The sequence below is a fragment of the Kribbella sp. NBC_00382 genome (assembly GCF_036067295.1).
Lineage (GTDB): Bacteria > Actinomycetota > Actinomycetes > Propionibacteriales > Kribbellaceae > Kribbella.
Genome location: NZ_CP107954.1, coordinates 3,545,453 through 3,602,005 on the forward strand (window position 1 = coordinate 3,545,453; position 56,553 = coordinate 3,602,005).

Annotated in this window: 51 protein-coding genes (2 of these 51 only partly in view); 23 read left to right on the forward strand and 28 right to left on the reverse strand. The window is 67.4% G+C overall.

The window, feature by feature from the left end; translation table 11 throughout:
* Positions 1-1,001, forward strand: the 3' portion of a protein-coding gene (locus tag OHA70_RS17365; protein ID WP_328333751.1) for an iron-siderophore ABC transporter substrate-binding protein. The gene continues 7 nt to the left of window position 1, outside the view; only the last 1,001 of its 1,008 coding nucleotides appear in the window; its start codon lies beyond the left edge, outside the window; its stop codon occupies positions 999-1,001.
* A gap of 11 nt (positions 1,002-1,012) precedes the next feature.
* On the opposite strand, the gene OHA70_RS17370 is transcribed toward OHA70_RS17365, so the two are convergent.
* Complete coding sequence (locus tag OHA70_RS17370) at positions 1,013-1,558, reverse strand: hypothetical protein (RefSeq protein WP_328333753.1); 546 nt, start codon at positions 1,556-1,558, stop codon at positions 1,013-1,015.
* A 254-nt stretch (positions 1,559-1,812) separates the two neighbouring features.
* On the opposite strand from OHA70_RS17370, the gene OHA70_RS17375 reads away from it, so the two are divergent.
* From OHA70_RS17375 to ispF, 3 genes are read left to right on the forward strand one after another with little or no spacing between them, the layout of a single operon-like run.
* Positions 1,813-2,298: a CarD family transcriptional regulator gene (locus tag OHA70_RS17375; protein WP_132176829.1), complete on the forward strand. Its 486-nt coding sequence runs from the start codon at positions 1,813-1,815 to the stop codon at positions 2,296-2,298.
* 60 nt (positions 2,299-2,358) lie between these two features.
* On the forward strand, positions 2,359-3,054 hold the full coding sequence (gene ispD, locus OHA70_RS17380) for a 2-C-methyl-D-erythritol 4-phosphate cytidylyltransferase (RefSeq protein ID WP_328333758.1): 696 nt from the start codon (positions 2,359-2,361) through the stop codon (positions 3,052-3,054).
* Complete coding sequence (gene ispF, locus OHA70_RS17385) at positions 3,051-3,521, forward strand: 2-C-methyl-D-erythritol 2,4-cyclodiphosphate synthase (RefSeq protein WP_328333760.1); 471 nt, start codon at positions 3,051-3,053, stop codon at positions 3,519-3,521. The genes ispD and ispF overlap by 4 nt, the downstream gene beginning before the upstream one ends.
* On the opposite strand, the gene OHA70_RS17390 is transcribed toward ispF, so the two are convergent.
* Positions 3,515-4,480, reverse strand: coding sequence for a nitrilase family protein (locus OHA70_RS17390; RefSeq protein ID WP_328333762.1), 966 nt, complete (start codon positions 4,478-4,480; stop codon positions 3,515-3,517). The two genes, ispF and OHA70_RS17390, sit on opposite strands and share 7 nt — an antisense overlap.
* 70 nt (positions 4,481-4,550) lie before the next feature.
* Here OHA70_RS17390 and OHA70_RS17395 point away from each other — a divergent pair, with 70 nt between their 5' ends.
* Positions 4,551-5,438 carry a LysR family transcriptional regulator gene (locus OHA70_RS17395; protein ID WP_328333764.1) on the forward strand — a complete coding sequence of 296 codons (888 nt, stop codon included), beginning with the start codon at positions 4,551-4,553 and terminating at the stop codon, positions 5,436-5,438.
* A gap of 353 nt (positions 5,439-5,791) precedes the next feature.
* Here the strand turns inward: OHA70_RS17395 and OHA70_RS17400 are convergent, their stop codons facing one another.
* From OHA70_RS17400 to OHA70_RS17410, 3 genes are all read right to left on the reverse strand, one after another.
* Positions 5,792-7,171 (reverse strand): M1 family metallopeptidase, encoded by a 1,380-nt coding sequence (locus OHA70_RS17400; RefSeq protein WP_328333766.1) that lies wholly within the window; start codon positions 7,169-7,171, stop codon positions 5,792-5,794.
* Positions 7,171-11,109 (reverse strand): Pls/PosA family non-ribosomal peptide synthetase, encoded by a 3,939-nt coding sequence (locus OHA70_RS17405; protein WP_328333768.1) that lies wholly within the window; start codon positions 11,107-11,109, stop codon positions 7,171-7,173. Before OHA70_RS17405 ends, OHA70_RS17400 begins: the two co-directional genes overlap by 1 nt.
* A gap of 527 nt (positions 11,110-11,636) precedes the next feature.
* Positions 11,637-12,770: a neutral zinc metallopeptidase gene (locus OHA70_RS17410; RefSeq protein WP_328333770.1), complete on the reverse strand. Its 1,134-nt coding sequence runs from the start codon at positions 12,768-12,770 to the stop codon at positions 11,637-11,639.
* 17 nt (positions 12,771-12,787) lie between these two features.
* Between OHA70_RS17410 and OHA70_RS17415 the strand changes: the two genes are divergently transcribed.
* The gene (locus tag OHA70_RS17415; RefSeq protein WP_328333772.1) at positions 12,788-14,473 is read left to right on the forward strand and encodes a DUF2207 domain-containing protein; all 1,686 of its coding nucleotides are present in this window, start codon (positions 12,788-12,790) and stop codon (positions 14,471-14,473) included.
* A 21-nt stretch (positions 14,474-14,494) separates the two neighbouring features.
* Here the strand turns inward: OHA70_RS17415 and OHA70_RS17420 are convergent, their stop codons facing one another.
* From OHA70_RS17420 to OHA70_RS17430, 3 genes are all read right to left on the reverse strand, one after another.
* A complete protein-coding gene (locus OHA70_RS17420) occupies positions 14,495-15,976 on the reverse strand; it encodes a neutral zinc metallopeptidase (RefSeq protein ID WP_328333774.1) in 1,482 nt (493 codons plus the stop codon).
* 9 nt (positions 15,977-15,985) lie between these two features.
* The gene (locus OHA70_RS17425) at positions 15,986-16,876 is read right to left on the reverse strand and encodes a neutral zinc metallopeptidase (RefSeq protein ID WP_328333776.1); all 891 of its coding nucleotides are present in this window, start codon (positions 16,874-16,876) and stop codon (positions 15,986-15,988) included.
* A 304-nt stretch (positions 16,877-17,180) separates the two neighbouring features.
* Entirely contained in the window at positions 17,181-18,332 is a 1,152-nt protein-coding gene (locus tag OHA70_RS17430; protein WP_328333778.1) for a neutral zinc metallopeptidase, read from the reverse strand.
* A gap of 121 nt (positions 18,333-18,453) precedes the next feature.
* Between OHA70_RS17430 and OHA70_RS17435 the strand changes: the two genes are divergently transcribed.
* Complete coding sequence (locus OHA70_RS17435; protein WP_328333780.1) at positions 18,454-20,124, forward strand: DUF2207 domain-containing protein; 1,671 nt, start codon at positions 18,454-18,456, stop codon at positions 20,122-20,124.
* Positions 20,125-20,182: 58 nt separating this feature from the next.
* Here the strand turns inward: OHA70_RS17435 and OHA70_RS17440 are convergent, their stop codons facing one another.
* From OHA70_RS17440 to OHA70_RS17450, 3 genes are read right to left on the reverse strand one after another with little or no spacing between them, the layout of a single operon-like run.
* Positions 20,183-21,469 (reverse strand): C39 family peptidase, encoded by a 1,287-nt coding sequence (locus tag OHA70_RS17440; protein ID WP_328333781.1) that lies wholly within the window; start codon positions 21,467-21,469, stop codon positions 20,183-20,185.
* A 60-nt stretch (positions 21,470-21,529) separates the two neighbouring features.
* The gene (locus OHA70_RS17445; RefSeq protein WP_328333782.1) at positions 21,530-22,099 is read right to left on the reverse strand and encodes a GNAT family N-acetyltransferase; all 570 of its coding nucleotides are present in this window, start codon (positions 22,097-22,099) and stop codon (positions 21,530-21,532) included.
* A gap of 32 nt (positions 22,100-22,131) precedes the next feature.
* Positions 22,132-22,953, reverse strand: coding sequence for a lysozyme (locus OHA70_RS17450; protein WP_328333783.1), 822 nt, complete (start codon positions 22,951-22,953; stop codon positions 22,132-22,134).
* A 189-nt stretch (positions 22,954-23,142) separates the two neighbouring features.
* On the opposite strand from OHA70_RS17450, the gene cysS reads away from it, so the two are divergent.
* Together cysS and rlmB are read left to right on the forward strand one after the other, a co-directional pair.
* Positions 23,143-24,576: a cysteine--tRNA ligase gene (cysS, locus tag OHA70_RS17455; RefSeq protein ID WP_328333784.1), complete on the forward strand. Its 1,434-nt coding sequence runs from the start codon at positions 23,143-23,145 to the stop codon at positions 24,574-24,576.
* Between the two features lies 1 nt (position 24,577).
* Positions 24,578-25,534, forward strand: coding sequence for a 23S rRNA (guanosine(2251)-2'-O)-methyltransferase RlmB (gene rlmB, locus OHA70_RS17460; protein WP_328333786.1), 957 nt, complete (start codon positions 24,578-24,580; stop codon positions 25,532-25,534).
* 81 nt (positions 25,535-25,615) lie between these two features.
* On the opposite strand, the gene OHA70_RS17465 is transcribed toward rlmB, so the two are convergent.
* The 6 genes from OHA70_RS17465 to OHA70_RS17490 all read right to left on the reverse strand — a co-directional run bounded on the left by OHA70_RS17465 (position 25,616) and on the right by OHA70_RS17490 (position 32,024).
* Positions 25,616-26,554, reverse strand: coding sequence for a hypothetical protein (locus OHA70_RS17465; RefSeq protein WP_328333788.1), 939 nt, complete (start codon positions 26,552-26,554; stop codon positions 25,616-25,618).
* 158 nt (positions 26,555-26,712) lie between these two features.
* A complete protein-coding gene (locus tag OHA70_RS17470; protein WP_328333790.1) occupies positions 26,713-27,579 on the reverse strand; it encodes a S1 family peptidase in 867 nt (288 codons plus the stop codon).
* Positions 27,580-27,800: 221 nt separating this feature from the next.
* Complete coding sequence (locus OHA70_RS17475; protein WP_328333792.1) at positions 27,801-28,673, reverse strand: S1 family peptidase; 873 nt, start codon at positions 28,671-28,673, stop codon at positions 27,801-27,803.
* A 117-nt stretch (positions 28,674-28,790) separates the two neighbouring features.
* Positions 28,791-30,464, reverse strand: coding sequence for a DUF7800 domain-containing protein (locus tag OHA70_RS17480; RefSeq protein ID WP_328333794.1), 1,674 nt, complete (start codon positions 30,462-30,464; stop codon positions 28,791-28,793).
* A 27-nt stretch (positions 30,465-30,491) separates the two neighbouring features.
* Positions 30,492-31,382 (reverse strand): S1 family peptidase, encoded by an 891-nt coding sequence (locus tag OHA70_RS17485; protein WP_328333796.1) that lies wholly within the window; start codon positions 31,380-31,382, stop codon positions 30,492-30,494.
* A 57-nt stretch (positions 31,383-31,439) separates the two neighbouring features.
* Positions 31,440-32,024, reverse strand: coding sequence for a TetR/AcrR family transcriptional regulator (locus OHA70_RS17490; RefSeq protein ID WP_328333798.1), 585 nt, complete (start codon positions 32,022-32,024; stop codon positions 31,440-31,442).
* An 85-nt stretch (positions 32,025-32,109) separates the two neighbouring features.
* On the opposite strand from OHA70_RS17490, the gene OHA70_RS17495 reads away from it, so the two are divergent.
* The 4 genes from OHA70_RS17495 (at position 32,110) to OHA70_RS17510 (ending at position 34,810) form a co-directional block, all read left to right on the forward strand.
* Positions 32,110-33,261, forward strand: coding sequence for an acyl-CoA dehydrogenase family protein (locus OHA70_RS17495; RefSeq protein WP_328333800.1), 1,152 nt, complete (start codon positions 32,110-32,112; stop codon positions 33,259-33,261).
* Positions 33,258-34,025, forward strand: coding sequence for an SDR family NAD(P)-dependent oxidoreductase (locus OHA70_RS17500; protein ID WP_328333802.1), 768 nt, complete (start codon positions 33,258-33,260; stop codon positions 34,023-34,025). Before OHA70_RS17495 ends, OHA70_RS17500 begins: the two co-directional genes overlap by 4 nt.
* A 114-nt stretch (positions 34,026-34,139) precedes the next feature.
* Positions 34,140-34,412: a type II toxin-antitoxin system Phd/YefM family antitoxin gene (locus OHA70_RS17505; protein WP_328333804.1), complete on the forward strand. Its 273-nt coding sequence runs from the start codon at positions 34,140-34,142 to the stop codon at positions 34,410-34,412.
* Positions 34,412-34,810, forward strand: a complete 399-nt coding sequence (locus tag OHA70_RS17510; protein WP_328333806.1) for a type II toxin-antitoxin system VapC family toxin — start codon at positions 34,412-34,414, stop codon at positions 34,808-34,810. Before OHA70_RS17505 ends, OHA70_RS17510 begins: the two co-directional genes overlap by 1 nt.
* Before the next feature lie 21 nt (positions 34,811-34,831).
* Here the strand turns inward: OHA70_RS17510 and OHA70_RS17515 are convergent, their stop codons facing one another.
* From OHA70_RS17515 to OHA70_RS17525, 3 genes are read right to left on the reverse strand one after another with little or no spacing between them, the layout of a single operon-like run.
* Entirely contained in the window at positions 34,832-35,875 is a 1,044-nt protein-coding gene (locus tag OHA70_RS17515) for a hypothetical protein (RefSeq protein WP_328333808.1), read from the reverse strand.
* Positions 35,875-36,384: a SigE family RNA polymerase sigma factor gene (locus OHA70_RS17520; protein WP_328333810.1), complete on the reverse strand. Its 510-nt coding sequence runs from the start codon at positions 36,382-36,384 to the stop codon at positions 35,875-35,877. Before OHA70_RS17520 ends, OHA70_RS17515 begins: the two co-directional genes overlap by 1 nt.
* A 49-nt stretch (positions 36,385-36,433) precedes the next feature.
* Positions 36,434-37,678 carry a DUF4032 domain-containing protein gene (locus tag OHA70_RS17525; RefSeq protein WP_328333812.1) on the reverse strand — a complete coding sequence of 415 codons (1,245 nt, stop codon included), beginning with the start codon at positions 37,676-37,678 and terminating at the stop codon, positions 36,434-36,436.
* 86 nt (positions 37,679-37,764) lie between these two features.
* Between OHA70_RS17525 and OHA70_RS17530 the strand changes: the two genes are divergently transcribed.
* The 5 genes from OHA70_RS17530 to OHA70_RS17550 all read left to right on the forward strand — a co-directional run bounded on the left by OHA70_RS17530 (position 37,765) and on the right by OHA70_RS17550 (position 43,822).
* Positions 37,765-38,769 (forward strand): LacI family DNA-binding transcriptional regulator, encoded by a 1,005-nt coding sequence (locus tag OHA70_RS17530; RefSeq protein WP_328333814.1) that lies wholly within the window; start codon positions 37,765-37,767, stop codon positions 38,767-38,769.
* A 194-nt stretch (positions 38,770-38,963) separates the two neighbouring features.
* Entirely contained in the window at positions 38,964-40,346 is a 1,383-nt protein-coding gene (locus OHA70_RS17535; RefSeq protein WP_328333816.1) for an ABC transporter substrate-binding protein, read from the forward strand.
* Positions 40,346-41,275, forward strand: coding sequence for a carbohydrate ABC transporter permease (locus tag OHA70_RS17540; RefSeq protein WP_328333818.1), 930 nt, complete (start codon positions 40,346-40,348; stop codon positions 41,273-41,275). Before OHA70_RS17535 ends, OHA70_RS17540 begins: the two co-directional genes overlap by 1 nt.
* Positions 41,272-42,249 carry a carbohydrate ABC transporter permease gene (locus OHA70_RS17545; RefSeq protein ID WP_328333820.1) on the forward strand — a complete coding sequence of 326 codons (978 nt, stop codon included), beginning with the start codon at positions 41,272-41,274 and terminating at the stop codon, positions 42,247-42,249. The genes OHA70_RS17540 and OHA70_RS17545 overlap by 4 nt, the downstream gene beginning before the upstream one ends.
* Positions 42,250-42,277: 28 nt before the next feature.
* Positions 42,278-43,822 carry a glycoside hydrolase family 13 protein gene (locus OHA70_RS17550; protein WP_328333822.1) on the forward strand — a complete coding sequence of 515 codons (1,545 nt, stop codon included), beginning with the start codon at positions 42,278-42,280 and terminating at the stop codon, positions 43,820-43,822.
* Positions 43,823-43,872: 50 nt separating this feature from the next.
* On the opposite strand, the gene OHA70_RS17555 is transcribed toward OHA70_RS17550, so the two are convergent.
* The 7 genes from OHA70_RS17555 to OHA70_RS17585 all read right to left on the reverse strand — a co-directional run bounded on the left by OHA70_RS17555 (position 43,873) and on the right by OHA70_RS17585 (position 49,852).
* On the reverse strand, positions 43,873-45,183 hold the full coding sequence (locus OHA70_RS17555) for a type II toxin-antitoxin system HipA family toxin (RefSeq protein ID WP_328333824.1): 1,311 nt from the start codon (positions 45,181-45,183) through the stop codon (positions 43,873-43,875).
* Positions 45,176-45,463 (reverse strand): helix-turn-helix domain-containing protein, encoded by a 288-nt coding sequence (locus OHA70_RS17560; RefSeq protein WP_328333826.1) that lies wholly within the window; start codon positions 45,461-45,463, stop codon positions 45,176-45,178. Before OHA70_RS17560 ends, OHA70_RS17555 begins: the two co-directional genes overlap by 8 nt.
* Positions 45,464-45,581: 118 nt before the next feature.
* A complete protein-coding gene (locus tag OHA70_RS17565; RefSeq protein ID WP_328333828.1) occupies positions 45,582-47,816 on the reverse strand; it encodes a heavy metal translocating P-type ATPase in 2,235 nt (744 codons plus the stop codon).
* Positions 47,813-48,694 (reverse strand): hypothetical protein, encoded by an 882-nt coding sequence (locus tag OHA70_RS17570; protein WP_328333830.1) that lies wholly within the window; start codon positions 48,692-48,694, stop codon positions 47,813-47,815. Before OHA70_RS17570 ends, OHA70_RS17565 begins: the two co-directional genes overlap by 4 nt.
* On the reverse strand, positions 48,691-48,921 hold the full coding sequence (locus OHA70_RS17575) for a heavy-metal-associated domain-containing protein (protein WP_328333832.1): 231 nt from the start codon (positions 48,919-48,921) through the stop codon (positions 48,691-48,693). The genes OHA70_RS17570 and OHA70_RS17575 overlap by 4 nt, the downstream gene beginning before the upstream one ends.
* A 35-nt stretch (positions 48,922-48,956) precedes the next feature.
* Entirely contained in the window at positions 48,957-49,265 is a 309-nt protein-coding gene (locus OHA70_RS17580; protein WP_442913893.1) for a metal-sensitive transcriptional regulator, read from the reverse strand.
* A gap of 116 nt (positions 49,266-49,381) precedes the next feature.
* A complete protein-coding gene (locus OHA70_RS17585; RefSeq protein ID WP_328333834.1) occupies positions 49,382-49,852 on the reverse strand; it encodes a nuclear transport factor 2 family protein in 471 nt (156 codons plus the stop codon).
* Between the two features lie 81 nt (positions 49,853-49,933).
* On the opposite strand from OHA70_RS17585, the gene OHA70_RS17590 reads away from it, so the two are divergent.
* The 4 genes from OHA70_RS17590 (at position 49,934) to OHA70_RS17605 (ending at position 53,525) form a co-directional block, all read left to right on the forward strand.
* Complete coding sequence (locus OHA70_RS17590) at positions 49,934-50,503, forward strand: RNA polymerase sigma factor (protein WP_328333836.1); 570 nt, start codon at positions 49,934-49,936, stop codon at positions 50,501-50,503.
* Positions 50,496-51,542 carry a CU044_5270 family protein gene (locus tag OHA70_RS17595; RefSeq protein WP_328333838.1) on the forward strand — a complete coding sequence of 349 codons (1,047 nt, stop codon included), beginning with the start codon at positions 50,496-50,498 and terminating at the stop codon, positions 51,540-51,542. The genes OHA70_RS17590 and OHA70_RS17595 overlap by 8 nt, the downstream gene beginning before the upstream one ends.
* Before the next feature lie 67 nt (positions 51,543-51,609).
* Entirely contained in the window at positions 51,610-52,542 is a 933-nt protein-coding gene (locus OHA70_RS17600) for an ATP-binding cassette domain-containing protein (protein ID WP_328333840.1), read from the forward strand.
* Entirely contained in the window at positions 52,539-53,525 is a 987-nt protein-coding gene (locus OHA70_RS17605) for an ABC transporter permease subunit (protein ID WP_328333842.1), read from the forward strand. The genes OHA70_RS17600 and OHA70_RS17605 overlap by 4 nt, the downstream gene beginning before the upstream one ends.
* Here OHA70_RS17605 and OHA70_RS17610 read toward each other — a convergent pair.
* Positions 53,522-55,963, reverse strand: coding sequence for a YfhO family protein (locus OHA70_RS17610; RefSeq protein ID WP_328333845.1), 2,442 nt, complete (start codon positions 55,961-55,963; stop codon positions 53,522-53,524). The genes OHA70_RS17605 and OHA70_RS17610 overlap by 4 nt on opposite strands.
* Positions 55,964-56,029: 66 nt before the next feature.
* On the opposite strand from OHA70_RS17610, the gene OHA70_RS17615 reads away from it, so the two are divergent.
* Positions 56,030-56,553 carry the 5' portion of a glycosyltransferase family 2 protein gene (locus OHA70_RS17615; RefSeq protein WP_328333847.1) on the forward strand. 484 nt of this gene lie beyond the right edge of the window, so only the first 524 of its 1,008 coding nucleotides appear in the window; the start codon lies at positions 56,030-56,032; its stop codon lies beyond the right edge, outside the window.

Consider the following 56,553-nt stretch of genomic DNA (forward strand, 5'->3'; position numbering starts at 1 on the left):
GGTCCCGTTCCGGTGCGTTGGCGGTTGCCGCGCTTGTTGCGTCTAGCGCGTTAGTTGCGTGTGGGAGTGATGACGACAAGGCGCAGGTGCCTGCTGCGGCTGCTTCTGCTGGGTTTCCGGTGACTTTGAAGAACACGTTCGGGGAGACGACGATCGCGAAGAAGCCGGAGCGGATCGTCACGCTCGGGTGGAATGCGCAGGATGTCGTGTACGCGCTCGGTGAGACGCCGGTCGGGATGCCCAAGGTCACCTATGGGCCGACGCCGGCGGGAACGACCGCCTGGGATGCGGACAAGTTCGATCCGGCGAAGACGACCTTGCTCGACACCACCGACAGCATCCCGTTCGAGAAGGTGGCGGCGCTGCGGCCGGACGTGATTCTGGCGCCGTACGAGGGGTTCGACAAGGCGACGTACACGAAGCTGTCGGAGATCGCGCCGACGGTCGCGTACCCGGGTGCCCCGTGGCAGACCACCTGGCAGGACCAGACGACCATCATCGGCAAGGCGCTCGGCAAGTCGGCCGAGGCGGACAAGTTGGTGGCCGGGATCAAGGACCTGACCACCAAGGCGGCCGCGGATCACCCCGAGTTCAAGGGCAAGACGCTGTCGATCCTGTCGTACGGCGCCGAGAACTACGCCTACATGCCGGGTGACCCGCGGGTGCAGATCATGAACGAGATGGGCTTCGTCAACGCACCGGGGATCGAGAAGCTCGAGCAGGGCAACGCCAAGAAGGAGTTCGCCCTCACCGTCAGCAAGGAGCGCCTCAACGACCTCGACGCGGATGTCGTCGTCGGGTACATCGACGGGCTGACGCCGGAGAAGTTCGCGGCCGACAAGGTCTACGCGTCACTGCCGGCGTACAAGAAGGGCAACACGTACCTGATGACCGACCAGCAGGTCATCTCCGGGATGAGCGCGGTCAGCGTGCTGAGCGTGCCCTGGGTCCTCGACAAGATCCTTCCGGGTCTCGCCAAGGCAGCCCAGGCCTCTTCGTAGAGAGGGGTAGCTCAGCCTTCTTTTTCGGTATCCGGTCGCGGCGACGGGGAGTAGTGGTCCGTCGTCAGCACCGGGATCGAGGTGGTGAGCGGGCCGGCCTCGGCGAAGGTGATCGTCACCTTGAGCATCTGGCCCGGCTTACCGCCCGTGACGGTGACCGGCGCGCCGTCAGCCGGCGGGATCGTGTAGGACGTACCGGGCTTGAGGTCGGTCTCCTTGAGGCCTGCGATCGTCACCGAACCGGCCTGCTCGGTGCTGGTGTTCTGGGCATTCGGGTCGGCCGGGGCCGAGGCGATGCTGACCAGCTTGTCGTCGGACTGGCCGCTGTTCACGATCGCGCCATGCAGCTCGCCCTTGCCGTCCTCGGAAGCGAGCACCAATAGGTTGCGGACGTTGATGCTGCCCGACTGCGCATTGGTGCCCTCGGCGGCCTGGTAGGGCTTGGAGGTCTGGGCGTCGAAGCTGGCGCCACATGCCGCGACCGTGATGCTCAGAGCGACGGTGGCTCCGGCCAGCGCGGTACGCCGAACGGCCTGCGAGGACAACGTGATGGGCACTGGTGTTCCCTCTCCTACAACCCGATGGATGCCGTCAAGCAAAAGCCTCCGGCGGAGCACAGCGTAGCGATCGGGGCCGGTGAGCCCGACAGCGACCACCCCTTTCGGTGATGTCCCGGGCAACCATCCTCGCGCGTGTAAGGCACGCCGGACAGCGTTTGTCAAGGCAGGAAATGGCCTCTGACCAGCGCAAACGCCAGAACCGGACCAGCGACTGCGTGGTAGGATAGGAGTCGGAAAGGGGCACGTGACATATGACTTTCAACGTCGGCGAAACGGTTGTTTACCCCAACCACGGTGCGGCCGTTATCGAGGACATCGAGACCCGTAAGATCAAAGGTGAGGACAAGACCTATCTGGTCTTGAGGATCGTCGCTCAGAACGACCTGGTCGTCCGGGTCCCCGCGTGCAACCTCGATCTTGTCGGCGTGCGTGACGTCGTGGATCAGGCCGGCTTGGAGCGCGTCTTCGACGTGCTGCGGGCGCCGCACACGGAGGAGCCGACCAACTGGTCGCGACGGTACAAGGCGAACCTGGAGAAGCTGCACTCCGGTGACGTGATGAAGGTGGCAGAGGTCGTCCGCGACCTGTGGCGCCGTGAGCGTGACCGCGGTCTCTCCGCCGGTGAGAAGCGGATGCTGGCGAAGGCTCGCCAGATTCTGGTCTCCGAGCTGGCCCTGGCCGAACACACCAACGAGGACAAGGCGGAAGCCATCCTCGACGAGGTCCTCGCCTCCTGACCGAACTGGTCAGCAGTGGAGTCGGGGTCGCGCGACTGAACCGTCCGGCATGATGTGGTCGTGAGTACTGCGGCGATCATTCCGGCGGCCGGTCTCGGGCTCAGGCTCGGTGGTGAGGCACCAAAGGCATTGCGAGAGGTCGGTGGCGAATCGCTGCTGGTCCACGCCATTCGTGGGCTGCGGGCAGCGACCGCCGCCGACCTCGCCTGCTTTGTGGTCGCCGTCCCTCCGGGTACCGAGGACGACGTCCACAAACTGCTCGACCCGTACTCCGGACCGGTGCCACTCCTGATCGTTGCCGGGGGCGCCGAACGGACCGATTCCGTCCGGCTGGCCCTCGAGCTGGTACCTGAGGACGGCATCGACTGCGTGCTCGTTCATGACGCTGCCCGGCCGTTCGTGCCAGCCGTGGTGATCGAACGGGTCGTTGCCGCGGTCATCGCCGGCGCGCCCGCGGTGATCCCGGTCGTACCGGTCGTCGACACGATCAAACGCGTCGACGCCACTGGTCTGGTGGTCGACACGCCCGACCGGTCGACGCTGGTCGCAGTACAGACTCCGCAGGGGTTCGAGCCTGCTTTGTTGCGTCGGGCCCATAGTGGCGACACTGCCGGCGCGACCGATGATGCGATGCTGTGCGAGCGTCTCGGCGTACCGGTGCAGACGGTCGAGGGTTCCCAGGACGCCTTCAAGGTGACCCGGCCGCGCGACCTGATCCTGGCCGAATCCCTACTGGCGGAAAGGCCTACCCGGTGAAGCTGCCACGCGTGGGCACGGGCGTCGACGTCCACCCGATCGAAGAAGGCCGGCCGATGTGGCTGGCCGGCCTGCACTGGCCCGAGGAGACCGCCGGACCGTCGGGACACTCTGATGGCGACGTAGCAGCGCACGCTGCCTGCGACGCTTTGTTGTCCGCGGCAAGGCTCGGCGATCTCGGCTCCAACTTCGGTACTTCGGAACCGCAATGGGCCGGCGCCTCGGGCGCGACCCTGCTGGGCGAGGCCGCCCGACGGGTCAGGGCAGCCGGCTTCGAAATCGGCAACGTCTCCGTCCAGGTGATCTGCAACCGCCCCCGCTTCGCGGCCCGCCGCGAGGAAGCTGAGAAGGCCCTCAGCGCTGCCTGCGACGCCGACGTCTCGGTCTCCGCGACGACCACCGACGGCCTCGGTCTGACCGGTCGCGGCGAAGGCATCGCGGCCATCGCCACCGCCCTCGTCTACTGATCCACCGGTACTTCGGAGAAGCGCGCCGCCCGCGCATCCAGCTCGTTGCCCCGGGCCTCCGTGAGGATGCCGTAGAGCTCAGGACGCCGACCCCGCATCCAGCGGCGACCGGTGGACAGGGCCACCAGTTCGAGATCCAGATCCGCCAGTACTACGGCCTCGCCCGGGGTCGGCGTCTCGGCGATGATCCGGCCGTACGGGTCGATCACCATCGCGTTGCCGGTCCGCAGCTCGTCATCATCGCGCCCGATGCCGTTGCTGAAGAGGACGAACAACCCGTTGTCATGCGCCCGGGCCGGCAACCACCGCAGCAGCCATCCGCGCCCGTCAGGCCCGTTGAACGCCTTCTCGACCGCCGCCGGATCAACCAACCTGTTCTCCCAGATGTCCAGCGGGATCGGCTTCATCCCGTGCGGGCTGACCGAGTTCGTCCCGCCGGTCTGATGGGGCGCCAGCAGAACGGTTGCCCCCAGCAACGCGGTGGCACGGACGTTCTCGACCAGCTTGTTGTCCCAGCAGATCAGCACCCCCATCCGGACCTGCCACGGCGTATCGAAGACGGTGAACCGCGACCCGCTGGAGATCGCCTCATGCTCGAACGCATGCAGCTTCCGGTGCACGTGGGTGGTCCCGTCCGGCAGGCAGACGGCGTACGAGTTGAACAACGCGCCGTCCGAAGCCTCGAGCCAGCCGACCCCGATCCCGGCGTCGAGCTCGCTGGCCAACCTGCGTGCGGCGGTGATGGACGGCCCATCGACGGGCTCGGAAAGCTGGTGCAGGCGGGCGGCGGTGTGGCGGCGGAGGTGCCAATAGCCGAGGAGGCACATCTCCGGGAAGACGACCAACTGGGCGCCCTCGGCGACGGCCTGGTGGGCGAGGCGGGTGATGGTTTCGAGGTTGCGGTCCGGGCGATCGGGGACGGCTTCGAACTGGACGACGGCACTGCGGAAGGTGCTCACGACACCCAGGAAAGCGTGGATATTCCATGCCGTCCAATAGCAATGAGGTGGTGATCCATATCCTGAGGTTATGGATCTCAAGCTGCTGCGGGCCTTCGTGACGGTGGCGCGGTGTGGGAATTTCGGTGCCGCGGCCGGTGAGTTGGCGACGAGTCAGCCGGCGCTGACCAAGCAGATCCAGCAGCTCGAACGGCGGTTGGCCTCAACACTCTTCGATCGCGGGCGGCACGGTGCCCGGCTGACGGCCGCAGGCGAGTTGCTGCTGCCTGACGCCTTGGAAGTACTCGGCCGGGCTGAGGCGTTCGAGCGGCGGGCCGCGCAGATCGCTCTCGGTGTCGAAGGAGCGCTGGCGATCGGCTTTGGGATGTCCGGCATCGAGCTGGCGCCACGAGCGGTCGCGCTGTTCCGGAGCCGCTATCCGCGGGTGGAGGTGACGCTGGATGACATGTCGTCGGCCGTCCAGTACGAGCGCCTGCTGGCAGGGAGTCTCCAGGTCGGCCTAGTCCGGCTCCCGGTGCCGCCCGGCCTCAAACACCTTCGGCTGCAGAAGGACCGGCTGGCACTCGTAGTACCGGCTGGTGAGGTTGTCCCGGCCGGGTTGGCGACTTGGCTCGACCAGCGGCCGCTCGTACGTCTCGTACCTGAGCGTGGACCGGGCCTGACAACCCAGACCACCAACCTGTACTCCGTACTAGGCTGCCGGCCGCTAGTGCTGCAGGAGGCTGCCGACCTGCAAACGGTGCTCGCATTGGTGGCTGCTGGGGTGGGGCAGGCCGTAGTACCGGCGAGCAGTGCTGCGATTGCGCCGGCTGCTGTGCGCTTCATCCCCATCCCGGGCGAAGCGGCGACCTGGTGGACGGGTGCAGCGTGGAATCCGGCGTTCCCCTCGCCGCTCGTCTCCCACTTCCTCACCGCAGCCAACCAGATCGCCGACCAGCCCAGCCCTAGGTCTGGGTGACAGATCCGTCGTCGGGTGATGTTGACCGACGAATTCTGCTTGCAGGACGTCGTGTGGATCCTCGATCACCGAGATCCGCCCGCTCTTGAGTGACGGGTGCTGGTCAGTGGTGAAGTCATAGCTCTTGCCGTCCGGGCAGGCGGCGCTGAGGTAGTGGGTCGCGCCACCCTCGCTGCGGGTCACCTGGCAGTCCAAGGTCTTCCCGTACTGCGCCAGCGCGATCGGCGTCGGCCCGATGACCAGCACGGCCGCGGCCAGCCCCCCACCGAGTGCGGCGCAGGGGCGTGCCGACAACGATCACTAGCGCGAGGACAGCGAGTACCCCGAGCACTAGCTCCAGCAGGACCCACATGTCAGCGGCGGCGTCGGGGGAGTGCTGGGAGGTCGGTGGCGTCCAGCCAGACGGCGAAGAGGGCTTGGATGTCGTACGGCTCGGGGCTGAAGGTTTCGGCCAGGGCGATGAAGTCTTCGGTGGTGACCGAGCCGTGGCGGTGGGTGCGGGTCCAGGTGCGCAGTAGCTCGAAGAACGCGTCGTCGCCCAGGTGCAGGCGCAGTACGTGCAAGGTGATCGCACCGCGCTTGTAGAGCCGGTCGTCGAACATCAGGTCAGGCCCCGGGTCGGAGAGGAGCAGGTCCTCGTCCAGCCCGCGCAACCGGCTGTAGGCCTTCGAGACCTGCTGGGACGCGGTCAGCCCGCCGGACTCCTCCGACCACAGCCACTCGGCGTAGCAGGCGAAACCCTCGTTCAGCCAGATGTCCTGCCACCTGGAGGGCGTCAGGCTGTTGCCGAACCACTGGTGCGCCAGCTCATGCGCCACCAGCCGCTCAGCGCCGCGCCGGCCGTCCACGTGGTTGCTGCCGAACACGGAGATGCCCTGGGCCTCCAGCGGGATCTCCAGCGGGTCGTCCGTCACGACCACGGTGTAGCCGCCGAACGGGTACGGGCCGAACAGCTTGACGAACAGCCGCATCATGTCCTGCTGCCGCCCGAAGTCGGAGCGGAAGTCACGCATCTGCGAGGAGGGCAGCACCCCACGCATGGTCACCGGAGACGTGGCCAGCTCGACCACGTCGTACCGGCCGATCTGTACTGTCGCCAGGTACGTCGCCATCGGAGCGGCCTGGTCGAACACCCAACTGGTCCGGCTGGCCTTGGTACGGCGCGATACGAGCCGCCCGTTCGCCACCACGTGGTACGGCGAATCGGTGGTGATCGTGATCCGGTAGTGCGCCTTGTCGCTCGGGTGGTCGTTGCAGGGGAACCAGGTCGCCGCCCCACTCGGCTGGCTCGCGACGATCACGCCCTCGGTCAGCTCCTCCCAACCGAGCTCACCCCACGGGCTGTCGACCGGGGCGGGGTTGCCGGAGTACTGGACGTCTACTACGAACTCGGAGCCTTCCGAGAGCGCAGGGGACGGCCAGATGTGCAGCTTGCCGTTGCGGTGCGCGTACCGGCTCGCCCGGCGGCCGTTGACGAGCACCTTGGCCACCCGTAGCCCGGTCAGGTCGAAGCTCACCCGGGAGAGGGCCTGGGTCGCGACGGCCGTGATGGTGGCCTTGCCGCTCAGCCGGTTGCTGTTGAGCCGGTAGTCGAGGTCCAGCTCGTACGACTCGACCTTGTAGCCACCGTTGCCGTGGGACGGTACATAGGGGTCACCGGCTGTGTCCTCACCCGGCTGGCTGCGTTCTGCCTTCCCCGCCCCGCCGCCCCGAGCAGTGTCACGGGCAACCATCAACCCTGCCAGGGCGCGATCGGATTGCCGGCCCAGCGGGACCCGGCGGGAACACTCTCACCACGCATCACCAGAGACACCGGGCCGACTGTGGCCCCTTCGCCGACCGAGGCGGCCGGCAGGATGATGCCGTGGGGGCCGAGGGTGGATCCAGGCCCGAAGGTGACGGTGCTCATGGACATCACCCTGTCATGAAACAAGTGCGTCTGAAGAACGCAGCCGCGATTCACCGTGACACCGTCGCCGAGCGTGATCAGATCGGCCTCGGGGAACCAGTACGTCTCGCACCAGACGCCCTTGCCGATCTTCGCGCCGAGGGAACGCAGCCAGAGCGCCAGTACCGGCGTACCGGCGGCGGCGTTCGCGAACCACGGAGCGGCGACCATCTCGACAAAGGTGTCCACCACCTCGTTGCGCCAAACAAAACTGCTCCACAACGGGTACTCGACCGCGCGGGTCCTGCCGACGATGACCCACTTGGAGATGGTCGCCATCGTGCCGGCCACCGCGCCGGCGACCAGGATCACGGCGCCGGACAGCAGGATCGTCGGCACCGGTCCGAGCCACAGGTCCAGCCCCTGCAGGGCGAACAGCACGCCGAGGCCGATCAGCACCGTGCACATCATCGGTACGAACCGGCACAGCTCGACGGCGGCGCGGGCGAACTTGAGGCGCAGCGGCGGGTTGAACGTACGGCTCTGATCGCCGTCGACGGTCTGCCGGCGCAGCTTCACCGGCGGGCTGCCGAGCCACGACGTACCGGCCTTGGACTTCTTCGGCGCCGCGGACAGCACGGCGACCAGGCCGTTCTTCGGTACCGAGCGGCCGGGCGCGGTCATCCCGGAGTTGCCGAGGAAGGCCCGCTTGCCGACCTTGGCGCCGGCCACGTGCAGCCAGCCGCCGCCCAGCTCGTACGACGCGATCATGGTGTCGTCGGCCAGGAACGCGCCCTCACCGACAGTGGTCATCTTCGGCAGCAGCAGGACGGTCGAGGCCTCGACATCGCGGCCGATCTTCGCGCCGAGGGCCCGGAGCCACCAGGGCGTCAGCAGGCTCGCGTACAGCGGGAAGAGGAGAGTACGGGCCGAGTCGAGCAGCCGCTCGGTCGCCCAGACCTGCCAGCCGATCCGGCTGCGCACGGGGTAGTGACCGGCCTTGATGCCGATCCCCAGCAGCCTGACGATGATCACGGTCAGCAGGGCGAGCGTGACGAAGCCGACGAGCGTCATCAGCGGGATGGCGTACAGGGCCTGCAGTGCTGCGTCTCCGAGCGACGTGGTGCCGGCGACGGCGTGGCGGAGTATCAGGACCGCGAGAATTGCCGCACCCAGCGGTAGGAGGGACATGAGGGCGGATGCGGCGCCGTAGGCCAGCACCCACCAGGGCGCTCGAGCAGGGCGCTCCTCCGGCCACGGGTGCCGGGCCTTGCCGAGCCGTGCTGCCGGGGAGCCCGACCAGCGCTCGCCGGGCGGGACAGTACCGGAGACAGCCGAGCCTGCCGCGATCTCAGCGTTGCGGCCGACCTCTGCGCCCGGCAGGAGAGTACTGCGGGAGCCGACGACCGCCTCGGCGCCGACGGTGACAGTACCGACGTGCAGCCGGTCTCCGTCGATCCAGTAGCCGGACAGGTCGACCTCTGGTTCGATCGACGCGCCACGGCCCATCGTGAGCATGCCGGTGACGGGTGGGAGTGTGTGGAGGTCTACGCCCTTGCCGATCTTCGCGCCGAGAGCCCTTGCGTAGTAGGCGATCCAGGGCGCGCCGGCGAGGTTGGCGGCGCCTGCCGCGTCCGCGAGGTTCTCTGCTGCCCAGAGGCGGACGTGGACGTTGCCGCCGCGTGGGTAGATGCCGGGCTTCAGTCCTTTGAGCAGGATGCGCGCGCCGACGACAGCGATACCCATGCGGCCCGCGGGGGTGATCAGGACCAGCCAGCCGGCCAGGATCCACCACCACGACACCGTGCGCATCCACGGGTGCGGGCCGTCGGTCAGTGCCAGCAGGTTGTTCAGGGTGAAGAGCCAGACGAGCCAGCGCACGCCGACCACGGTCTGCAGGATCAGCGTGAGCGCGGTCTGGAGGAGCTGAGTGCTCGGTGGGGTCAGGCGGACCTCGCGGATCACCACTGGGGCAGTAGATGCCTTGAAGTCGTCGAGGCGGTCGGCCAGTGCGCCTAGCCGGGGGTACTCGTAGATGTCGCCGACAGTGACCTCGGTGTACTTCTCTCTGAGCTTCGAGACCAGCTGTGCCGCCGCGAGGCTGCCACCGCCGTGCAGGAAGAAGTCGTTGTCGGCACCGGTGACCGTTGCTCCCAGTACCTGAGTCCAGCGCTCTGCTAGCCAGCCTGCTGTCCCGTCGAGCGCAGCAGGCGGGCCATCCGTGTCCATGCCGGGCAGCGGCCAGGGCAGCGCGTTGCGGTCGACCTTGCCGGAGGTCCTGGTCGGCAAGGTGTCCGTGATGGCCAGGAGGGGGACCAGGGCTGCAGGGAGGGCTTCACGCAGTCGCTCAGTGGCTGCCTTCTGGTCAAAGGCTTCCGGGTCCTCCGGTACTACGTATCCGACGAGTAGCTGGTTGCCGGCACCACTGACCCGTACTGCGGCTGCCGCGCCGCTCACACCGGGGAGAGCCTGCAGGGCCGCGTCGACCTCGCCCAGCTCGATCCGCCGGCCACCTAGCTTGATCTGCTCGTCGGCCCGGCCCATGAACACCAGGCCCTCGGCCTCGTTCCGCACCAGGTCACCGCTCCGGTACGCGCGATCCCAGCCGAGCGACGGCATCGGGGCGAACTTCTCGGCGTCCTTGGCTGGGTCGAGGTAGCGGGCCAGCCCGACGCCGCCGATGATCAGCTCGCCAGTACCGCCCTCAGGTACCTCGTTGCCTTCACCGTCGACGACGGCGAGATCCCAACCGTCGAGGGGAAGGCCGATGCGTACCGGGCCTTCGCCGGTCAGCTGCGCTCCACACGCGACGACGGTCGCCTCGGTCGGGCCGTACGTGTTCCAGACCTCGCGTTCCGGGACGGCAAGGCGCTCAGCGAGCTCGGGCGGGCAGGCCTCGCCACCGAAGATCAGTAGGCGCACGTTGTCGAGTGCATCCGACGGCCAGAGCGCGGCGAGCGTCGGCACGGTCGAAACGATGGTGATGCCCTGCGCGACCAGCCACGGACCGAGGTCCATGCCGCTGCGTACCAGCGAACGCGGCGCGGGGACGAGGCAGGCTCCGTACCGCCAGGCGAGCCACATCTCCTCGCAGGACGCGTCGAACGCGACGGACAGGCCGGCCAGCACGCGGTCCTCGGGGCCGATCGGCTCCTTCTGCAGGAACATCCGCGCCTCGGCGTCGACGAACGCCGCCGCCGATCGGTGCGTGACGGCGACACCCTTGGGTACGCCGGTCGAGCCCGAGGTGAAGATGATCCACGCGTCGTCATCGGGCGAGGGGCCGTCGCCGCGCGAGCGCGGTCCCGCCGGGGCGGGCGTAGTACCGGCTGCATCCATTCGGGCGGAGTACGGGAAGTCGTAGCCGCCGTCGGCGGCGTCCTCGGGATCTGTCGTTGGTGCTTGGCGGGTCGAGGTGATCTCGAGGTCATCGGTGACGATCGCGGCGACCTGCGCCTCCCCGAACACGAGCTCGGCCCGCTCCTCGGGGTCATCGGCGTCGACCGGCACGTACGCCGCACCTGCTTGCAGACTCCCGAGAATCGCGACATACAGATCGTTGTGCCCCGACGAGATCCGCACCCCGACCCGGTCACCCGGCCCGACCCCGAGATCGGTCAACCGCCGAGCGAACTTGGTCACCTGCCCGAGCAGTTCGCGATAACTCAGACTCACACTGCCGTCATCCAGAGCCGGCTCATCCGGAAAACTCGCAGCACTGGCCTGCAAGACATCAACCAAAGTCCGCTCGGGCGGAGCGCTGTCCCCCCGTCGCAAAGTCACGGGCGCAGAATACGCCGCCCAGTTGTCCACCCCACCAACACACAGCCCCCACACGCCCGCCGCCTGCTCAGCCGCGAACCCCGTCGTCGTCCGCCTGGCCAGGTGGACAGGGGCAGTGGGTCGCGATGACACAAGTCGCGGACCGAGTGGAATCGGCTGGCAGCCCCCGCGCCGTCGAATGCCTGCAAGTCGTGGAAGCCGGCTTGGCGAAGGACTGTTCGAGCCCGGGCAGCAGAAGGCGCCTGCGTCTGAGTCGTCCCTACGGACAGGACATAGTGGCTGAAATGGCTCCGACTGCTGCAACCGTGAGCGTGGCGGGAGGCCGAGAGTCCGACTACATCCTGTCCTACGGGACAGCTGGGGTGTCCGAGTTCCGGGCGCAGCGCGGTCGACGCAGACGGCTCGGGCAAGACGGGCAGCCTTGGCGTGGGAGCGACGGGGTGGGGCGGATGGGTGGGTGGGAGCGGCCGACCGGGGAGCGACGGAGGAGCGAGCGGGGAGGTTGCGTGGGTGGGTACCCCGGGGAGTTACTTGATCTGGGATTGGGTGGCGGCGTAGGTGTTGCAAGCCTTGGTTTCGCCGACGTTGAGGCCGTTGACTATCCAGTAGCCCTGGCTGGTGGCCAGGCCGTGGGTTCGTTCGCTGGGTGGGGTTTTGGGGGTTTCGCCGAAGCTGTTGCTGGCCTGGAACTCGAACTCTTTCAGCCGGGACGTGAAGGGGTAGGACTTCTCGACCGCGCGGCTGAAGACGCCGGCGAAGCAGGAGGCCTGGAGTTCGTTGCGGCGGGAGCTCTCGAGCTTCTCGTCGGGGTGGTCGGCGAGGTAGGCCTGGCGGGCGTAGAAGAGGTCGGAGACGCTCTGCACGTGGTGGCCGTACTCGTGCGCGATCGTCATCAGGTAGGCCAGGTCCTGTTTCGGGCCGAACGCCTTGTTCATCTGCGCCACGTCGGTGTACATCACGTGGTTGCCGAAGCAGTAGAACGCCAGCACCCGACCGGACAGCGGCTCGAAGTGGCCGCAAGGGCCGTCGACGGGCTTGTCGAAGACGACCAGGCCGGGGTCGGGCTCGTGCTTGCCCATCTTCGCGAAGGCCGGGCGCCAGCCGTCGTTCAGGCACTTGAAGAGCTTCTCGTAGTAGACCTTCTGCGCCGCGAGGCTGCCGTCGCCCAGGTTCTCGGCCTTGCAGTCCAGCTCGCCCAGCCCGCCGACCTTGTAGATCGGCGCGTTCAGCAGGTAGTCCTCAGGAGACCCCTTGGGCGCATTGGTCTTCGCAGTCGGTACCACCGAAGGCCCGTCCACGATCTGCGGGCCCGCCGCGTCGGCGGACGAGCTTCCACCGGTCAGCAGTACGCCGACCACGGCCAACGCGATCCCGAGGAACGCCACACTGAAGAACCCGATCAGCACCAGCCGGATAGCGCTACCCCGCCGCTTCGGCGGCTGGAATCCGTTGAACTGGCCAGGCCCGTAGTACGGCTGACCTCCGTACTGCGCAGGAGGCGGGTACTGCGTACCGGGCTGCCACTGCACCTGCTGTGGCGGAGGCAGGACGCCGGGAGGCGCCCCGACTCGGTCCTGGGGCCGGCCGTCGTACCCGTACGGGGTGCTCACGTGTCGTTGCCCCTTCAGCTCGATGTGGGAGTTCGCTGGTCGAACCGGCACGAGACTACTCTCGACCCATGTCACTGAAGAGCCGCCTGTTGCCGGCCGCCCTGCTCGTGTCTCTGACAGTCCCTCTCGTTGCCCTCGGCATGTTGCCCGCCCAGGCCGCCGACGACCAGATCACCGGGTACGCCGCGGAGGCGTCGCTGACCGGTGACGGTGTCCTGAAGGTCAAGGAGACGGTCGATGTGACCGCCGGCGGCGACACCTTCGCACGGACCCTGACCACCCGGGTCCGCTCGAACGCGACCGAGGACCGCACCTACGAGCTGCGCAACGTCGGGGTCACGGTGAACGGGCAGCCGGCCGACGGCCTTGAGAACAAGAGCATCGACGACGGCCTCCGGCTCAGCGTGAAGACGTCCGGCCAGGCCAAGATCGTCTACACCTACGAGGTCGGCAACGTCGTCGCCGACTCGATCGAGGGCCGCGAGGTGAGCTGGCCGATCGTCCAGGGCTTCGGCGTCAGCATCCCGAAGGCCGTCGTCTCGGTGAGCATCCCGTTCGCGAACTGGGTGACCTGCATCGCCGGCCGCATCGGTTCGAGCATGCCCTGTACCTCGTCGCAGCTGGCCGAGTCGGCCGCACTGGAGATCGAGCAGAACGGCCTGCCGGCGGGCGGCCACCTGACCTTCCTGACCGGGTTGAGCGACCAGGCGACGGTGAAGCCCAACGCGGAGTTCAAGACCCGGTGGAGTCTGGGCAACGCGTTCACGCTCGACAAGTCGACGATCGGCCTGAGCGCGCTGCTGCTCGGCCTCGGCGTACTGGGCGCGGCGGCGCTGTGGTTCCTCCGCGGCCGGGACGCGGCCAAGGTCGGCCCGGGTGCGCCCGAGCGGCCGGTACTCGACGGCGCCGACGGGCCGCAGTTCGCGGCACCCGACGGGATCCGGCCGGGCCAGGTCGGCACCGTGGTGGACGAGACGGCCGACGTCGTCGACATCACCGCGACGCTGCTGGACCTTGCCGTGCGCAACTACTTGACGATCGTGGAGCTGCCGCGCGAGACGCACTTCGGCAAGCTGGACTGGGAGCTGCGCCGGCTCAACGCGGGCGGCCCGGAGCTGCTGGCGTACGAGAAGGCCTTGCTGGACGCGGTGTTCGCCGAGGGGGAGACCGTCCAGGTGTCCGAGCTCGGCCACGGACTGCGGTCCCGGCTCAACCTGGTCCGCGAGCAGCTGTACGCCGATGTCGTCACGCAGGGCTGGTTCGCGAGCCGGCCGGATGCCGTGCGCAACCGGTGGACGACAGCTGGACTAGTCCTGTTGGGTGCCGGCGTGGTGCTGACCATCGTGCTCGCCATCGTCACCAAGTACGGGCTGGTCGGCTTTGCCGTGATGCTGGCCGGGCTGGCGCTGACGCTGATCGGCCAGGTCGCTCCGGCGCGCACGGCTCGCGGTGCCGCGGTACTGGGCCGGGTTGCCGGGCTGCAGCAGTACCTGACGAACGAGACGTCCGCTGACCTGCCGCAGAGCCACCGGCTGGAGTTTGCCTCGCGCTGCCTGCCGTATGCCGCCGTGCTGGGGCTGACGGAGAAGTGGGCGCTGGAGATCGCGGCGACCGACGATGACGACGACCCGGACGCGGGCATCGGCTGGTACTCCGGTCCGGAGAACTGGCACCTGTCCGACATCGGGGAGTCGCTGTCGAACTTCGTCACCGCGTTCGGCGGCCACCTGTCGACGGCACGCCGGCTCTTCTGAGCCGGCGCACCGCCGCAGTACTCAGTTGGTGAGTGCTGCCTTGCCGACGAAGGTGTTGCAGGGGTTCGGGCTCTTGGTGTTGAAGCCGCGCACCGACCAGTAGTTGTTGTTCACCTTGCCGCCGTGGTCGCGAATCCGCGGCCGGGAGAACTCGTCGCCGGTGTTGGCGACCAGTACCTTCCAGGTGGCGAGCAGCGGACCACGGAGCGGGATGTACGCGCCGGCCGCGCCCAGGTACGCCGAGCCGAGGCAGGACGCCTGCAGCTCGCGACGGCGGCTCTCGGCGAGCTGGGCGGCCGCGTTGGGCGCGTTGACCTGCCGGGAGAGTGAGGCCGCGTAGATGCCGGCCAGCTTCTGCACGTGGTGGCCGTACTCGTGGGCGACAGTGTTCATCATCCACACGCGGCCGGAGACCGGGTTGCGCTTGTAGTAGTTCAGCCCGACCGCGTACGGCATGTAGATGGTCTCGTTGGTGCCGCAGTAGAAGGCGCGAGTGCCCTTCTCCGCACCGCAGACGGTCTTCAACGGGCCGACGAAGACGACGAGCTTCGGCGCGCGGTACGGCAGGCTGGCCTTCTTCATCGCCAGCCACCAGGTGCGGTTCATGCACGGCACGATCAGGTTGTAGTACGCCTTGGCGCCGGCGAAGGTGTTCGGGATGACCTTCGGCTCCAGGCACTGCGTGGGCGTCAGGACGCCGACCTTGTACAGCCTGCTGGTGGTGACGATCTGGTCGACCGTGGGCGGTCCGCCCGGGGTGGCCGACGCGGTGGTGGTCGGCGTGGCCGACGGGGTCGCCGAGGGCGTCTCCGAAGGAGCTGTGGTCGGTGTGTCCACTGCGGCCGGGGTGTTGTCGTCGCCCGTGTTCCGCAGGGCGAGGGTGACGCCTGACCCGACTACGAGCACGGCGAGTACTACGAGGCCGATCAGCAACCCCTTGGACGCGCGGCGCGGCTTCCGGCGGCGCCCCGGGCCCGGCGGCTGCGGGATCGGAATCGGCGGGTACTGCCAGGTCTGCGGCTGCGGCACCGGCTGGCCCAACCCCTGGAAGCCACCGTCAGCGGGTGCTCCGCCTGAGGGCGGTCCGGCGTGCCGAGCGCGGCGTCCGCTCTGGTCGGCGGCGGGGGGCGGGGATCCGGCCGGACCGGAAGCGGAGAAGGACTGGCCGCCACCGGGCTGGCCAGGGCTGTGAGGCGGAGGTCCGCTCTGGTTGGGACCTGCCGGGCGCGGGCGGGGTGGGGTGGCGCCCGGTTGGGAGTAGGGCGGGAGGTTCCAGGTGAGGTTGCGCTGCCCGGGCTGGCCGGGTGGGCCTACCAGGGGCGTTTGCTCGCCGGGAGGGGCGGGCTGGAGGTACTCCTTCTGCTTCTCGGTGGACTCGGTCCACCAAAGGGGCGACTGGCCATCCCCGCGGGCAGGCCCCTTGGCCGGGTCGGTGGGCTGCTCGCCCTCCGGATCCGGCTCGTTCGGGTTCCGCCCAGGGGGTGGAGTCCAGTTGTCCGACATCGATACTCCTCACGAAACCTTGCCGGCCGTAGCCGTGAACGTGTTGCAGCTGACGCTGTCCAGCGTGGTGAAGCCGCGTCCGGTCCAGTACTGGTGACTGGCCCGGCCGCCGTGGTCCCGCGGCCCGCCGCGGTTGTTCTCGTCCCCGGTCTGCGCCTGGACGTAATTCTTGTAGATGGTCAGGTCCAGACCGGTGATCCCGTAACTGATCTGGTTCGCTCCGGTGAAGACCGCACTCAGACAGGATGCCTGGAGTTCGAGCCGCCGGCTCAGTTCCAGCCGCGCGTCTTCGTCCGGAGCGTCGTACTGGAGCTGCCGCGCTGCCGTCAGGATGCCGGTCAGTTGCTGTACGTGATGGGCGTACTCGTGCCCGGCCGTGTACGTCGCCCACATCCGCGTGAACGCCCGGTTCGCGGCGTCCGGCGAGCGGCTCCAGAGCTTGATGTCATCCGTGTACTTCAGGTAGAGCGTCCCGCTCGTCCCGCAGTAGAACGACACCGTCGCACCGGCGGCACACGGCGTCTGGGCCACACCGTCCCAGAAGACCAGCTGTGGTGGCGTGAAGGTCTCCTTGGCGGCCTCGACCTTCGGTGCCCACGCCTTGCTCAGGCAGGCGACCAGGTTCGTGTAGTACGCCTTGACGTTGCTCTGCTTGCTCAACGGGACCGGCGCCTCCCGGCAGCCCACTGTCTGCTGCGGCCCGGTCGCGTAGAGCGCATCTGCCGTCACGGTCCTGGTTGCAGCCTGCGACTGCGGAGTACCGGTTGTGCTGTCGTCCGGCGTACCGAGCGGAGCCGAGCGGCCTGCGCCGGGTAGCGGGGCGGTAGCAGACGAGTCGCTCTCGCGGAGTGCGAGAGCGACTGTCAGCACGAGTACCGCCACTCCACCGAGCAGGAGCATGCACAGGAGCAGTCCGGTCTGGCGTCTTCGCGGCTGTGGCCCCCCATGCCGAAAGAGTCGGTCGCCGCCGATGTCGGGTCCCCAACCGACCGGCGGCTCTGGTTCGCCGACTGATGCACTGCTGTACAGCGGTATCGAGCCGTCGGGCAATGCAGCCGGCGGCGGGTGCGGCCCTGGTGGCTCGCTCCATTCCTGGTCAGACACGGTCGTTCCTCATCCCCCCGGGACACACAAGGCGTGATCCGGGGGACCAGGCTAACCACCAAGACCGCAATCCGTCTCTATACCGGTACAGGGGAGTTCTCTATGACACCTTCGCGCCCGACGCGGTGAAGGTGTTGCAAGCCGCCGGGTTGCGGCTGTCGTAGCCCTTCAGCGCCCAGTACTTGTGGTTGGCCGTACTGCCGTGGTCGTGCGCCCGGTCGATGGTGTCCCCGATCAACCACTTCCACTGCCGCAGGGACTCGCCGGTGAGCGGGTAGCTGCGCTTGTTGGCCGAGATGAAGATGTCGCTGAAGCAGGACGCCTGCAGTTCGAGCCGGCGGCTGCCCTGCAGCTCCGCCGCCTGGTTCGGCGCCTCGTAGCGCAGATTGACGTTGGCCTGGAAGATGCCGGTCAGCGTCTGCACGTGGTGGCCGTACTCGTGCGCGAACTGGTGCAGCATCCACATCCGCGCCCAGACCCGGTTGTAGACCGACGGGTCCTGCTTGTAGTCGCCGATGTCCTGGGACAGGTTCATGTAGATGGTCTGGTTGGTCGGGCAGTAGAACGGCGGCCCGGTGTCGGACATGGAGCCGCAGGGCGACTCGACCGTGCCGGAGAACGACAGCACTGTCGGCGGCCGGAACTTGGCGCCGGCCTTCGCGATCATGGCCGGCCAGGCGCGGTTGAGGCACCTGGCCAGGTTCGCGTAGTTGGCCCGGGCACCGGCCACAGTGGCAGGGCGCGCCTTGGACTCCCTGCAGTTGACCGAGCCCATCGTGCCGGCCTTGTAGAGCTTGTTGCGGGCAACGATGTCCAGGTCGCTCGGCTCCGGCTTGGGAGTCGCCCGCGGCGCCGTCGGCCTGGTCGCGACTGGTTTAGTTGCCGTCGGCTTGGTCACTGTCGGCTTGGGAGTCACCACGGACCGCGTGGGCTTGGTGCTGGGCGGCTGCGCCGAGGGCTCCTCGGACGGCTCGTACGTCGGGCTGTAGGTCGCCGTCGGGGACGGGGCCGACGTGTAGGAGTCGTCATGATGCCTGAGCGCGGCCGACAGCGCAGCGATCCCCACAGTGCCGAGTACTGCGACGCCCAGCACGATCAGCAGCGCCTTGCCCGCCCCACCCTTCTTCTTGGGCGGCAGCCCACCAGGTCCCCACCCGTACTGCGGCGGCGGCCACTGCCCGTACTGCGGAGGTTGCTGCCCGTACGGAGGTTGCTGCGGCGGGTACTGCCCAGGGGGCGGCTGGTAGGACACGGAGACCGACGCTATCGGAGCCCCGGCTCAGACCCGGTATGGTGCGGTCTGCAACCAGTGAAGTTCTGCCCCGGCCGCCGGCCGCAAGGCTCTGACCCTCTCGATACGGTGTGATTGGGCGATGCGTAGACGTCTGCTCGGGGTACCTCTGTGTGCCCTCGGTTTCCTTGCTCTGACCGGCCTACCAGCTGGCGCGACGACTACCGCCGATCCGGTCGTCACCAACTTCAACAGCACGATCAGGGTCGAGCGGGACGGCACGCTGAAGGTCGTCGAGGTCTGGAAGCTGAGCAACGTGACCGGGACCTTCACCCGGTTCGTGGTCACTCGCGAGCACCTCGCCGACGACGTCGACCACGTGCAGAAGATCGAGGACCTGCAGGTCAAGTCCGGCGGCGCGGAGAAGAACAAGGAGCTCACCACCAACGGTGACATCAGCTCGATCGCCGTCGCGGACGTCTCCGGTGACAGCGAGCTCGAGTTCAGCTACACGGTCAAGGGCGCGGTCGCGGACACGCTGAACGGCACCGAGGTGCAGTTCTCGCCGTTGACCGGGCTGGCGATGACCGTGCAGGACGCGAACATCGTCTACAGCGTCCCCGAGGTCAGCCACGTCTCCTGCTTCGCCGGCGCGATCGACAGCAACTTCCCGTGCACGCTGGCGCAGATCGGCGAGACGGCCGGCCCGACCTTCAAGCAGACCGGGCTGCCGCCGGGCAACACGATCCGGATGACGGTCGGTTTCCCCGAGGGCCAGATCGCGGCCAACTCGATCGTGGAGTACCGCAAGACGTTCAAGCGGGCGTTCTCGACCGACACGGCGCAGCTGATCACGGCACTCGCGGTACTGCTGCTCGGCGCGCTCGCCTTGCTGCTGCTGTACCGGTTGCGCGGGCGTGACCAGGTGGACCCGCGGCGCGTAGTACCGGCGTCGTTGTTCAGCCTCGGTCAGGACACCCGGATCGACTTCACCCCGCCGGCCGACCTGCGGCCCGGTGAGGTGGGCACGCTGATCGACGAGCGGATCGACCCGGTCGACGTCACCGCCACGATCATCGACCTGGCCGTCCGCGGTCACCTCACGATCACCGAGCTGGAGCACGAGACCGAGTTCGCCCGGCCGGACTGGGAGCTGCGCCGGGTCCCGAACGCACCGGCCGAGGAGCTGCAGCGGTACGAGAACGTCCTGGTCCGCGCGATCTTCGGCGACAACGACTCGGTGCTCGTCTCCGAGCTCGGCCGCCAGGTCCGCGCGAACCTCGGCCTGGTCCAGGACGCCCTGTACGACGGGGTCGTGAAGCGCGGCTGGTTCACCGAGCGGCCGGACCGGACCCGCTCGCTCTGGGCGACCGTCGGTATCGCCGTCACCGCGATCGGCGTCGTCCTGACCGTCGCACTGGCGCTGACCTCGACCTGGGGCCTGGCGGGCATCGCCGTCACCGCGGTCGGTGTCGGCCTGCTCGTCATCGGCCGTCACATGCCGGCGAAGGCACCCGCTGCCGGCCGTGTCCTCGGCCAGGTCGCCGCCATCCGTGGCGAGCTGCTCGAGATGGACGTCAGTGAACTGCCCACCGACCAGCACGCCGAGCTCTGCTCCCGCGCGCTCCCGTACGCCGTTGTGCTCGGCGGCTCCGAGCGCTGGATCGACGCCCTGGTCGCGACTGACACGGACGAGGACGAGGACGAGGGCTTCCACTGGTACCGCGGCCCGCGGGGCTGGCACCTGCAGTACCTGCCCGACTCGCTCCGCAACCTCACGACGAACCTGACTGGCGCTCTCTTCACACGATAAGTACTTCGGAACCGCCCGTACGCCGCCCCCGGCATACGGGCGGTTCCTGTTCGTGGGGTTACCAGTTGGCTTGGTGGGTCCTCGGTGGCAGCCGCTTGGCCGCCGGGTGGATCACGTAGACGATCCCGCCCGAGTGCGGGATCCAAGCGTTCTCGAAGGCCGCCCGGTTGTAAACAGTCCGGACCTCGTCGTTGCTCTTGATCAGGTGCGACGCCGGGTCGTTGACCACCACGTCGCCGTTCTTCGCGAAGCCGACGATCACCATCAGGTGACCGTTGGTGCCGTAGCCCGCGCCCGGCAGTTCGTCCTTCTCGAAGGACAGCGACGCGACCAGGGGGATGCCGGCCTTGATGAACTGCTCGGCCTCGGTCAGCGAGCGCAGCCGGGTGACGAACGCGTCGAGCCCGCGGGTGGCGGCGTACGCGGTGTTGAAGGGCCAGTTGCCGGCACCGTCGTACTTGTAGTCGAAGACCGACCGGGCCGAGTGATCGACCTGTGGATCGGGATCGGTCGGGTCCACCCAGGCTGTCTCGGCTTTACTCGGTCCACGCCGGTAGTAGTCGAGCACCATCGCGGTGGACGTCGCCGAGCACCAGGCCTCGCCGCCACCGTCCCACTGTGGGTAGTGGCCGATGTGTGTCTCTTGCGAGTACGTCGGTACGTCGAGTACCCGACCCCAGGCGCCTCCGCCTCGGCTGACGGGCACTGTCTCGTCGGCGGGCAGGCGGGAGGCCATTGCTCCTACTGACTGGAGTACGGGGACTTTCGTAGTACCGGCTAGGCGGTAGAGGGTGACCTTGAGGCGCCAGCGGTCCAGGGAGCGGCCGGCGCCGGCTACGAAGGTGTCGACCGAGACTGTGCCGGTGGTGTCCTTCTGGCCGCTCACGGAGGTGCGGTGGATGTCTCCGGCGGCGGTGTCGTCGCCACGGTTCCAGCGGCCGAGCACGTACCACTTGGTGGTGGTGCCCTCGTCGGAGCGGCCCGACATGGCGACCTCGAGCCAGGTCCCGGCCGGCGTGGTCGCGTTCCAGGAGGCGACCAGCTCGGTGAGGCCGTAGCTGGTCTTCACCTCGGGCGAGACCCAGCTGGCCTGCTCGTAGGCCTTGGCGGTGCCGTCGCCGAACGGATCGACGTACGACGTGGTGCCGGTGGCGGAGCCGAATCTCAGGGAGCCGTTGACGACAGTGGTCCCGGAGCGGGTGCCTTGGAGGAAGTCGGCGGACGACGTCCACGTGCGGTAGGTGATCTCGCGCTGCTGGGGCGGCGCGGCCAGGCTCGTACCGGCGGTCAGGCTGAGTGCGACGACACCGGTGATGAGGGCGGCAAGGGGGCGGGCGGCGGTCATCTTTCGACGGTAGACCCGCTCCGCCCCACTGTCGCGGTGAACGCGTGCCGCGATGTGTCGCTACTCGGTTATTTTATTACGAGAGGCCCATTCGTCGGCCAGCAGGGCGTAGACCAGCTCGTCGGTCCACTCGCCCTTGAGGAACTCGTTGCGGACGAAGTGCGCCTCCAGCCGCATCCCGAGTCGCTCGAGCAGCTTGGCCGAGCCGGTGTTGCGGTGGTCGAGGCGGCCGATGATCCGGTGCCAGCCGAGCTGCTCGAAGCCGAGCCGGAGCAGCTCGACTGACGCCTCTGCGGCGTACCCGCGGCCGTGGAAGTCCGGGTGGAAGACGAAGCCGAGCTCGCCGGAGTTGTGCTCGACGCTGTGCACGAACAGCGTCACCTCGCCGACATGCTGGCCGGTTTCCCGCAGGATCACCGCGACGGTGAGCGCTTGTCCGTCGGTGTCCATCGGTACGTCGGCCAGCCGGCCGGCGAGGGATTGCCTGACCTGCTCGGGGGTCTTCGGGTCGTACAGCAGAAACCTGGTGACAGCCGGACTGGACTGCAGCTTCAGCAGGTCGTCGTAGTCGGTCTCGAGGTAGCGGCGAAGAGTCAGACGGTCAGTCTCGATCGGCAGTTCGTAGGTCACCCATCGAGACTATGAAACCGCCGCAACCCGATTTAGCCGTTCGCGAGAGCCACCAGCCGGGACTGGTCGCCGTTGAAGTGGTTCTGATCGAGCGGGGACGAGGTCCACTGCCAGATCGTGTAATACGGCCAGCCGCCCGGCAGGGTGCCCGGGGACGTGCTGTACCGCGCCACCCAGAGCGGGTTGGTCGCGTTGAAGGCGCCGCTGTTGCCGGTGCACTGCGTCCACCAGTCCAGGTTGGTGTAGATGACAGCGTCGCGGCCGGTACGGGACTTGTAGGTGTTGAGGAAGTCGCGGATCCAGCTGACCATCGAGGCCTGGCTCAGCCCGTAGCAAGTAGCGCCGTACGGGTTGTACTCGATGTCGAGCGCACCGGGCAGGGTCCGGCCGTCGCGGGACCAGGCGCCGCCGCGGTCGACGAAGTAGTTGGCCTGGTTGGCTCCGCTGGAGTCGTTCGGGGTGGCGAAGTGGTACGCGCCCCGGATCATCCCGACGTTGTAGGACCCGTTGTACTGCTGGGCGAAGTACGGGTTGGAGTAGTAGTTGCCTTCGGTGGCCTTGCTGTAGGCGAACCGCTTGCCTGCGTTCCACTGGCCGGCCCAGTCGACGTTGCCCTGGTGGCTGGAGACGTCGATGCCTTCCACTACTGCAGCGGGAGCGGCTTGAGTGGATCGGCTGGCGGTAGTGGGTGCCAGCCAGCCCATGTAGGCGTCACCGGCTTTGGTGATGCCGTGCTGGCGGGCAGTGGGTGTGGGCTGGTGAGCGGCGGGTTCAGGAGCGGTTTGGGCGGCGGCGCCAAGCGGGGCCAGTAGCAGGCCGAGGGTGGCGGCGGCACCCGTGACGAGGGATTTCACGAGGAACCTCCACGGAGAGCGATGAGGGCGGTACAGAGCGCTCGTTGCGTGACGCTACTCCGCTGCTGGCGGAAAGTAACGCTCTATCTGAGATCCGAGTGACTATTTGACGAGAATCGAAAGGACGGCGAATGGACTGCCTGTGGAGAATTGTCAAGAGCACTCCCTGATCACCGTTACCCTTGATCGGTGACACTTCGCTTGTACGACACCGCGACAGCAGCAGTGAGGGATTTCGAGCCGGTCCAGCCGGGCAAGGTCGGGATCTACCACTGTGGGCTGACGGTGCAGGGTGCCCCGCACGTCGGGCACATCTACAAGGAGATCGTGTTCGACGTGCTCCGGCGCTGGCTGGAGCGCTCCGGCTACGACGTCACCGTGATCGCGAACGTCACTGACATCGACGACAAGATCCTGGCCAAGTCGGCCGAGCGCGGCGTGCCGTGGTGGGCGCACGCCTACGAGTTCGAGCGCGAACTGCACTGGGCGTACGACGTACTGGGCTGCCGTCCGCCGACGTACGAGCCGCGGGCCACCGGGCACATCCCGGAGATGGTCGTGATGATCGACGAGCTGATCAGGCGCGGGCACGCGTACGCCGCGGCCGACGGCTCCGGCGACGTCTACTTCGACGTGAAGTCCTGGCCGTCGTACGGCGAGCTGTCGAACCAGCGGATCGACGACATGGATCCGGCCGAGGACGCGGACCCGCGCGGCAAGCGCGACGTCCGCGACTTCGCGCTCTGGAAGGGCTACACCGAGGGCACCCCGAAGACGGCCTCGTGGCCGACCCCGTGGGGCGACGGCCGGCCGGGCTGGCACCTGGAGTGCTCGGCGATGGCCGGCAAGTACCTCGGCACCGAGTTCGACATCCACGGCGGCGGCCTCGACCTGCGCTTCCCGCACCACGAGAACGAACTGGCCCAGTCCAAGGCGGTCGGGCAGAAGTTCGCCCGCTTCTGGATGCACAGCGCGCTCGTCACCGCGGCCGGCGAGAAGATGTCGAAGTCGCTCGGCAACGGCGCGATCGTGCGCAACGTGGTCGAGCAGGTGCGGCCGATCGAGCTGCGCTACTACCTGGTGAGCTCGCACTACCGTTCGGTGGTCGAGTTCTCGATGGGTGCGCTCGAGGAGTCCGCGACGAGCTTCCAGCGGATCGAGGGGTACGTCGATCGCGCGACCGAGGTGACCGGTGGCGTTTCGCCGGCCGCCGATGTTCCGCAGTCGTTCGCCGACGCGATGGACGACGACCTGGGGACGCCGGCCGCCGTTGCAGTACTGCACAACACCGTGCGGGACGGCAACAAGCTGGTCGCCGATGGCGATTCCCCTGCCCTGCAAGAGAACCTGGCCGCAGTACGGGCCATGCTCGGTGTGCTCGGGCTCGACCCGCTGGCCGAGCCGTGGGCCTCGCGTGCCGGTGGCACCGAGGAGCTCACCGAGGTGGTGGACGGCCTGGTGAAGGCGCTGCTGGCGCAGCGGCAGGCCGCCCGTGAACGCAAGGACTATGCCGCGTCGGACGACATCCGCGACCGGCTCAAGGCGCTCGGCGTCGTCGTCGAGGACACCCCACAGGGTGCCCGCTGGACGATCGCCGGGCCCGAATCAACCGAAGGAAACTGAAGTGCCAGGCAGTAGTCAACGCAAGGGTGCGATCCGCAAGAAGCGCGGCAATCCGACCGCCGGGTCGGGCGGTCGGGTCCGGCAGGGCCTCGAAGGCAGAGGCCCGACGCCGAAGGCGGTCGACCGCACTAAGCACCCAGCGCACAAGCGGGCCAAGGCCAAGGAGCGCGCCGAGAAGCGCACCACCAGCCGCCGTCCCGACCGCAAGGACACCGAGGCGACGGTCGAGTGGGTCTACGGCCGCAACCCCGTGGTCGAGGCGCTGCGCGCAGGGGTCCCGATCAACGCGCTGTATGTTGCCGAGGGCACCGAACGCGACGCCCGGCTGCGGGAGGCGCTGCTGATCGCCACCGAGCACGGCATCTCGCTGCTCGAGGTGCCGCGGATCGAGATGGACCGGCTGACCAGCCACGGCGCCCACCAGGGCCTCGCGGTCCAGATCCCGCCGTACGAGTACGCCCACCCGGACGACCTGCTGTCCCGGGCGTACGACGCCGGCCAGGTGCCGCTCATCGTCGCCCTCGACGGCGTCACGGACCCGCGCAACCTGGGCGCCATCACGCGTTCGGCGGCTGCTTTCGGCGCGCACGGCGTACTGGTTCCTGAGCGGCGTACCGCCTCGATGACAGCCTCGGCCTGGAAGACCTCAGCCGGCGCCGCGGCCCGCATCCCGGTGGCCCGCGCCACCAACCTCAACCGAGCCCTCAAGTCCTACAAGGACGCCGGTCTCCTGATCATCGGCCTCGACATGGGCGGCGAGGTAGAACTCCCCGACCTCGAAGCCGCCACCGAGCCGATCGTCCTGGTAGTCGGCTCCGAAGGCAAAGGCCTGGCCCGCCTGGTCCGCGAAAACTGCGACCTCATCGTCTCCATCCCGATGACCAGCGCCACCGAATCCCTCAACGCGGGAATCGCCACCGGCGTAGCCCTCTACGAAATCTCCCGCCGCCGCGGCTGATCCCAGCCATCCGTGGCGACCTTGAACACCAAACGGCGACCTTGAACAGGTAGTAACTTGTTCAAGGTCGCCTCTTGGTGTTCAAGCTGACAAGGCCGGTACGCCGAGCAGGCGGCGGAGGCGGGCGGCGGTTGCTTGGGGGTGGTCGAGGTCGGCCCAGGTGATGCGGGCGAAGGCGTAGCCCTCTTCGCGGAGACGGTCTTCGCGCCACTTCTCGGCTATCAGAGCCTTGGAGCTCTCGTACTTCAGAGCTCCGTCGAACTCGACGATCAGGTGGTCGAGCAGAAGGAAATCGACCCGCGCGAGAAGCCGTCCTTCCGAATCGTGGATCTCCACTTGGGTTCTAGGGGTGGGCAGGCCTTCGTTGGCCATCAGCACCCGGAGCCGCGACTCGCCCACCGACTCGCTCGTTCCATCGGCGAAGGCGACTGCGGCACGGGCGGCCGGCGATCTGGGCCAGTGCTCGAGGTAGTCGACCATCCTGGTCAGCTCTTCGGACGTCACCACTCCAGCCCGTAGCGCCGCGTCCGCCAACACGACGCCGACCTCGTACGACGAAGTACAGGCTGTCTCGACGATTGCCCTGGCCGGAGCGGTTACCCGCAGACCGAATACGTCGCAGACCTCGTCTGTCGCGAGTACCGTCCGATGGACCTGAACCGAACGGTCGGATCGTGCCCGGCCCGCGGTTCTCGTCACGTGAACCCTGCTGTGGTCCAGGCCCCAGGCTGGGAGCCCATGGAGCAAGGTGGCTGACTGATGGCTGATCACCACCTCACCATCCAGCCGCCCGACTACAGCCCGCGCCATCAGAGTGTGCAGTCGCTCCGTACGAGCCCAAGGCGACTCGTCCTCCGGCCAGTCACCGGCTTCGTAGTACACGTCGCGGCACAAGCGTTTCCACTGTCCGTGCTTGAGTCGAAGTCGAATCTCACTGCCGGTGTAAGCGGCCTCCAATGCATCGGCCCGGCTGAACCACCCGCCCCGCTCGCGCACCACCCGCTGCAATTTCTTGTTCACACCAAACAAGGTGCCCCCAACCCCCACCGCAACCAGCCCTGACTTTCCCCTTGGGGATAACCACATCTGGCGACCTTGAACACCAAACGGCGACCTTGAACAAGTTATTACCTGTTCAAGGTCGCCGCTTGGTGTTCAAGCAGACCAGAAGAGAACGGTCAGTACACGTTGACGTTGTAGGTGGAGAGGGCTTCGGGGACGGGCTGGAAGTAGGTGGTGCCGCCGGAGGAGCAGTCGCCGGAGCCGCCGGAGGTCAGGCCTAGGGCGGTGGTGCCGGAGAAGAGGGCGCCGCCGGAGTCGCCTCCCTCGGCGCAGACGTTGGTCTGGATGAGGCCGGTGACGGTGCCTTCGGCGTAGTTGACGGTGGCGTTGATGCCGGTGACGGTGCCGGTGTGGACCTGGGTGGTGCTGCCGCTGCGGGTGACGGACTGCCCGACGGTGGCGTCACCGGCCGAGGTGATCTCCTGGAACGAGCCGTTGTAGAGGTCCACGTTGCCGGGCGGTTCCGGCGTACCGGCCGGGTACTTCACCAAGGCGTAGTCGTTGCCGGGGAAGCTCGAGCCCTGAGTGTCGCCGACCGTCTGGGTGTGGGCGCCGTCGGCGTACCAGGTGGCCGCGATGTTGCCGCAGTGGCCGGCGGTCAGGAAGTAGTACGAGCTGCCGTCGGTGACGTTGAAGCCGAGCGAGCAGCGGTACTGGCCGCCATAGATGGCGTCGCCGCCGCTGAGTTTCTTGGACAGCTTGCCCTGCATCTTCTCGACCTTGACCTTGCCACCGAACTGCTTGGTGACGCCGGTCAGCGCGTCGAGCTTCGAGCCGGTGACGGTGTCGTCGTACGAGACGGTGACGACTCCGGTCTTCGCGTCGGTCACCCAGGTGGTGCCCGGGATCGACGCTTCACGCGTCAGCGTCGCGCTGATCGCCGCCGGACCGGGTGGCGCGGCGGTGGCCGAGGTGGCCAGCAGAGAGGTGGTGGCGACGAGCCCGGCTGTTGCCAGGAGTGCCGCGGTACGGGATATACGCATAGTCAGTCTCCTCACGATGAGGACGCATTCGGGGGCGGACGCGTCCTAGACCTAACCGAGGAGAGACCTACCCGGGCTTTCGGTGCGTACTCGGATCACTCCAGAAGGTGAGGGTCATCCCTCATCTGGCCGAGCCGATGTTATGTACGTACCTAACTCGCGGGTTATGACAAACGCCCCCCGCCACACGAGGTGGCAGGGGGCGTCCGGTAATCACAGACTCAGTAGACGCTCACGCCGTAGACGTTCAGCGCCTCCTGGACCGGCTGGAAGAAGGTCGTACCACCGGAGGAGCAGTTGCCGCTGCCGCCGGAGGTCAGGCCCAGGGCCTTGGTGCCGGCGAACAGCGCGCCGCCGGAGTCGCCACCCTCGGCGCAGACGTTGGTGCGGATCAGGCCGGTGACGGTGCCCTCGGCGTAGTTCACCGTGGCGTTCAGGGCCTGGACCGTGCCGCTGTGCACGTGCGTGGTGCTACCGCTGCGCTTGACGGCTTGACCGACAGTGGGGTTGCCGGACGTGGTGATGTCCTGGAAGCTGCCGTTGTAGAGGTCGACGTTCCCGGGCGGGACGGTGCCGGCCGGGTACTTCACCAGGGCGTAGTCGTTGCCCGGGAAGCTCGAACCCTGGGTGGTCCCGATCGTGGTGGTGTGGGACGAGTTCGAGTACCAGGTTGAGGCGATGTTGCCGCAGTGACCGGCGGTGAGGAAGTAGTACGTGCTGCCGCTGCGGACGTTGAAGCCCAGCGAGCAGCGGTACTGGCCGCCGTAGATGGCGTCGCCACCGCTGACGTACTTGGTCAGCTTGCCGGACAGCTTCTCCAGGGTGACCCGGCTGCCGAACTGCTTGGTGACGCCGGTCAGCGACGCGAGCTTCGAGCCGGTCACGGTGCTGTCGTACGAGACGATGATCCGGCCGTCCGGCTGGGTGCTCCAGGCGGTACCGGGGATCGACGCCTGCTGGCTCAGCGTGGACGTGATCGCTGCTGCCGACAAGGTCGGGATGGGGGCGGGTGCGGCCGACGCCTGGGTGGCGAGCAGTCCTGCCGCTGCCAGACCTACGGTGCCGAGTACTGCGGTGATACGGGCGAACTTCACGGTCAGCCTCCTCGTGGGGTGAGGACGCGCTCGGGGCGGGAGCGTCCTTGATCCAACCGTGATCTGTTCTACCCGAAACTGTCATAAAGTACCCGGTCCAACCCGGAGCGTAAGGGTTTACCTCCGTCGCGGCCCTTGCATACCCTCAGGCGCGACCCGGTAACGCAGCGTGCTCGTCAGCTCCTGCCGACCGTTCACCATTCGCGCGTGATCCACGTCGACGGCCGCGTCCTCGCCGTACACGGTCACCGTCATCACGCCGTTTTCGAACCACGGCCCGTACGCCGTACGCCACCCAGCAGCCACATCGCGCACCCCGGCCGACCGCGACAGTCCGTGCAGAACCTTCGTCAATCCACGACTGTCGAGCAGTTTGTTGGCCAGCCTGATATGCCAACCAACCGGATTGCGGAACGGCGACATCGTCAGTTGCCGGATCGCCGTACCGGGATGCTCGACGTCCGTCAGCGACGCCTCGGCCAGGTAGCTGCAGTGCACGTCACCCGACAGCATCAAGATCGAGTTCGGCGGATTCTCCGAGCGAACCAGATCGCCAAGCAGGTCGGTCAGGTCGTCGAAGGACCGGCGGAACGACGCCCAGTGCTCCAGATCCATGCCCTGCCGGATCTTCTCGCCCAGCCTGGCCCCGAGCGGACCCCAGGCGCCTGACGAGATCGCCTCGTCCCAGCCCTCCAGGTGATGCAGCCCCGGCGTGAGCAGGAACGGCAGCGTGGACGCGAGCAGTAGATGGTTGATCGGCTGGGTCGCGTCGATCGTGTGCCGGCGGACCCACTCCCACTCGTGCGCGTCGACCATCGCCCGCTGATCGGGTTGCAGCTCCCGCGAGCACCGGGAGTCCACCGCCACCAGTCGCACGCCTCGAGACCGCGCCCCGAAGTCGCGGTAGAAACTCCAGCGGGTGGAGACCGGGTCCTCGTCCGCCTCCCAGGCGAACGCGTCGAGGTAGGAGCTGCGCTCGTCCTCGTCGTCCAGCCCGCGCATCGCGGCGTACGTCGGATCCTTGTCGAGCTGCTCCGGCGACAGATTGCCGAGGTGCTGGTAGACCCAGTACGACGCGTAGGCGCCGACCACGCGATCGTGCCACCACGGTTGCGCGGTGATCCACCGTCGCCAGGTCAGCGAGGTGTTCCAGTCGTCGCGCAGATCGTGGTCGTCGAGCAGCATGCACAGCGGCACGGTCGAGAACAGCCACCGGACGGCGGGGTTCAGCCAGGCATCGTCGTACAGCCAGGTGTACTCCTCGAAGTTGCCGATCTCGTCGGCCACCTCGGACCCCTGCCGGCCACCGTGCGCCGCCCGCAGCTTCTTCAGCACAGCGTCGGACGGGTCATCGGCGTACACCTGATCACCCAGCAACAGCACCGCATCAGGCCAGTCCGCATCCCCCGATGACATCCGCTCGGCCAGCGCCACCAGCGCGTCCGGTCCGAAATCCTTGAACCCCTGCTCGTCGAACGGCGCTGACCGCCGGCACGACCCGAAGGTCAGCCGGAAGGTCCCGTCGGCCCGAGGAGTGCGGATCACGCTCGGACCGTAGGGACTCTCCGCCAGCGGCCACGCCTTCACGCCGTCCAGATGCACCTCGTACGGCGTTGCGCTGGCCGGCTCCAGCCCTTCGACCAGTACCAGCGCGTAGTGATGCCCGTGCACCGACCAGGTCTGGGCCCGGTGCCCGAGTACTTCGACCTCACCCGCCGAGGTGGTCTCCACCCAGACGGTCGCCCGTGTCTCGTCGACGTACCGGAGCAGCGGACCCAGCTTCAGTTGCATTCAGGAAACGCTACCGCGCTCCCCAAGTCAGTAAACGTTGACGCCGTACGCGTTCATCGCCTCGATCACCGGCTGGAAGTAGGTGACGCCACCCGAGCTGCAGTCGCCGGTACCGCCGGAGGTGAGCCCGTAGGCGTACGTGCGGTAGAACAGCGGGCCGCCGGAGTCGCCCGGCTCGGCGCAGACGTTGGTGCGGATCAGGTTGCCCACTGCACCTTCGTCGTAGATCACCGTGGCGTTCAGGCCGGTGACCTTGCCGCCGTGCAGGCCGCTGGTGACGCCCGTGCGGTAGACCGTCTGGCCGAGGCCCGGGTTGGCCGCCCTGACGATGTCCTGGGAGTGGCCGTTGTAGAGGCTCACACTGCCGCCGGGTGTGAGGCCGGCCCGGTAGACGACCAGGGCGTAGTCGTTGCCCGGGAAGCTGGGCCGGAGAACCGTGCCGACCAGGTTCCGGTGGCTCTCGTCGCTGTACCAGGTGGCGGCGTCCTTACCGCAGTGCCCGGCGGTCAGCAGGTAGTACCTGCCCTTGCGCTGGACGTTGAACCCGGCCGAGCAGGTCCAGTCGCCGCCGTAGATCCCACCACCGCCGTTGACGTACTTGGTCAGCTTGCCGGGGAGCTTCTCCATCACGACCTGGTCCCCGAACTGCTGGGTGAGCTGGGTCAGCGACTTGTACTTGCTGCCGATCACAGTCGAGTCGTAGGAGACGACGACCTTGCCGTCCGGCCTGGTCATCCAGGCGGTGCCAGGGACGGTGTTGTCCTTGGCCAGGGCGGCGGAGATCGCAGTGGCGGTACGCGGTCCGGGCGGCGTCTGCTGGGGGACGGCCGAGGCGGCGTTGGCGGCTGGGATGGCGAGCAGGGCGAGCGCACCGGTGGCCAGCGTCGCCACTGCGCGGCGGAGGGAAGGCGATGTCATGAGAGACACCTTTCCACTGCGACCGGTTCAGCCGGGGGAGATGGCACCAACCTGTCGCTAGTCGTGGCGCAGCGAGTGCAGGACGAACGAGGAGAGCTCCCGGTACGCCTCGGCGTCGCTGAGCCCGGTACGCCGGGCGATGTCGCCACGCTGGATCGCCTGCATCGTGTGCGCGACCATCTCGGCCGCGAAGCCGATGTCGAGTTGCCGGAACGCCCGGCTCTCGATCCCCTCCTCGATCAGCGTCCGGACCCGGTCGGCCGCGATCCGGGTGTTGCGCTCGTACACCGACCGGGCCGGCGCGAACGTCGCGACGTCGTCCAGGAAGGTCCGGCTGGCCGGCCGCAGCGCGTCCGCGACGGCGTTCAGGTACGCCGCGATCCGGCGGTCCGGCCGGGTCTGCTTGGCCACCGCCGACTCCACCTCCGCGGTGGCATTCTTGAAGTAGTGCTTGACCACCTCGACGGCGAGCTGCTCCTTGCTCGGTGCCAGCGCGTACAGGGTCGTCTTGCTGCAGCGCAGCTCGGCCGCCAGGTCGTCCAGGGTGAACCGGCTGAAGCCTTGGGTGAGGAACAGGGACAGGAGCCGGTCGAGCAGTTCGGACTGCCTGCGGGTACGACGCCCCGGGACGACTGTTGTCATATCGAGACAGCATAGAACGATACGGAACTTTGGTCTTCAGTATCGATAGGAGTATCATTTCGGTACCCGTGGAGAGGGGTGCCTGATGGCTGTCGACCGCTTGCTTCCGACCGAGGAGGCCGGTGAGCTGCTGGGTCTCGTGCGCGACCTCTGTGAGCACGAACTCGCGCCGTACGCGGCCAAGGCCGAGGAGACCGAGACCTTCCCGCGGGAGGCGTTCCACACGCTCGGCAAGGCCGGGCTGCTGGGCCTGCCTTATCCGGAGCAGTACGGCGGCGCCGAGCAGCCGTACGAGGTCTACCTGCAGATGCTCGAGGAGATCGCCGCGGCCTGGATGTCGGTCGGTGTCGGCCTGTCCGTCCACACGATGACCAGCTACGCGATCGCGACCTTCGGTACTGCGGACCAGCGCGAGCTCCTGCTCCCCGACATGGTCGGCGGCGAACTGCTCGGCGCCTATGCGCTGTCCGAGCCGCAGGCCGGGTCCGACATCAGCGGGATGACAACGAAGGCAGTCCGCGACGGCGACCACTACGTGCTGAGCGGCACCAAGTCGTGGATCACGCATGGCTCGCACGCCGACTTCTACACGACCTTCGCCCGTACGTCCGCCGACCCGAAGCACGGCATCTCCGCCTTCCACGTGCCCGCGTCGGCCGAGGGGCTCAGCTTCGGCGCCCCGGAACGCAAGATGGGCCTGACCGGATCGACCACCACGCTGGTCAACTACGACGGCGTCCGGGTGCCGGTCGCCAACCTGATCGGCAACGAGGGCGACGGGATGCGGATCGCCTTGTCCGCGCTCGACTCCGGCCGGCTCGGCATCGCTGCTTGCGCGGTGGGCCTCGCACAGGCAGCGCTCGACCTCGCCGCGTCGTACGCGCTGGGCCGGGAGCAGTTCGGGCACCCGATCTCCGACTTCCAGGGCATGCAGTTCCTGCTGGCCGACATGGCCGCGGCGACCGAGTCCGCGCGATCGACGTACATCCAGGCTGCCCGGCGGCGCGATCTCGGCCGGCCGTTCACCCAGCAGGCGGCGATCGCCAAGCTGGTCTGCACCGACGCGGCGATGAAGGTGACCACCGATGCGGTCCAGGTGCTCGGTGGCTACGGTTACACCCGCGAGTTCCCGGCCGAGCGCTACATGCGCGAGGCCAAGGTGACCCAGATCTTCGAAGGCACCAACCAGATTCAGCGTCTCGTAATCAGCCGCGATCTCCTCAGGAGTGTTCGATGAAGCTTGCCGCGTCCGATGTCGTCCTCGTCACCGGCGGTGGTTCCGGGCTCGGTGAGGCGACCGTACGCCGATTCGCCGCCGCCGGGTCCGGCGTGGTGATCTGCGACCTCCCGTCCTCCGCAGGCAAGGCGATCGCCGACGAACTGGGCGAACGCGTCGTCTTCGTCCCCACCGACGTGACGGACGAGGCTGCCGTCACCGCCGCCCTCGACGCGGCCGCCTCGCTGGGCCCGCTCCGCCTGGTCGTCACCTGCGCCGGCATCGCCACCCCCGGCCGCGTCGTCGGCCGTAAGGGCCCGTTGCCCTTGGCAACCTTCAAGCAGGTGATCGAGGTCAATGTCGTCGGCACCTTCAACGTCCTCCGCCTGGCCGCCGAGCGCATGATGGCCCTCGACCCCGACGAAGACGGCGACCGCGGCGTAGTGGTCATGACGGCCTCCATCGCCGCCTACGACGGCCAAATCGGCCAAGCCGCCTACGCGTCCAGCAAGGGCGCGATCGTCTCCCTGACCCTCACGGCTGCCCGAGACCTGGCAGACAAGGGAATCCGGGTCGTCACCATCGCCCCCGGCACCATGGAAACCCCCATGCTCGCCGGCCTCCCCGAAGACGCCCGCAAGGTCCTGGAGCAACAGGTCCCGCACCCGGCCCGCCTCGGCCGCCCCTCGGAGTACGCCGCGCTGGTCGACCACATCGTCAGCAACCAACTCCTCAACGGCGAGGTCATCCGCCTGGACGGCGCCCTCAGGATGCCCCCGCGTTAATTGCCCTGTGGACAGCCGCTGATCTGGGTGGCTGCCCGGATACCTTCCCTGCTGAATCGACTTGGCGGTTCGTTGCGGAGGAGGTGTCTGACAAATATGTACTACAGTGTTGTCATGGCTGAGATCCCGGTGCGGGTGCTGAATCAGGAGACGGCGAAGGTGCTGGCCCGGGTGAAGCAGGGCGAAGAGATCGAGATCACCGAGCGGGGGGCGGTGATCGCACGGCTGGTGCCTGCGAAACCGTCACCGGTGGCACGTCTGCTGGAGACCGGCAAGCTCAGGCTGCCGCGCAGCACCGGCCCGATGCCGCACCCCCGGGGAGAGATCCGCACGGACCGGCAAGCAGGCGAGCTGCTGGAGGAGCTGCGGGGCGAGGAGCGGTACTGATGATCTACCTCGACACGGCGGCTCTGGTGAAACTCGTCCGCCGCGAGGTGGAGTCGGACGCACTCGTCGACTGGATCGCGGACCGGCCGGACGAGCTCCTCGTCTCGTCGGCGCTCTCCGAGGTCGAGCTTCCGCGCGCCCTGCGACGGACCGAGCCGGCCTTGCTTGCCGCACTGCCTGGGGTGCTCGGACGGATTGCGGTCTACGAGATCGACGAGTTGGTTCGGTCCACCGCCGCTGCCTATGACGACCCAGCCATCCGTTCACTTGACGCGATCCACCTCGCCACGGCAGACGCAGTACTGGCTGACGACCTGACGGCTTTCGTCACGTACAACCGCCGGCTGCTTGCCGCCGCGGAAGATCTGGGCTTGCCGGTCGCTGCGCCTGCTGCCTGATCACTGCCATCGTCGGCGGGTTCAGCGCGGTGGTGGGGTGAAGCTGCCGGGGGCGTCGATGAGGGGTTGGTCGGGGTGGTGGACGCCGGTGAAGAGCAGGTCGGTGAAGGGGATGGAGAAGACGCGGAAGTCGGAGCCGACCTTTGTGTAGTACTGGTTGGTGCAGTTCTGTTCCTGGAAGAGCATCGACCAGTTGCCGTCGGGGCCGTGCAGGGTCAGGCGGATCGTTTTCAAGCCTTGCGGTAGGCAGAGCAACGTGCTGCCGATGCGCATCGTGGGCGCGGTCTGGAGTTCTCTGCTGATCTGCTGGGCCAGGTTGGTCGCCCGCTTGCCGTCGAGGCTTGAGCCTGCGATCAGAGATGACTGCGGGGAGTTGTATTTACCCCAGTACTCGCAGATGCCGACCGAGTCGATCTTGCCCAGCACCAGCGATTCGGTTGAGTCGTCCTCAGCAGGGAGATAGCCGTTCTGCTCGCAGCCGTAGGCGTCCGGGCCGTTGGCGAGTGGGACGGCCGAGTCGAGGATGCGTTGGCGGAGGGCGTCGTTCTTGGTGAGCACGCTGACGTGGATGCCGCCGACCTCGCGGGTCTCCTCGGTCCAGCCGCCGTCGTACTGCTTGACGCCGGGCTGCTGGAGGTCGTCGAACCAGACGTACTCGTGCCGTTCCGCGAGCGGTAGGACCGCGACGGCGCAGCCGGAGTTCTTGAGGACGATCCAAGGTGAGAGCCGGCCGACGGTCGGCGCCTTCGAGGAGCCGCACGGCGCCGGGCTGGAGGTGAAGTTCGTCCACTGAGCGGGCACCTGGACCTGGACCGTCTTGTACGACTCCCAACGAAAATCCGTGGTCGTAGTCGAGGCCGGACCGGCCTCATGGTTCAGCGACTGGCTCACGGTGATGGTCGCGGCGACCGCAACGACCGCCAGGGCCGCAGCGCCAATGGTCCGGCCGGTACGCCGCCGCCGCAAGCGACGGTGAACCGTCGTCAGCAGGTCGTGGTCGTCGGGCGCCTCGGCAGCGTGACGGTCGAGCGACTCGGTCAGCATGCTCTCGGTGGGGTCTGCCATCAGCGGGTGACCTCCTCGGTCGTGCTCAGGGTCGTCCGCAACGACGCCAGCGCGCGGTGGATCTGGGAACGGACCGTGCCGGCGGTGCAGTCGAGGATCTCGGCGATCTCGTTGTCCGGGAGGCCTTCGTAGTACCGGAGGACGACGGCGGCGCGCTGCTTGGTCGGCAGCGAGGCGCACAGGGTCCAGACCGCGTCCTGCTCGGCGTGCGGGCCGGCGTGGTCCACGGTGGCGGAGTCGAAGGTCGTCGCCTCACCGACCGGCGTCTCGCGGCGGAAGAACTTGCGCCACCGCGAGATGTCCGCGTTGACGACAGCCCGCCGCAGGTACGCCTCCGGGTCACCCAGCCGGCCGATCCTGGCCCAGCGCGAGTACGCCGAAACGAGCGCGTCCTGGACCGCCTCTTCAGCCCGGCTGTGATCCCGGGTGATCAGGTACGCGAACCGCAGCAGCGCAGCACCACGCAACTTGACCCATTCGTCGAAATCCGGCGATCCCCCGTCGGTCATCCGCCACCTCCTACCCCGTACCACGCGGGCAGCAGCTCAGACGTTGCATTCAGTCCAGATCGGGGTCGAGTGTGGCTCCGGGTGGCGGGGGCGGTGGAAGGGTGAGCTTCTCGTCGGGCTTGGCGGCCAGGACGGTTTCGACGTACGAGCGGGCCGCCTCCATCGTGTCGACCTCATGGCCGGCCTGCTCGGACAGGAACCAGCGGTGCTCAAGTACTTCGTGGAACACCTCCGCCGGCTCGAGCTTGCGCTTCAGATCCCGAGGTACCGACCGGACGACCGGCTCGAAGACCTCGGTCAGCCACTGGTGCGCGACGATCTCCTCGTCCTCGCCCTGCTGGTCGGTCGAAGCGGAGTACGAGTCGAGGTCGTTGAGCAGCCGCCGCGCCTGGTTCTCCTCGACGTCGAGCCCGGTCAGCCGCAGCAGCCGCCGCGAGTGGTGGCCGGCGTCCACGACCTTGGGCTGGATCCGGACCTGGCTGCCGTCCCAATCGGTGATGATGTCGATCTCGGCGACGTCGAAGCCGAGCTCGTTCAGCCGCCGGATCCGCGAGTCCAGCCGGTGCATCTCGTCCGTGTGGAACTCCTCCGGCGCGGTCAGCTCCTTCCAGAGCGCCTCGTACCGGGCGGTGATCGAGTGGATCGTCTCCAGCGGATCGATGGTCGCGTCGAGCAGGCCGCCCTCCTCGAGGTCGGACAGCTCGCCGAACAGGTTGATCTCGGCCGTGTAGAGGTCGTGCGCGCGCTGCCCGTCGGAGATGTCCTGGTGCAGCTCGCCGGTCTCCGCGTCCACCAGGTACGCCGCGAAGGCGCCCGCATCACGTCGGAAGAGAGTGTTCGACAGCGAGCAGTCGCCCCAGAAGAAGCCCAGCAGATGGAGCCGGACGATCAGCGCGACCAGGGCGTCGATCAGCCGGTTGACCGTGTCCGGCCGCAGCGTGCTGGAGAACAGCGCCCGGTACGGCAGGGAGAACTGCAGGTGCTTGGTGACCAGGATCGAGTCGAGCGGCTCGCCGTTCTTGTCCAGCCGGTCGGTGATGACGCCGACCGGTTCGACCGAGGGGGAGTCCAGCCGCTCGAGGTCGCGCAGCAGCCGGTACTCGTGCATCGCGAGGTGTTCCATCACCTCTTTGATCGCGTAGACCGTGCCGTTCACCCGGACGAACCGGACGACGTGGCGGGAGATACCGCGGGGGAGCGCGACCAGCTGGTCCTCCGGCCACTCCTCCAGCGGGATGTCCCAGGGGAGCGAGAGCAGGCCGGTGTCCGGGCGAGTGGCTACGAAACGAGGCACCCGACCAGTGTGGCAGTTCCTGACGGATCGGGTAACGAACGCAAGTGGCCGCAAGAATTTGCGGAATGTGGCGTAGTGTTTGCGCTATGACGCGACGACTTGCTGAGGTGGCGAAGAAGGTCGGGGTCAGCGAGGCGACCGTGAGCCGGGTACTCAACGGCAAACCGGGGGTCTCCGAGGCGACCCGCGAGGCGGTACTCACCGCGCTCGACGTGCTCGGTTACGAGCGCCCGACCCAGCTCAGAGGTGACCGGGCCCGCCTGGTCGGCCTGGTGCTGCCGGAGTTGCAGAACCCGATCTTCCCGGCTTTCGCCGAGGTGGTCGGCGGGGCGCTGGCGCAGCAGGGGTTCACGTCGTTGCTGTGCACAAGGACAGTCGGTGGCGTCTCCGAGGCTGACTACGTCGACCTGCTCCTTCAGCAGCAGGTCTCGGGCGTCGTCTTTGCCGGTGGTTTCTACGCCCAGGCGGATGCGCCGCACGCACACTACGAGCTGATCCAGGAGCGCCGGCTGCCGACCGTCCTGGTCAACGCCGCCGTCGACCACCTCGGCTTCCCGCAGGTCTCGTCGGACGACGTTGTCGCCGCGGAGATGGCGCTGGGACACCTACGCGCGCTCGGGCACCAGAAGATCGGGATGGTGCTCGGCCCCCGCGACCACATCCCCTCGCGGCGCAAGCTGGACGCTTTCCTGAAGTCTCCGGAGGCCGATCCGGAGTTGGTCGAGCACACGATGTTCTCGCTCGAGGGCGGGCACGCGGCCGCGACCCGGCTGGTGAAGCAGGGCGTCACCGGGATCGTCTGCGCGAGCGACATCCTGGCGCTCGGCGCGATCCGGGCCGTCCGCCGGGCCGGCTTGTCCGTACCTGACGACGTCTCCGTGATCGGGTACGACGACTCCGCGATGATGAACTGCACCGACCCGCCACTGACGACGGTCCGGCAGCCGATCGACGCGATGGGGCGGGCCGCGGTCGAGATACTGGTCGCACTGATCGAGCGCGCCGCGGTACCGGCCGACGAGCTGCTCTTCGAGCCCGAACTGGTGGTACGCGCGTCGACGGCCCGGGCACGGGCGACAGCCAAGGTCTGACAACGACAGACACCCCACGGGGGTCTTGAGCAGAAATCCTGCTCGAGGCCCCCGTTTTGCGTTGTTCCGGCGAGGAGTCACGTTTTTGCAACTTGCGATCGAACTATTGCGCACATCTAGTCGCGTTGCCTACGGTACGGACCACATCCGAGGGGCGGGACGGAAAGCGCCCTCGCCAGTAGAAGGGCACATCGATGAGGACAACGAGCCACCGCAAGGCGCTCAGCCTGTTGCTCGTGGCAGGGCTCGGCCTAGCCGCCGCGTCCTGTGGATCCGGGGACGACAACAAGCCGGCCGCCCAGGGGTCCGGCGACGCGAACGCTCCCGTGACCATCACCGTGGGATGCCAGCCGCCGAAGAGCAACCCGAAGGAACGCGCCGGGTGGGACGAGGACGTCGCGGCGTTCCAGAAGCTGCACCCGAACATCACCATCCAGAGCAAGGACGCGTTCCCCTGCATCAACCCGGACACCTTCCAGGCGAAGCTGGCCGGCGGTACCCAGGAGGACGTGTTCTACGTCTACTACACCGATGTCCAGAAGATCATCAAGGCCAAGCAGGCCGCGGACATCAGCCAGTACATCGGTGACGTGAAGGAGCTCAAGGACATCCGCCCCGACGTCCAGAGCGTCTTCAAGGACGGCGACAAGAGCTACGGCCTGCCGCGCAACAACTACAACATGGGCCTGGTCTACAACCGCAAGCTCTTCACCCAGGCGGGGCTGAACCCGGACTCGCCGCCGAAGACCTGGTCCGAGGTCCAGGACGCGGCCAAGAAGATCGCCGGTCTCGGCGCGGGCTACACGGGCTTTGGTGAGTACAGCGCGGGCAACACCGGCGGTTGGCACTTCGCCGCCTCGCTGTACGCCCGGGGTGGCTCGATGGTGAGCGACGACGGCAAGACCGCCGCGTTCAACAGCGACGAGGGCAAGGCCGTCCTGGAGAACCTGAAGAAGATGCGCTGGGACGACAACAGCATGGGCACCAAGCAGCTGCTGCAGTGGGAAGACCTGATGCGGATGATGGGCTCCGGCAAGCTCGGCATGATGATCGGCGCGCCGGACGTGGTCCAGTCGGTCAACAACGACTTCCAGGGCGAGTTCGACGACTACGGTGTCACGGCCGTACCGGAGTCCGACGGCAAGTCCTCGCTCAGCGGCGGTGACGGGTACATGTTCAACCCGAAGGCGACGCCGGAGAAGATCAAGGCCGGCCTGCTCTGGCTGCAGTTCCACGAGCTGACGCCGGGCCAGGGCCAGTTCAACTACGAGCGGGCCAAGGCCCAGGGCCGCCCGGTCGGGCTGCCGATCCCGGACCTGTACGGCACCACCGCGCCGGGCAAGGAAATCGTTGCCCTCCGCAAGCAGTTCGCCACCGTGCCGGTCGACCACTTCACCCCGTATGTCGACGCGCAGGCCAACATCACCAACAAGCTCGAGCCGCCGAAGGCGCAGGAGCTGTACGCCGTACTGGATGTCGCGATGTCCGCGGTGCTGACGCGTAAGGACGCCGACGTCAGCAAGCTGCTCTCGGACGCCGAGGGCAAGGCCAACAAGATTCTCGCCAAGAACACCTGATGGCAGTACTGACCGCGAAGCCGCCGGTGCGCCGTTCCCTTCCCCAGGGAGCGGCGCGCCGCGCGGTGGGCAGGAACCTCACGGCGTACGGGTTCCTCTGCGGGGCACTGATCTGTTTCGCCTTCTTCTCCTGGTACCCGATGATCCGCGAGATCGTCCTGAGCTTCCAGGAGAACAACTTCGTCGATCCCGCCAAGTGGGTCGGCTTCGACAACTTCCGGACCGTGATCGAGGATCCGGCCTTCCGGTCCGCGTGGCTGAACACGGCGGCTTTCAGCGGTCTCGCGCTGATCGTCGGCTACGCGATCCCGTTCGTGCTCGCGGTGGTGCTGAACGAGCTCAAGCACGCGCGGGCCTACCTGCGGTTCGTCGTCTACCTGCCGGTGATGCTGCCGCCGGCCGTCGGCGTGCTGCTGTTCAAGTGGTTCTACGATCCGGGCGCGGGCCTGTTCAACCAGATCCTCGACGTCTTCGGCATCCCGCCGCTGAGCTGGCTCGATTCCTCCAGTACTGCGCTGATCTCGCTCGTCCTGGTCTCCACCTGGATGAACCTCGGCACCGGCACGCTGATCTACCTCGCTGCGCTGCAGAGCATCCCGGGTGAGCTCTACGAGTCCGCGGAGCTCGACGGCGCCGGGCTGTTCAAGCGGGTCTGGCACGTGACGATCCCGCAGACCAAACTCATCCTGCTGGTGATGCTGCTGCTCCAGGTGGTGGCGACCATGCAGGTCTTCATCGAGCCCTACCTGCTGACCGGTGGCGGCCCCGAGAACGCGACCGTCACGGTGGCCTACCTGATGTACCAGTACGCCTTCAACTTCGGCGACTTCGGTGGCGGTGGCGCGCTCGGCCTGATGCTGATGGTGGTCCTGATGGTCTTCTCGACGATCTACCTGCGCGTCTCGCGCGACAACGAGGGTGCCCGATGACAACCACGCTGCAACCGCAACAGGTGCTGGAGGCAACGACCCCGGCACCCGCTCCGCGCGGTACGAGGAGAAAGAAGAAGAAGGACAAGGGCGGCGGGTACGAGACCAGGAGCCTGGTGTCGCCGCTGGCGTTGCGGTCCGTGCGCGGCAAGATGACGTACTGGACCGTACTGGTCGTCGTGGTGATCGGCTTCACGCTCGCCTTCGTCTTCCCACTCTACTGGATGGTGACCGGCGCGCTGAAGTCACCGGAGGAGATCGCCCAGATCCCGCCGAGCTTCTTCCCAAAGCACTTCGACTGGCATGTCTACGCCGATGCCTGGAACCAGCTGCAGCTCGGCGTCTTCCTCAAGAACACGGCCCTGTACGCCGGTGGCGCGTGGCTGTTCACGTTGGCGGTCGACGTCACCGCCGCGTACGCGTTGTCGAAGCTGCGGCCCTTCTTCGGCAAGCTGATCCTGGCGCTGATGCTGGCCACCTTGATGATCCCGCCGATGGTGCTGCTGCTGCCGACGTACCTGGTCGCCAAGGATGTCCCGCTGTTCCACGTCAGCCTGCTCAACACGCCCTGGGCGATCTGGTTGCCGGCGGCCGCGAACGGGTTCTTCATCTTCCTGCTCAAGCGGTTCTTCGACTCGATCCCGCGCGAGCTGCTGGAGGCGGCCGAGATCGACGGCGCCTCACCGATGCGGATCCTGTGGTCGATCGTGCTGCCGGTGTCGCGGCCGATCCTCGGCGTGGTCTCGATCCTGTCGGTGGTGACGGTCTGGAAGGACTTCGTCTGGCCGCTGCTGGTACTGCCGGAGACGGACAAGATGTCGATCAGCGTCGGGATCGCGTCGCTGTCCGCGCAGATGCCGCAGAACGTGCTGATCGCGTCCCTGGTGATCGCGTCGCTGCCGACGATCCTGGTCTTCTTCGTGTTCCAGCGCAGCATCATGGCGGGCCTCACCGCCGGAAGCCTCAAAGGCTGATCCCCTCCCAACCTTCTAAGGAGACGCAATGTCGGACACATGGTGGCGCGGAGCCGCGATCTACCAGGTCTACCTGCGCAGCTTTGCCGATGGCAACGGTGACGGGATCGGCGATCTCGCGGGGCTGCGGGCGAAGCTGCCGTACCTCGCCGAGCTCGGTGTCGACGCGATCTGGCTGAACCCGTGGTACCCGTCGCCGATGGCCGACGGCGGCTATGACGTGGCCGACTACCGCGCGATCGACCCGAGCTTCGGCACCCTGGCGGAGGCCGAGGCGTACATCGACGAGGCGCACGCGCTGGGGATCCGGACCATCATCGACATCGTGCCGAACCACGGCTCGGACCAGCAGGACTGGTTCGTCCAGGCGCTCGCGGCCGGCCCCGGATCGGTGGAGCGCGAGCGGTTTCTGTTCCGGGACGGGCGGGACGGCGGCCTGCCGCCGAACGACTGGCAGTCGATCTTCAACGGGCCGGCCTGGACCCAGGTCGCGGACGGGCAGTGGTACCTGCATCTGTTCGCGCCCGAGCAGCCGGACTTCAACTGGCGCAACCCAGAGGTGGTGGACGAGTACCACGCGATCCTGCGGTTCTGGCTGGACCGTGGGGTGGACGGGATCCGGATCGACAGCGCGGCGGTGCTCTTCAAGGACCTGGACAGCGTCGAGGAGTCGTACACCGATCACGACGAGGTGCACGATGTGTACCGCGGCTGGCGGCAGATCACCGATGAGTACGAAGGCCGCTTCCTGGTCGGCGAGATGTGGATGCCGGACCAGGAACGCTTCGCCCTGTACCTCCGCCCCGACGAGATGCAGACCGCCTTCAACTTCGACTTCCTCTCGCGCCCCTGGGATGCAGCCGAACTCCGTGCGTCGATCGACCTGACCCTGACCACCCACGTCCCGATCGGAGCACCTCCCACCTGGGTGCTCTCGAACCACGACGTCACCCGCCCGGTCACGAAGTACGGCCGCCCCGACACGTCCTTCTCCCACCAAGACCGCAAACACGGCATGGAGACCGACCCAGTCCTAGGCGAACGCCGAGCCCGAGCCGCGGCCTTGCTGGCGATGGCCCTCCCCGGCAGCCTGTACGTCTACCAAGGCGAAGAGTTGGGCCTCCCGGAGGTCGAGGACCTCCCCGAACACCTCCTCCAGGACCCTCTCTGGGAGCGCTCGGGTGGCACCGACCGAGGCCGCGACGGCTGCCGAGTCCCCATCCCCTGGTCCGGCAAAGAACCCCCCTTCGGCTTCGGCGCCGGCACCCCCTGGCTCCCACAACCAGCCGACTGGAAAAACCTGACCGTCGAATCCCAGCAAGCCGACCAGAACTCCATGCTCGCCCTCTACCGCAACGGCCTGAAAATCCGCCGTACTGCGCTAGGCGACGGCACCCTCACCTGGCTCGACTCCGCCCCCGGCGTCCTAGCCTTCACCCGCGAGACGCTCACCTGCATCACCAACCTGACCGCAGACCCCATCGCGTTGCCCACCCACTCCGAACTCCTCCTGACCAGCAACCCACTGGAGGAAGGCAAACTCCCCCCAGACACCACCGCCTGGCTCCGCTGACCCACCCCGCGTGAGCGCCAGGGCCACAGACCTGGTGCTCCGCGGGGTTCTCAGCGGTCAAGCGGCGCGACGTCCAGTTGTCCCCAGCGGTCACGACGTCCTTCTACCTGAGCGGTGACCAGCTCCGCGATCCAACTGGCCCGGCCCTTCAAAGGTGCGGGAATGCCGGACTCGGCTGCTGCTTGATGGAAGGCTGCGGGAGTCCGCGAGCGGATCGACCGCATCCGGGTAACAGACTCGTCCCTCGTCAGACCGAGCCGCTTGCCCACGGCTATCCAATCCTGCTCGGAGACGCCGGCCATCTCCCACGTCGTACCGATCTTCATAGCGGACCTCAGACCTCGACTGTGTTCGTACGGCAAGTAGGAGGCCACGTCATACAAGGGTGCGAGTCGGACGCTCCGTGAGCTCAAGAGGAGTGAGAAGTTCTTCGCGTGGGCGTCTGTCGCCGCAATCGCGACATTGAACACCAGATAGTCGAACAGGGTTTGCAGATTGGTCCGGCGGTGCATGACGAGGCTGCGGCTGGCGAGGAGATCGCCGAGTTGGTCAGGGCCCGGTCCGCCGTCGGACTGATACTTCTTGCTCGGCGAGATCGAGAGCGCCTGGCAGAAATCTTCCTGGTGCAGCCGTCGCCATCTACCGTCGGAGCCCTGGTGACGGTCGTACCTGTGCGAGATGAGCACCTCGTATCTGTCACCGGCCAGCAGTTCGGTCGCAGCCGCCGGCAGCCCACACAGTTGCGCCGCCCTCAGACAAAGATGCTCGTTGAGATGATGGCCCTGGAAGTCCGGCATCGACGGCTTGAGGATATGCGTCGTCGGTGTCGAGTCGCAGGGAACTCCCCATCGTCCCTCGGACGATCGGAACAGCGCGATCTTGCTCTGCGCGCCGGCCAGGCTCCAGCGGCCCGCGTGCCTTCCGGGATCCCAGCTCTCCGGATTCTGTGCCAGATCGGCCAGCGTCTCCTCCATCGCTTCGGCAGTGAGCCAATCGATGTCGCCTTGCTGGTTGGCTGCATCGCTGGAGGCGATCTCCTCGGGAAGTACCTGAACTGCTCCAGCGGCATCTCTTCCGATCTGCCGCAAGAGAGCGAAGGGATTGTTGGCCGACACTCCGTACTTCCGGCCGAGCCGCTGAAGGGCCGCCTCGCTGTCCGGCAAAAGACCTGAGATGAACGCGTGTACTTGCTTGTGCGAGTGGTTCTTTGTTGCTTTAGGCATCGACAGTGACAGGGGAGTCGTCGTCGGGTCCTCTTGGTACTGGCCGTCGTAGGCGAAAGACAGACGTCCTTGCGCGCTCTGCTGGAGCGTTCCGGTCATCACGCCATCGAGGTAGACGACCAACCGATCCTCAGCCATTGTCGGACTCGCCGCTGAGATGGGAGAAGAGCTGGTCCCAGGTTGCCTCAGTCTGATCGCCGGCTTCGGGAGGTTGGGGTCCGGTGGCGAGTGCAAGACCTGCAGCGGCCAGGACATCGAGCACCAACTGAACCTCTAGCCGAGGGTGCCCCTGTTCGAGGCGAACCAGCCAGTCGCGCGAAACCCCCGCCCGACGAGCTAGTTCAGCCTGGGTCAGGCCCTGATGCGACCGCGCCTCGCGGACGGCCGCGCCAAGGTCCCTGACTGTATGGACCTGCATGACCGCCTCCTGGGGGTCGCCGATGCAATGTCGTAGTACGGCAACATTATCAAATGTCGTCGTACTGCCACAATATGTAATGTCCTAGTACGGCGACAGTCCGCTGGTGGATCGAGGCTTAGCTCGACGGCGTGAGCGGCTGGAAGCGCCTTAGTCGGAGGCTGTTCGTGACCACGAAGACTGAGCTGAAGGCCATCGCGGCGCCGGCGAGCATCGGGTTGAGCAGGCCGGCGGCTGCCAATGGGAGTCCTGCGACGTTGTAGGCGAAGGCCCAGAAGAGGTTGCCCTTGATGGTTCGGAGGGTGGTTCGGGAGAGGCGGATGGCGTCGGCTGCCGAGCGGAGGTCGCCTCGGACCAGTGTCAGATCGCTCGCCTCGATGGCGACATCCGTGCCCGTGCCCATCGACAGCCCCAGATCGGCCTGGGCGAGCGCGGCTGCGTCGTTCACACCGTCGCCGACCATCGCGACCGAGCGGCCCTCCGCCTGGAGTTTCTTGATCACGTCGACCTTGCCGGCCGGGAGTACCTCCGCGATCACCTCGTCGATGCCGACCTCGGCGGCCACCTTCTGCGCCACCGCCTCGTTGTCGCCGGTGAGCAGTACAGGCCGCAACCCAAGCGCCTTCAACTGCCGGATCGCCTCGGCCGAGCTCGGCTTCACCGTGTCCGCGACAACTAGAACCGCACGCGCCTTGCCGTCCCAGCCGACAGCGACGGCAGTACTGCCCTCAGCCTCGGCGTGCTCTTTAGCGTGTGCCAAAGCAGACGGCAGGTGCTGGCTCCACTCCTCCAGCAACCGCGTCCGCCCGACCAGCACCGCATGCCCGTCGACGATGCCCTGTACGCCGAGCCCCGCCACATTCCCAAAATCCTCAACAGCCGCGAGCTTGCCCACCTCATCGGCAGCCCCACGCGCGATCGCCTGCGCAATCGGGTGCTCGCTCGAATGCTCGAGCGCCCCCGCCAACCGCAGTACCTCCGCCCGCTCCTCACCGTCAGCCAGCAGCACGTCGACCAGCGCCATCCGCCCGGTCGTCACCGTCCCCGTCTTGTCCAGTACGACGGTGTCCACCCGATGCGTCGACTCCAGCACCTCAGGCCCCTTGATCAGGATCCCCAGCTGAGCCCCACGCCCGGTACCGACCATCAACGCAGTCGGAGTCGCCAGCCCCAGCGCACAAGGGCAAGCAATGATCAGTACTGCGACCGCAGCCGTGAACGCCACCTCGACCGGCGACCCGTTCCCCAGCCAGAACCCCAACGTGGCCAGCGAAAGCCCGATCACGATCGGCACGAACACCCCGGAGATCCGGTCGGCCAACCGCTGAACAGCAGCCTTCCCGTTCTGAGCGTCCTCCACCAACCGCGCCATCTGCGCCAGCTGGGTATCCGCCCCAACCCGAGTAGCCCGTACTGCGAGCCGCCCGCCGGCGTTAACCGTCGCGCCGACAACAGCATCGCCTTCACCAACCTCGACCGGCACCGACTCGCCAGTCAACATCGACGCATCCACAGCGCTCGACCCAGTGACGATCACTCCATCGGTAGCGATCTTCTCACCCGGCCGCACCACGAACTCGTTGCCCACAGCAAGTTGATCCGCCGGGATCCGGACCTCGGCCCCATCCCGAAGTACAGCGACGTCCTTGGCCCCCAACTCCAGCAAGGCCTTCAGTGCGGCGCCCGACCGTCGCTTCGCGCGAGCCTCGAAGTACCGCCCGGCGAGGATGAACGTCGTCACCCCGGCAGCGACCTCGAGATAAATCTCCTCCGCCCCACTACCCCGCGACGGGATCAACGTGAACGGCATCTTCATCCCCGGCAACCCCGCCTCGCCGAGGAACAACGCGTACAGCGACCAGATGAAAGAACTCAGCACCCCAACGGAGATCAAGGTGTCCATCGTCGCGGCCCCATGCCGCAGATTCGTCCAAGCCGCCTTGTGGAACGGCCATGCCGCCCACGTCACCACCGGCGTGGCCAGCGTCAGCGAAGCCCATTGCCAGTAGTTGAACTGCAACGCCGGAATCATGCCCAAGGCAATCACTGGTACGGCGAGCGCGATGCTGGCGAACAACCGCTCCCGCAACGGCCGCAGCTCGTCGACCGGTTCAGGGCCTTCGGCAACAGGGGGAGTGGGCAACGAGGCGGTGTAGCCGGTCGCCTCGACGGTCGCGACGAGATCGTCGGTGCTGATGCCCTCGGCAAACGTCACCTTCGCCTTCTCGGTGGCGTAGTTGACGGTCGCGCTGACGCCTTCCATCCGGTTGAGCTTCTTCTCGACCCGGTTGGCGCAGGAGGCGCACGTCATGCCACCGATGAGGAGCTCGACGGAGTTGTCCGATGTGGTCATCGCGGAACCTCCACGGTGAACTCGGCGGTCCGTACCTTGCCCGCGTGCTGGAAGTCGAGGAACAGGCTGTACGTCCCAGCCGTCGGGAAGGTCGTCCCAAACCCGACCTCCGGCCCACTCTCGGATGTAGACGGATGCGTGTGCAGGTAGGCGAGATCGCCGTCGCGCAACGACACCAGATGCCCGAAGGCCCCGAGATACGGCTGCAGGTCAGTGACCGGCTTGCCGGCCTTGCTGATGCTGAAGGTCAACGACGACTCCTTGCCGGCTACCGGCGTACCGGCCAGCGTGATGTCGTACCCATTGACCGAGTAGACGCTCGCCGCCTCCTTCAGCGGCACCGGGACGTAGAGCCCGGAAACGTTGACATCGGCACCTAAAGTCAGCTTCTCGCCGAGCGCCGTCGGCTGGAAGTCCGTGAAGATCCGCCACTGCCCACCCGCGGTGAACGTGAACGGAATGCTCCACGTCCCATCCGCGGCGCGCGTCGGATGCACATGATGGAACCCGGACAGATCCCGCCGCACAACGATCAGATGCAGATCCTTCTCATGCGTCTTCGTGTACTGCGTAACCGGCTTGCCGTCCGGCCCTTCGATGGTGAAGGCCAGCGTCTGCGGCTTGCCAGGCTGGAAGAAGGTGCTCCGAGGTACCAATGTGTAGCCCGACTGGGAGACCGCGAGCCCAGGCGGTTGAGCCGTATTCTCTGAAGGCATCCCGCTCATACCGTCGCCACCGCCGCCGTGCGAGTCAGCGGCGGGAGCCGGGCCGGCTGCCGCGACCGGGTCGACCACGGAGCCGAGTGCGAACGCGGCGCCGAACGCCAGCGCCAATGCACCAGCAAACGCGCCGAGCCGGACCGCGACAGCCCTGGTCATGCGCCTGCGCCAGATGCGGCCAGCTCGTAGCCCGCCTCGTCGACGGCCTCGCGCACGGCGGCGTCGTCCAGTGCGGCCTCGCTCGTCACGTGCACGGCGGAGGTACCGCCCGCGTTGAGGTCGATCTTGACCTCCTGGACGCCCGGCAGCTTGCCGAGCTCCTCGGTGACGGCGGCGCTGCAGTGGCCGCAGGTCATCCCGTTGACGGAGTACGTGGTGGTGGTCATAGCGGTGCTCCTAGCTTGAAAGATCTATCGAGGGTTCAGCTGCGGACGAGCCGGGCGATCGCGTCGGAGGCCTCGCGGACCTTCTCCTCCGCCTCCACCCCGCCCCGCTGCGCGGCCTCGACCACGCAATGCGAGAGGTGCTCGTCGAGCAGTTCGAGGGAGAAGGACTGCAGCGCCTTGGTGGCCGCCGAGACCTGGGTGAGGATGTCGATGCAGTACTTGTCCTCCTCGACCATCCGCTGCAGGCCGCGGACCTGGCCCTCGATCCGGCGCAGCCGCTTCAGGTGGCTGGTCTTCTCCGAGGTGTATCCGTGCACGTGCTCGGCGTTCTCTTCGGTGGTCATGGCGGTCCTCTTCTCCCAACTGCTACCCCTGCGGGGTATGTCGACAGGCAAAAAAGTACCCCCTATGGGTATCCAATGCAAGTCCGCACCGGATACCCATAGGGGGTAACTACAAACTAGAGCCCCAGCTCGGTCAACCCAGGATAATCGTCAGGCCGCACACCGGGCGCATCCCAGTGGAGCAACCGGTCGCTCTCAGAGATCGCCTGGTCGTTGATGCTCGCCCGCCGCACCCGCATCAGCCCGTTCTCGTCGAACTCCCAGTTCTCGTTGCCGTGCGACCGGTACCACTGGCCGGCCGCGTCATGGCTCTCATAGACGAACCGCACCGCGATCCGGTCGCCCGTGAACGCCCACAACTCCTTGATCAGCCGGTAGTCCAGCTCGCGCGCCCACTTCTGAGTCAGAAACTCGACCACTTCGTCCCGCCCGTTGACGAAGGTGTCCCGATTCCGCCAGTACGTGTCCGGTGTGTACGCGAGCGAAACAGCCGCCGGATCCTGCTTGTTCCAAGCGTTCTCCGCGGCCCGGACCTTCTGGATCGCAGTCTCCGCGGTGAACGGGGGCAACGGTGGTCGAGCATTCACGAGCACTCCTCGATGGTGGACTGTATCCATTCAATCTTGTACCAGCGTGAACGCCGAAGACCCCTCCGGGCAACCAGAATCATGAAAGCGATCCGTTACGACAGCCCGGAGGCTGACATCGGCACAGATGGGGGACCCGAGCTGGAGTTCGGTCAGCTCTTCGACGCCTATGCTGCCCCGCTGCACCGGTACCTCGCCCGCCGGGTCGGCCCGGACCATGCCCACGACCTGGTCAGCGAGACCTTCCTCGCCGCCTACAAACAACGCCAGACCTACGACCCCGCTACGGCCGCGGTCCGCAGCTGGCTCTACGGCATCGCGACCAACCTCGCCCGGCGCCACGTCCGCCAGGAAGTCCGGGGTCTCCGGGCAACAGCCCGCGCCGACAACACGCCGTACCAGCCCTCGCATGACGGGATGGTCGCGGACCGCGTGGACGCCCAGGCAATGGCTCGCCAAATCGCCCCGGCGATTGCGGAATTGTCCGACGGTGACCGCGACGTCCTGTTCCTGACCTCGTGGGCCGAGCTGACGACCGTCGAGGTTGCCGACGCGTTAGGCATCCCGGTCGGCACCGTGCGATCTCGCCTGCATCGCATCCGTCGCCACCTTCGCACCACCATCGCTCTGGAGGCGATCCACCATGACTGACGACAAGCTGATCGACCTGTGGTCCGAGGACGAGCTCGACCGTGCCCTCGGCGCCCTGCACGACGACGTACCGACCGACGACACTCGGCTCGAGGCCTCCCGCGCCACGTTTCTGGCGACCATCGATCGTCCCGTACGCCGTAAGCGCCGACGCTGGACATATGCGCTGACAGCGGCCGCCGCCGTCACCACCCTTGTAGTCGGCGGCTTCCTGGTCACCACCAACTCACCCGGCGGCACCGCCGAGGCGAAGGCTGCCCTCAACTCCGCCGCCGACCACGTGGTTGCCAAGGACCCGGTGATCCCACCCGGCAAGTACCGCTACCGGGTCAGCCACGGCTGGGTGATGGGCATGACCGAGACCACCCCGAACCACGCTGTGACCTATCTCGAAGAGCAACTCACCGAGACCTGGATCCCGGCCGACCGCACCCAGGAATGGATGCAGCGCAGCACCTCCACCGGCAAGCGGAAGCTGGCCCAGGGCACCCAGCAAGAGCTGGACGCGGTGAACAAAATGATGAACGACAACACGCCGCCGGAGGTCCTCCGTGCCAAATGCGGTGACTTCTACCTCGACGCAGGACAGCAGCCCTGCACGCGAGCGGGCGGCTGGCAGGACCCAACGCCGGAATGGGCGGCGGGCCTACCGACCGACCCGAAGGCTCTGTACAAGCGGCTCAAGAAGGATGCGCCGCGCAACAGTCGGGGCGAGACCGAGTTGCTCGTCTACGCCGCCGACGCGCTCCGGACAGGCCAGGTCCCGGCCGACGTACGGTCCGCGTTGTACCGGGCCCTGGGCAACCTCGATCACCTCGAGGTGTCGGACCGCGCCGCCAACCTGGACGGCAAGGTCGGCATCGCGTACGGCAGCGACGACGGCAAGGAACGCCAGGAGATCATCATCGATCCGCGGACCGGCGACTACATCGGTGAGCGCCAGGTCGTCACCAGCGGCAAGCAGCGTGGTCAGGTGGTCGGTTTCAGCTCGGTCGCCATGAGCATTGTCGATCGGATCGGAACCCGTCCCACCCGCTGAGCAACAAACCCGGCGAGGTGGACGTCATCCTCTGCAAGGATGTGGGTTTCCGAGGGAGAGGGGCGGCATGCCTGAGCTGGCTGTTCGCACACAGGCGCTGCGGAAGACGTACCGGACCCGGCGGGGCAAGCGGGTCGTCGCGGTGCAGGGGCTCGATCTGGAGGTCCCTATCGGCGGCGTGCACGGCTTCCTCGGGCCGAACGGCTCGGGCAAGACGACCTCGATCCGGATGCTGCTCGGGCTGGTCCGGGCCGACGCCGGCACGATGACCGTGTTCGATCAGGTGGTACCGGACCGGCTGCCCGACGTCGTCGGGCGGATCGGCGCGATCGTCGAGTCGCCGAAGTTCTTTCCCGCGTTCACCGGGCGGAAGAACCTCGAACTGCTCGCCGACGCGATCGGTGCGCCGCGCAAGCGGGTCGGCGAGGTGCTCGAGGAGACCTCGCTGAACGAACGCGGCAAGGACCGGTTCAAGACCTACTCGCTCGGTATGAAGCAGCGGCTCGCGATCGCCGCCACGCTCCTCAAAGAGCCTGACCTGCTGATCTTCGACGAGCCGACCAACGGCCTCGACCCGGCCGGTATCCGGGAGATCCGCGAGACGATGCGCGGGCTGGGGGCGCAGGGCCGGACGGTCCTGGTCAGCAGCCACATCCTGGCCGAGGTCGAGCAGGTCGCGGACACCGTCTCGATCATCGGCCACGGCCGGTTGCTTGCCTCCGGCACCGTCGCCGAGGTGATCGGCGGCAGCGGCAAGTCCACCGTGAAGATCCGGGTGGACCAGCTGGACCGGGCCGCCTCGATCCTGACCACCTCCGGCCTGACGGTACGGGCCGAAGGCAACTATCTCTTCGTCGACGGCGCCGAGCACTCGGCCGAGGTGACGAGGCGCCTGGCCCAGCAGGAGTTGTACGTGTCCGAGCTGATCCCGGTCCGCGCGGACCTGGAGTCCGTCTTCCTCGAGCTGACCGCCGACGAGGGTCTGGGAGGCGACCAGTGATCCGCCTGACCGGAGTCGAACTCCGCCGGCTGGCGTCGCGCCGGCTCGCGATCATCGGCGTCGCCGCCGTACTGATCATCACCGCGTTCCTGTTGTTCGCCACCTGGCGTGATTCCCGGCCGTTGTCGGCGGCCGAGCAACAGCAGAACCAGGTCTACTTCGAGCAGGCGCAGAAGGACTGGGAGCTGCACGGCGAGCAGTACCAGAAGGACTGCGAAGCCTCGTACGCCTCGACGCCCGACCCGAAGCCCGCCTTGAAGGACTTCTGCCCGGGACCGCCGACGCTCGAGCAGTTCGGCAAGCCGAAGAACGTCTTCTCCGAGCTGATGCCAAAGCTGCTGCAGGGGCTGTCGTACCTGCTGGTGGCGATGGCCTTCCTGATCGGCGCCAGCTTCCTCGGCGCCGAGTTCAGCAGCGGGGCGATCAGCAACTGGCTGACCTTCGAACCCCGCCGGATGCGCGTCTACGGCAGCAAGCTCGCCGGCGCCGCGATCGGCCTGGCTCCGGTGGCGGTCGTGATCACCGCCATCATGGTGTTCGGCACGTACCTGATCATCGACCGGCTCGGCATCACCGCCGGTACGACGGGCAAGGTCTGGGGCAACCTGGCCGAGACGTCCGGCCGGATCGTGCTGGTGACGGCGGTGGGTGCCGCGCTCGGTGGCGCTGTCGGTCTGCTGCTGCGGCACACCGCGGCCGCGATCGGTGTCGTGATGGCGTACCTGGTACTGGTCGAAGGCGTGTTCGGCGGCTTCCTGACCCAGGTGCAACCGTGGCTGATCCGGCTCAACTTCGACGCCTTCGTGCTGCACGGCACGTCGTACTACGTGGAGAAGTGCAGCAGCGGCTCGGACGGCAGCTACAACTGCCAGTCGATCGAGAAACACCTGTCCTTCGAGCACGGCGCCTGGTACCTGAGCATCGCCACTGTCGTGCTGATCGCGCTCGGCGCGCTGGTCTTCCGCCGCCGCGACGTCAACTAGGCAGCGTTCTTCCGCCGCCGTCGGAGCAGGGACAGCAGCGCAAGACCACCGGTGATGAGGATGGACCCACCGGCGGCCGCCAGGCCGAGATCCAGGCCTGGCGGCCGGAAGCCGCAGTGGATCTTCTGGCTGGGCCCGGGCAGTTGCACGGCGATGAGCCCGCCGAACTCGCCCGCGTCCGATGCCTTGCCGCCGTCGACCGAGCAACGCCAGCCCTCGGTCCGCGGCACCGCGACCACCGCAAGCCCTGTACTACCAGGCTTCAGCGTCGCGTCGATCGAATGCCCGCCCGCCTTGACCTCAGTGGCGCCGGCCGCGCGATTAGCGGCGACAGCCTTGGCCAGCTTGGCTTCGTCAAGGCAACCGATCGCCCCCGTCACCGGCAGCGGATACGGCGATACGAGGATCTTGAGCTCGATAACGGCCAGCCCGTTCGCCGGCGTCTTGCCCACGTCCAGCACCGCGCTGCTCGTGTTGCTGCCCGGCCGCTTGGTGGCGATCAGGTTCCGCCACTCGCTGTCCGCGCCGATCCGCGCCTGCCCACCAGTGCGCGGCAGGCTCAGATACACAGTCGACCCAACCGGGCACGAGGCCGTCAACGTAACCAGGCCGGGCCCGACCCGACGCCCCCGGTACTTCGGTACGTCATACACCTGCGCGCCCAGAAGCCGTTCCTGGTAAGCGAAAACGCTGTCCGGCTCGGGCGCTCCGTCGGCCGGCTTGGGCCGGACCGTGACGAGTGGCGGCACGTCAGCGCGCTTGATCGTCCCGTCCTTCAGCCGGGCGCCGATGGAGAAGATCGCATCGGTCACCGGATTGTCGAGCTCCACCGACGCACGCCCGTACCCCTGCCAGCCGAAGCCGAGATTGGTCAGCGTGTGGCTCAGACTCGCGGGCAGCAGGCTGCTGTAGTACCCGGGTCCCTGGCCGCCGAGCAGCAGCGGATCGTTCGGCGTCAGGAACGTACCGGGATCGGTCCGGTACTGCGGCCAGCCGTTCGCCGCCTTGACCTTGCCGGCCAGGTCGGTCTGCTCAGCACCCCACGCCACCGCGGAGGCCTGGAGCACCTTGTTGCGCTCCTGGTCGACCACGATGGCTGTCCACGCCAGCTCAACGCCGATCGCGCCGATGACCAGCACAGCGGCGATCGGCGCGACCAGCCGCGCCTGCCCGAAGTACCGGATAGCCAGCAGCACAGCGATCAGCAGGCCGCCCGAGCAGCTCAGCACGATGATGCTGCCGTTGGTCAGCAAGGGGCTGTGCTGGGTGCAGATCGCCAGGGTGACGACGAGGGCCGTGCCGCCGAGCAATGCGATCCAGCTCGGTGTGCGGTCGGCGACCGAGAACCAGGCAGCGATGACGAGGATCGCGCAGAGGACGAAGCCCTCTCGGTACTGGCTTCCGTTCGGGGTGTCGAAGCCGTGCCAGACGTCGTGCGTCGGCGTCCACAGGAACGAGGCGCCGACAAGTACGGCCAGTACGGTCCAGGTGATCCGGGTGACGGCTCGGACCGACCCGTTGAACGGTAGCGTCGCAGCCAGCAGTAGGGCCGCCGTACCGACGTACAGGCCGGCGCTGCGGGAGACGCCTTCGCTCAGTGGCAGGAGTCGCGAGAAGAAGCTCTCCAGCGAGACGGGGACGAAGTGGCCGGATGGCGAGGGCGCGGCGAGAGCGTTGGTCTTGAAGACCGGGATCAGGACCGGCGTCGAGAGGGCCAGGCCGAGAATCATCGTGAGGGCGTGCCGCAGCAGGCCGCGCAGGCGTTCGGCCCAGCTGAGCTCGCTGGTCAGCACACGGGCGATCAGGATCAGGCTGGCCGCGATCGTCGCCATGTAAGCGGTGTAGAAGTTGGACACCCAGAACAAGCCGACCACGAGGACGCTCAGGATCCGGTGCTTGCCCTTCAGCGACCACTCGCCGACCAGACACAGCATCGGCAGCGCGATCAGCCCGTCGAGCCACATCGGCACGTAGGCGGCATCGTCGATCGCCCACCCACACAGCCCGTACGACGCGCCGAGCACCGCAGCAAGCCACCACGGACCGGGTCGCATCCGCCGCAGCAGAGCGGCCATTGCAGCGGCCGCCAATGCAAGTTTGAGCGTGGTGATGACGAAGACCGCGAGATCGATGTCATCGCGGGGGAACAGCACCACCAGGAACGACAGCGGACTGCCGAGAACGACCCCGAAGTCGGCGAGGAACCCGACCCCGAACGCGCTCTGCCAGTTGAACAGCAGGTCGCCCTGGGCGTTGCCCGTAAGGACATCCCACAGGTGCGCGTAGAACGGAATGTACTGCACGCCGAGGTCATTGGTACTGCGTGAAGCGTCCCCGAACGGGAAGGTGCCACGGAACATCCCCGCGACCATGAAGCCGGCAGCCGCGACCGCTCCCGCGACCCACGCCTCCGGCGCCGGGATTCTTGCCTTCGGCATCGCGCTCCCCTCTACCGCGCGCCAGGCTACACTCCTGGCCAGGTCGAGGATCTCTCCTGGAGTGCAATGCGGTTGACGCTGGTGGTTCCCTGTTTCAACGAGGCCGACGTGATCGCCCGGTTCCACGAGGCCGTCAGCCGGGAGCTGACGGGGACCCACGAACCGTACGAGATCATCTACGTCGACGACGGCAGCAAGGACGGCACGCTCGACGCGGTGATCGAGATCGCGACGGCCGACCCGGCTGTGCGGTACCTGTCCTTCAGCCGGAACTTCGGCAAGGAGGCCGCGATGCTGGCCGGGCTGCGGCACGCCGGCGGCGACGCGGTGATCCTGATGGACGCGGATCTGCAGCACCCGCCGGAGCTGATCGGGCGGATGCTCGAGCTGCACACCAAGGGTTTCGACCAGGTGATCGCGCGGCGTACCAGGGCCGGCGATCCGGCGACCAGGACGCTGCTCGCCCGATCGTATTACTGGCTGATCAATCGCTGGGCGGACGTCGAACTGATGGACGGTGTCGGCGACTTCCGGCTGATCTCGCGGCGCGCGGTCGACGGGCTGCTGAAGCTGGAGGAGAACAACCGGTT

What these genes read in the sequence shown, in the direction of transcription:
- OHA70_RS17375 (WP_132176829.1), top strand. Translation starts at nt 1,813, where the DNA reads ATGACTTTCAACGTCGGCGAAACGGTTGTTTACCCCAACCACGGTGCG.
- OHA70_RS17395 (WP_328333764.1), top strand. Translation starts at nt 4,551, where the DNA reads ATGGATCTCAAGCTGCTGCGGGCCTTCGTGACGGTGGCGCGGTGTGGG.
- OHA70_RS17400 (WP_328333766.1), bottom strand. Translation starts at nt 7,171, where the DNA reads ATGGTTGCCCGTGACACTGCTCGGGGCGGCGGGGCGGGGAAGGCAGAA.
- OHA70_RS17415 (WP_328333772.1), top strand. Translation starts at nt 12,788, where the DNA reads ATGTCACTGAAGAGCCGCCTGTTGCCGGCCGCCCTGCTCGTGTCTCTG.
- OHA70_RS17420 (WP_328333774.1), bottom strand. Translation starts at nt 15,976, where the DNA reads ATGTCGGACAACTGGACTCCACCCCCTGGGCGGAACCCGAACGAGCCG.
- OHA70_RS17425 (WP_328333776.1), bottom strand. Translation starts at nt 16,876, where the DNA reads ATGCTCCTGCTCGGTGGAGTGGCGGTACTCGTGCTGACAGTCGCTCTC.
- OHA70_RS17435 (WP_328333780.1), top strand. Translation starts at nt 18,454, where the DNA reads ATGCGTAGACGTCTGCTCGGGGTACCTCTGTGTGCCCTCGGTTTCCTT.
- OHA70_RS17440 (WP_328333781.1), bottom strand. Translation starts at nt 21,469, where the DNA reads ATGACCGCCGCCCGCCCCCTTGCCGCCCTCATCACCGGTGTCGTCGCA.
- OHA70_RS17470 (WP_328333790.1), bottom strand. Translation starts at nt 27,579, where the DNA reads ATGCGTATATCCCGTACCGCGGCACTCCTGGCAACAGCCGGGCTCGTC.
- OHA70_RS17480 (WP_328333794.1), bottom strand. Translation starts at nt 30,464, where the DNA reads ATGCAACTGAAGCTGGGTCCGCTGCTCCGGTACGTCGACGAGACACGG.
- OHA70_RS17485 (WP_328333796.1), bottom strand. Translation starts at nt 31,382, where the DNA reads ATGACATCGCCTTCCCTCCGCCGCGCAGTGGCGACGCTGGCCACCGGT.
- OHA70_RS17490 (WP_328333798.1), bottom strand. Translation starts at nt 32,024, where the DNA reads ATGACAACAGTCGTCCCGGGGCGTCGTACCCGCAGGCAGTCCGAACTG.
- OHA70_RS17495 (WP_328333800.1), top strand. Translation starts at nt 32,110, where the DNA reads ATGGCTGTCGACCGCTTGCTTCCGACCGAGGAGGCCGGTGAGCTGCTG.
- OHA70_RS17500 (WP_328333802.1), top strand. Translation starts at nt 33,258, where the DNA reads ATGAAGCTTGCCGCGTCCGATGTCGTCCTCGTCACCGGCGGTGGTTCC.
- OHA70_RS17505 (WP_328333804.1), top strand. Translation starts at nt 34,140, where the DNA reads ATGGCTGAGATCCCGGTGCGGGTGCTGAATCAGGAGACGGCGAAGGTG.
- OHA70_RS17510 (WP_328333806.1), top strand. Translation starts at nt 34,412, where the DNA reads ATGATCTACCTCGACACGGCGGCTCTGGTGAAACTCGTCCGCCGCGAG.
- OHA70_RS17515 (WP_328333808.1), bottom strand. Translation starts at nt 35,875, where the DNA reads ATGGCAGACCCCACCGAGAGCATGCTGACCGAGTCGCTCGACCGTCAC.
- OHA70_RS17520 (WP_328333810.1), bottom strand. Translation starts at nt 36,384, where the DNA reads ATGACCGACGGGGGATCGCCGGATTTCGACGAATGGGTCAAGTTGCGT.
- OHA70_RS17530 (WP_328333814.1), top strand. Translation starts at nt 37,765, where the DNA reads ATGACGCGACGACTTGCTGAGGTGGCGAAGAAGGTCGGGGTCAGCGAG.
- OHA70_RS17535 (WP_328333816.1), top strand. Translation starts at nt 38,964, where the DNA reads ATGAGGACAACGAGCCACCGCAAGGCGCTCAGCCTGTTGCTCGTGGCA.
- OHA70_RS17540 (WP_328333818.1), top strand. Translation starts at nt 40,346, where the DNA reads ATGGCAGTACTGACCGCGAAGCCGCCGGTGCGCCGTTCCCTTCCCCAG.
- OHA70_RS17545 (WP_328333820.1), top strand. Translation starts at nt 41,272, where the DNA reads ATGACAACCACGCTGCAACCGCAACAGGTGCTGGAGGCAACGACCCCG.
- OHA70_RS17550 (WP_328333822.1), top strand. Translation starts at nt 42,278, where the DNA reads ATGTCGGACACATGGTGGCGCGGAGCCGCGATCTACCAGGTCTACCTG.
- OHA70_RS17555 (WP_328333824.1), bottom strand. Translation starts at nt 45,183, where the DNA reads ATGGCTGAGGATCGGTTGGTCGTCTACCTCGATGGCGTGATGACCGGA.
- OHA70_RS17560 (WP_328333826.1), bottom strand. Translation starts at nt 45,463, where the DNA reads ATGCAGGTCCATACAGTCAGGGACCTTGGCGCGGCCGTCCGCGAGGCG.
- OHA70_RS17565 (WP_328333828.1), bottom strand. Translation starts at nt 47,816, where the DNA reads ATGACCACATCGGACAACTCCGTCGAGCTCCTCATCGGTGGCATGACG.
- OHA70_RS17570 (WP_328333830.1), bottom strand. Translation starts at nt 48,694, where the DNA reads ATGACCAGGGCTGTCGCGGTCCGGCTCGGCGCGTTTGCTGGTGCATTG.
- OHA70_RS17575 (WP_328333832.1), bottom strand. Translation starts at nt 48,921, where the DNA reads ATGACCACCACCACGTACTCCGTCAACGGGATGACCTGCGGCCACTGC.
- OHA70_RS17580 (WP_442913893.1), bottom strand. Translation starts at nt 49,265, where the DNA reads ATGACCACCGAAGAGAACGCCGAGCACGTGCACGGATACACCTCGGAG.
- OHA70_RS17590 (WP_328333836.1), top strand. Translation starts at nt 49,934, where the DNA reads ATGAAAGCGATCCGTTACGACAGCCCGGAGGCTGACATCGGCACAGAT.
- OHA70_RS17595 (WP_328333838.1), top strand. Translation starts at nt 50,496, where the DNA reads ATGACTGACGACAAGCTGATCGACCTGTGGTCCGAGGACGAGCTCGAC.
- OHA70_RS17600 (WP_328333840.1), top strand. Translation starts at nt 51,610, where the DNA reads ATGCCTGAGCTGGCTGTTCGCACACAGGCGCTGCGGAAGACGTACCGG.
- OHA70_RS17610 (WP_328333845.1), bottom strand. Translation starts at nt 55,963, where the DNA reads ATGCCGAAGGCAAGAATCCCGGCGCCGGAGGCGTGGGTCGCGGGAGCG.